Below are 57,071 nucleotides of genomic sequence, written 5' to 3'. Positions count from 1 at the left end.
ATCGACGGCGTCGACTTCTCGAACTGGGGCAACCCGTCCTCGATCGAATAATAATCGCCCTTGTCGCCGACGAAGATGTGGCACTCGCCCTGCAGGCTCGTCGGTTCGTCGAAAGACCCGGCCAGAACCGACACATATGCGTCGTCCCTCGGCTTCCAGAACAGCGCCGATCCACATGTCTTGCAAAAGCCGCGCCTGGCAAAGGTGGAGGCTTCGTACCAGGTGAGGTTTTCCGCGCCGGTGATCGCGATATTGGCATCTGGAACATTGGTCGCGGCGTAGAAATGCCCGCTCTGCTTGCGGCACTGCGTACAGTGACAATAGATCACCCCGCGCAATGGGCCCCTCGTCCTGAAGCGCACCGCCCCGCACAGGCATGATCCGCTGTGATTTTCGTCCATCCCGGCCTCCTACATCGTCCGCTGCAGGATAGAATTCCAGGTTTAAGGCCGCCGGTCGCAGGCAAATGCGACACCGAAGCGGCGCCTTTCGAAAGCTGCTCCTGCATGAAATTACACGTTGTGATAGCAAAGACATCGAGGAAATGCAGGCTGTTAAGGAAACTTTAGCGCAGCTGCATTTATGATTCCTGCAAGCGAAAGTCGTGTTGGGGACGCGCCATCGCATTTAAGGTTCCGAGTCAAATCCCCGCGAGCGACTCCCGGCGGAGGCAGGTCTGCGGTCGCACTGAAGGGGCAGTGAACACGATATGCAGCCGGCAGCCATTCCGACTGACAGGAACACCGACATCGCCAGCACCGTCGTGGGGACGATGCGTCAGCTCGGCGTGCTCGGACTGCCGCGCAACTACGAAATCTTCTACGAGGCACTCACCGGCAGCAATCACGAGCTCAGCCTTGCCGTTGTCTCGTTGAGCAATCGCCCGACCCAGGAGGACCTCGACGGCATCGGGCGCGCCTTCTTTCCCCAGCATCATGGTCCGGCCATCGTCGAGCATGCCCGCGAGATGGTCGCCAACGAGCTCGAGGACATCGCCGCGCTGTTGCGCAGCGAGCGTTCGCATATCGAAAAGTATGGCCGAATTCTCGATGAGACCTCGACCGGCCTCAGCAACCGCAGCCTGCTTTCGCAGGAAATCCTCCAGAAGATCGCCGGCGCGATGTCTGCCGCCACCAGCTCGACGATCGACCATGGCCGCCAGGTCGCCAGCACGCTCAGTGAAAAGACGGCCGAGCTTGAAAGCGTCAAGTCGAAGCTCGAGGAATACAAGCGGCTTGCCGATACCGACCCGCTCACGCAGCTGTGGAACCGCCGCGCCTTCGACAAGGAGATCACCCGGATCTACAACAGCGATCGCGGCATCCTGTTCAACGCCTTGATCCTAGCGGATATCGATCATTTCAAGGACATAAACGACCGCTACGGCCATCCGGTCGGCGACAGGTTCCTGCAGATCATCGCCGAGATCTTCCAATCCAGCGTCCGTTCCGACACGTTCGTCGCGCGCACCGGTGGCGAGGAGTTCGCGTTTATCGTCGAGGGCGCCAGCGAGGAAGCCACATGCGAGATCGCCGAGCGCATCCGCGCGCTGATCGAGCAGACCCCGTTCACCAGCAGCCAGACCGGCATGAACTACGGCACCGTTACCGTGTCGCTGGGCATCTGCATGGCCTCGGAGGCGGAAAACCCTGAAGATCTCTATGCCAAGGCGGACCGGGCGCTTTATCGCTCCAAGGTCGGCGGCCGCAACCGTGTGACAAAGCACTCGGCTACGGCCGGCCGGGCCGGCAAAGGCTGGCTGCTTTACAAGAAAGACTGACACTGCCCTTTCCAGAAGAATTTTTGTGGACTATATTTTCCACAGAAATGAAAGGGTGCACTCATGCAACGTCCAGTCGCGGCCGCGACGGCGGCCGAAAACGCCGTTATCACCAAGGCCACGCTGCGCGCGGCCGATCTGCTCGACATCACCGCCAGGACGCTCGCTTTGGTCATCGGTGTGTCGGAAGCAACGGTCTCGCGCATGCGCCGGCAGGAATTCCTGCTTGAACGGGGCACCAAGCCGTTCGAGCTGGCGGTGCTGTTCGTCCGCCTGTTCCGCTCGCTCGACGCCATCGTCGGCGGGGACGAGACCGTTGCCCGGGCCTGGCTGAAGAACCCCAACACCACGCTCGACGGCACGCCGCTCGAAAAAATCCTGACGATTGCCGGACTTGTCGATGTCATTGCCTACCTGGACTCCCGGCGCGCTCTCGTCTGAGGCCGTCAGGCTCGACGGCAAGTACTGGCGCATGGTCGAGGCGCAGCACCGCGTCTCGACCCTCAAGCTCGTTGATACGCTCGACGAGCAGTCGCTGCTGGAAGACCTCATCGAGGCCACCAAGCCGCATATCCCGCTGGAGTGCCGCCACCTCCATTACCTGTTGTCGACGCCTTTTCGCTATGGCTCCGTCTATCCATACGGCTCGCGTTTTCGCCGCGCCGGCAAGACCAAAGGCGTCTATTATGCCGCCGAGACAGTGCTGACGGCGGTGGCGGAAATGGCCTTCTACCGCTTGCTGTTCTTTGCGGAGTCGCCGGCGACGCCATGGCCGAACGACGCAGCGGAATACACTGCCTTCGCTGCCGCGATAAAATGCGACCGCGCGATCGACCTGACACGGCCGCCGCTCGACCGCGACGAGAAGGCCTGGACCCAGCCTACCGACTACACCGCCTGCCAGGCGATCGCCGATGTCGCGCGCGAAGCCGAGTTGCAGGCGATCCGCTATCGCTCGGTGCGCGATCCCAAGGGCGCCAACATCGCGCTGTTGACCTGCAAGGGCTTTGCCAAGGCCAGGCCGCTGGAGCCGCAGACCTGGCGCATCCGGATCGGCTCTTTCGGCCTGCAGGCGATCTGCGAATTCCCGGAGAAGAGGCTGGAATTCTCACGCGCTGCCTTTGCGGACCCAAGGCTTGCCGGAATGCGCTGGGAGCGCGGCTACTGAACTCCGAAGACTGTATCGAGATTCAGGGTCAGGACGAGCCGAGAATGGTGGCCTCCGAGAACCGGCCTACACCGGCCGTAGCCTTCATGGAGGGAGACACTTATGAGGGCTCCGGCCGGCGAAGGCCGGAGCGGAGCGTACTTCAAATACTTGAGCACCGGAAGCGCAGGAGGCCACCATTCGCAGGCCGACCTCACCTGAATATCGATACAGTTTTAGGCCAGGATGTTGACGGCCCGTGCCGCCACCAGCGCGATCGTCAGGAGCGAGATCATCGCTTCGGCCATCATCAGGAGCTTGGCGCGCTGCGTAAGCGGCAGAGTGTCGGTCGGCGAGAACGCCGTGGCGTTGGTGAAGGCCAGGAAGACATAGTCGACGAAGCCCGGCAGCCAGCCCTGTATCTCGCGATCGGGCAGCGTCATTTGCGGGAACAGGAAGTCGGCCTGCGCGCGCTTGACGAGGCCGCAGGTCGGCGGACCGCCGCGATCGGTGCTCCAGAACCACAGCGCAAAGACGATCACATTGGTGACCCAGATGTTGAGCGCATCGACGAGCAGCGTCGTGCCGGCGCCGGCATGCCCTTCCAGCAACGCCCGCACCAGGAAGACCAGCGATCCGCAATTCATGATGCTGATGACGCCGGTCATTACCAATGCCGTGCGGCGGATATAGAGGCGCAATCGGCCGATCGCGTACCAATGCTCATGGTCGACGGCCTTGCGGGTGGCCATCTGCGTCCATGCCGTCGCGATCGACAGGGGCGCCAGCAGCGCCGCCTCGACCGTCGGGGCCAGCCAGCGCGGGCCGAAGGACAGGTTGTTGATGACCAGAAGCTGCAGGCAGATGATGACGAGAACCGCCGCGCGCGCCGACCAGAAGTCGAGCCCACGGTGATGGATGACGGCGTGCTGGTGACGCATGGAGGCACCTGAATGGCTGGAGCATGATGCCGAAAGCGGAAAGCGGTTTTCGGACGGCACCATGCACTCTGGAACCGCGGCGCTCCGAACAGCGGGCCGGCTCAGGCAACCATCAGCCGGCGGGTCCTGCCCGAAGCGCCGGCGGTGGGTTCCATTGCAATCTTGGTTTTACAATGTTGCGGAAGAATACATTTTCGTAAGCTTTTGCTATCGGACTGTTCAGCAATCCACCGGTATGATTTTAGGCCCGCATGTCGAGAACCACGGAATCCGTTCATCTTTGGCCGCCGGCAATCGCCGCGGAAGGCAATCTGCCTTCGATCTGGAACGGCTTGGTCCGGCACCCATGGCGATTGCTGGCGCTTTTATGCCTGACGCAGATCGCTTGCTGGACCGTCATGCCGGCGATCGTCAATGTTGGGCCGCCTCGCGACGTCGTCGAGGGGTTCATGTGGGGCCGCGAATGGGTGCTGTTGACCTATAAGCACCCGCAGCTCCCGTGCTGGCTGCTCGAGATCAGCCATCTCCTGACCGGCTCGTTCCGCTGGCCGCAATACATGCTGTCGCAATTGATGGTCTCGACGACTTTCGTCCTGGTCTATCTGCTTGCGCGCGACATCATGGGCTCGACCCGCGCGCTCGCCGCCGTACTGTTGATGCCCTCGATCTACTTCTTCGGCTGGCCCACCCCGCAATTCAACCATGATTACGCGCAGATGCCTTTCTGGGCGGCAATCTCATGGCTGTTGTGGCGCTCGGCGCGCGACGGACGGCCGGCCTGGTGGCTCGCCCTCGGCCTCGTTTCCGGCCTGGGACTCTATGCCAAGCTCTCGACGGCTTTGCTGCTCGCCTTCGGCGGCATCTGGATCTTGTACGACACCCGTGCTCGAAGCCGGCTTGCCACCCCATGGCCGTGGCTCGGCCTCGCAGTTTTTCTTGGCGTCGCGGCGCCGCTGGCAATTGAGCTTGTTCGCCTCGATTTCCTGCCGTTGACCTATGCTGCGAATCGCAACGCCTGGGTGCTCGCCAACCGCGCCCGGCTTTACTATATCGGCGTTCAGCTTGCCGGGCTTGCCGCTCTTCCGGTCGTTCTTGCTCTTTCCGGCCTGCTGCGACGGCAGGCCGCCCCCGCACAAGACCCCTTACTGACCCACCCCGCCCCCGAGCGCCGCGCGGTCGTCTACCTGGCATGGATGGGCCTGGGGCCGGCGCTCCTGATCATGGTCGCCTCGCTGTTTACCGGCACCGGCGAGTCCTGGGGCGCGACGATGTACAATCTCGTCGGCGCCCTGGCGATCGCGCTTCTGGGCCAGCGACTGGGACCTGTGGAATTGCGCCGGCTGATGGTGCTGGCCTTGCTGTGCGTGGTCGGCGTATCGAGCGCCTATGCGGTGACCCGCTGGACGGGTTGCAACGTCCTCGGTCGCCTGCAGCCGATGTGCTGGCCGGCACGATCGATCTCGCAGACGGCCGAGGCGATCTGGCATGAGACGGTGCCAGGACCATTAGGCATCGTCGGCGGCGAGGACGGCGTGGCCCAGCTTGCCGGGCTGGAAGCTGCGGACCAGCCCTCTATCTTCACGACTCTCGACAGGCGCCTTGCCCCCTGGATCACGGACCAGCGGCTGCGGGATCAGGGCATGCTGCTGGTGTGGCCGACCCATTGGAGGCTCTCCCCGCAACAGCAGGCGTGGATTGCCGGCCTGCCGGTCAAGACAGTGCCGTTCGACTGGTCGCTCAAAGCACCGCCCTTGCAGATCAGCTTTGCCGTCATTCCGCCCGGCAGAGCCAATTTCCCGGGCGACCCGCCCGGACCGCCCGATCCAGATTGAAGTTTATCAGCCCGACGTCAAGAGGCGCTGGCGTTGCCGCCAGCGCCTCCAATGATGGGCGTCAAGTCTCTGTTCAGGCGTTGGCGGCTTGCTTGTGCTGCACCGGATGGCTCTTCTTGAGCAGGTCCGACACCAGGAAGGCGAGCTCGATCGCCTGGTCGGCGTTGAGGCGCGGATCGCAATGGGTATGGTAGCGGTCCTGCAGGTCCTCCGCCGTGATGGCGCGGGCGCCGCCCGTGCATTCCGTCACGTTCTTGCCGGTCATCTCCACATGGATTCCGCCCGGATGCGTGCCCTCGGCGCGGTGCACCTCGAAGAAGGTCTGCACTTCCTTGAGGATGCGGTCGAACGGCCGCGTCTTGTAGCCCGCTGCCTCGATCGTGTTGCCGTGCATCGGGTCGGACGACCACACGACGTTGCGGCCTTCCTTCTTCACAGCCCGCACCAGCTTCGGCAGGTGCTCGGCGACCTTGTCGGAGCCGAAGCGAGCGATCAGCGTCAGCCGGCCCGGCTCGTTCTCGGGATTGAGCAGATCGATGAGTTCGATCAGGCCATCCGGCGTCAGCGACGGACCGCATTTCAGACCGAGGGGATTCTTAATGCCGCGGCAATATTCGACATGCGCATGGTCCGGCTGGCGGGTGCGGTCGCCGATCCAGATCATATGGCCGGAGGTTGCGTACCAGTCGCCGGAGGTCGAATCGACGCGTGTCAGCGCTTCCTCATAGCCAAGCAGCAGCGCCTCATGGCTGGTGTAGAAATCGGTCTCGCGCAACGCGAAGTTGGTTTCGGACGTGATGCCCACCGCGCGCATGAAATCCATCGTCTCGGTGATGCGGTTGGCGAGCGATTCGTATTTTTCTCCCTGCGGGCTGTCGGCGACGAAGCCCAGCATCCAGCGATGCACGTTCTCAAGGCTGGCATAGCCGCCCTGCGCGAAAGCGCGCAGAAGGTTGAGTGTCGCGGCGGACTGGCGATACGCCATCTCTTGGCGCGCCGGATCCGGAATGCGCGAGGAGGCGTCGAATTCGATGCCGTTGATGATGTCGCCGCGGTAGCTCGGCAGCGTCACGCCGGCCTTGGTCTCGTTGTCTGACGAGCGCGGCTTGGCGAACTGGCCGGCGACGCGGCCGACCTTCACCACCGGCTGCGCGCCGGCGAAGGTGAGCACCACCGACATCTGCAGGAAGACGCGGAAGAAGTCGCGGATGTTGTCGGCGCCATGCTCGGCAAAGCTCTCGGCGCAGTCACCGCCCTGGAGCAGGAAGGCTTCGCCGGCGGCTACGGCCGCCAGTTGCTTCTTCAGCTTGCGCGCCTCGCCGGCAAAAACCAGGGGCGGATAGGTTGCAAGCCGCGCTTCCGTGGCTTGCAAAGCCCCAAGGTCCGGGTAGGCCGGGACCTGCTTGATCGGCTTTGCTCTCCACGAATTCGGCGACCATTTCGTCATCGCTGCACCCAACGCCCTTCCAGAGCAACTCCAGGAAAAATGTGAAAATTTCCGCCCGGAATTGCGTCAAACAAACCGGCGAGCGTGCTTGCCCACCATTCCAGCCTCGATACGAGGTCGCGGCTCCTTACACGAAGCCGATTACCTATTCTAGCCGGGTTTTTCAGTGGTGGCGAATGCGTTGAGCTGCTCGGCTTCCCAATGGGGACGTCGTCAGGCGGCTTTGTCGACCAATCTTGCCAACTGGGTCATGACAACAGCCGAGCCGGCGAGCCGCTTCTCCGCATTCGGCCAGTCGCGGATGAAGACGACGCTGTGATCGGCCCTGATCTTGGCCAGCGAGCCCTGTTCGCCGATGAACTTGACCAGCCCGACCGGATTGGGGAACTCGCGCTTGCGGAAGTGGACGACGACGCCCTTCGGGCCGGCATCGAGCTTCTCGACATTGGCCTTGCGGCAGAGCGCCTTGATGAAGACGATCTTCAACAGATGCGTCACCTCTTCCGGCAGCGGCCCGAAGCGGTCGATCAGCTCGGCGCCGAAACCGTCGATCTCCTCGGTGGTTTCGAGGTCACCCAGGCGGCGGTAGAGCGCCATCCTGAGCTGCAGGTCCGGCACGTAGCTTTCCGGGATCATCACGGCCGTGCCGACCGCGATCTGCGGCGACCAGCCGCCGTCCTGCGCTTCGCCCGTGTCCTTCACCTCGGCCACCGCCTCCTCCAGCATCTGCTGGTAAAGCTCGAAACCGACCTCCTTGATATGCCCCGACTGCTCTTCACCAAGCAGATTGCCCGCGCCGCGTATGTCGAGGTCGTGGCTGGCGAGCTGGAAGCCGGCGCCGAGGGTGTCGAGCGACTGCAGCACCTTCAGCCGGCGCTCGGCCGTGTCGGTCAGCTTGCGGTTCGCCGGCAGCGTGAACAGCGCATAGGCGCGCACCTTGGAGCGGCCGACGCGGCCGCGCAGCTGGTAGAGCTGCGCCAGGCCGAACATGTCGGCGCGATGTACAATCAGCGTGTTGGCGGTCGGGATGTCGAGGCCGGATTCGACGATGGTCGTCGACAGGAGCACGTCGTACTGGCCGTCGTAGAAGGCGTTCATGATATCGTCGAGCTCGCCGGCCGGCATCTGGCCATGCGCGACCGCCACTTTCAATTCCGGCACGGATTCCTTCAGGAAATCATGGATTTCGGCCAGATCGATGATACGCGGCACGACGTAGAAGGAATGGCCGCCGCGATAGCGCTCGCGCAGCAGCGTCTCGCGGATGACCAGCGGATCGAAGGGCGAGATGAAGGTGCGCACAGCCATGCGGTCGACCGGCGGCGTGGCGATCAGCGACAGCTCGCGCACCCCGGTCAGCGCCAGTTGCAGCGTGCGCGGGATCGGCGTCGCCGACAGCGTGAGCACATGCACGTCATTCTTGAGCTCCTTCAGCCGCTCCTTGTGCTTGACGCCGAAATGCTGCTCCTCGTCGATGATCAAAAGCCCCAGATTCTTGAACGAGATCGAGCTACCGAGCAGCGCGTGCGTACCGACGACGATGTCGACCGTACCCTCGGCAATGCCTTTCTTGGTTTCGGCCAGTTCCTTGGAGCCGACCAGGCGCGAGGCCTGCGCGATGCGGATCGGCAGGCCTGAGAAGCGCTGCGAGAAGGTCTTGAAATGCTGGCGCGACAGCAAGGTCGTCGGCACGACGACCGCCACCTGGAACCCTTCCATGGCCGCGATGAAGGCGGCGCGCAGCGCCACTTCCGTCTTGCCGAAGCCGACATCGCCGCAGACCAGCCGGTCCATCGGCTTGCCGGCGCCGAGATCGTCCATGACCGCGTCGATCGCCGTCTGCTGGTCGTCGGTCTCCTCATAGGGGAAGCGCGCAGCGAACTCGCCATAGAGTCCCTCGGCCGGGATCAGGGCCGGCGCCGCGCGCATCTGCCGCTCGGCGGCGATGCGGATCAGCTGCCCGGCCATGTCGAGCAGGCGCTTCTTCAGCCTTGCCTTGCGCGCCTGCCAGGCGCCGCCGCCCAGCTTGTCGAGCGTCGCCTCAGCCGAATCCGAGCCATAGCGCGAAAGCAGCTCAATGTTTTCCACCGGCAGGAAGAGCCGGTCGTCGCCCGCATAGTGGATCTCGAGACAGTCATGCGGCGCGCCCACCGCCTCGATGGTGCGCAGCCCGACGAAGCGGCCGATGCCATGGTCGGCATGGACGACGATGTCGCCTGCCGACAGCGACGATGCTTCGGCGATGAAATCGGAGGCCTTCTTCTTGCGCTTGGAACGCCGAATGAGCCTGTCGCCGAGGATGTCCTGCTCGGCGACGACGACCAGATCGTCGGTCTCGAAGCCGGATTCGAGCGGCAGCACGGCAAGGCCTGCCTGCCCCGGCTCCAGCTTTTCGACCTCGGCAAGCGTCGCGACAGGTTTCAGATTGCCGAGATGGTGCTCCGCGAGAATTTGCCCGAGCCGGTCGAGCGAGCCTTCAGTCCAGCCGGCGACGACGACGCGGCGATGCGCCGCGCGTTCGTCGGCAATGTGTTTTACGACGACGTCGAAGACATTGATGTTCGGGTCGGCGCGCTCCTCCGCGAAACTACGACCCTGCCGCGAGCCGCCATGGAACACCTTTTTGCCACCGACGTCCGGCGCGTCGAAAACGGTGAAATCGATGTCCTCGCGCGGACCGAGCGACGCCTTGAGGTTTTCGGGCGAGAGGTACAGCAGATCCGGCGCCACCGGTTTGTAAGGTATGGCATCCTTGAGCGCGCTGTCGGCCTGTTTCCGCCGCGCCTCGTAATGGTCGAGGATCAGCGTGTGCCGCTCGGCCAGCGCCTCATGCGCCAGATGGTCGAAGACCACAGGCGCATCCGGCAGATAGTCGAACACCGTTTCCAGCCGCTCGTAGAAGAAGGGCAGCCAGTGCTCCATACCGGCAAAACGGCGGCCTTCGCTGACCGCCGCATAGAGCGCGTCGTCGCGCGAGGGCGCGCCAAAGGCTTCGATGTAAGAGCGGCGGAAGCGGCTGATCGTCTCCGGCGTCAGCGCCACCTCACTCATCGCCTGCAGCGACATCGACTTGCGCTGCCCGGTGGTGCGCTGGGTCGCCACGTCGAAGACGCGGATCGATTCCAGCGTATCGCCGAAGAAGTCTAGCCTGAGCGCCTCGCTCCACCCGGGGGCGAAGAGGTCGAGGATGCCGCCGCGCACCGCGAATTCGCCGAGGCCACGCACGGTCGGCACGCGCTCGAAGCCGGAGATCTCGAGCCGCGCGATCAGCGCGTTCATATCGATCTGGTTGCCGGGTCGAGCATGAAACGTCTGCGCTTCGATCAATTCGGCCGGCGGAATGCGCTGCAGCAACGCATTGGCGGTGGTGAGGATGACGGCGCGATGTGGCTTCTTGGCCAGCGCGATCATGGCCGAAAGCGCATCGAGCCGCCGCGCGGCGGCATCGGCGCCGGGCGACACGCGATCGTAAGGCAGGCAGTCCCATGCCGGCAGTTCCAGCACCGGCAGGCCGGGCGCGGCAAAGGCGAGCGCCTCGATGATCGCCGGCAGCCGCTGGCCGTCGCGGGCGACGAACAGCACCGGCTTGTCGGGCGCGATCTCCTGCGCGGTCCGCACCAGGGCGAAGGCTTCGTAGCCGTCGGCGACGCCGTCGACGATGAACTGGCCGGCGCGGCCCTTGGGCAGGCCGATTGTAGGGATAAGGCTCATGGATAGGCGTTTTTCAAAATGTCATGGTTAGGCGCGACGCCAGGATCTTTTGCAGCACCGCACAATCGATATCGGGCGGAACCGGGCGCTCGCCGGTGACCATCGGGAAAAAATCGGTGTCGGGAATTTCGAGAAGTCTCTCATATTGGTCGATTTCATCGCCGGTCAAGACGCCGATCTCGGCATCGGCGAAGGAACCGAGGATCAGGTCCATCTCGCGCATGCCGCGGTGCCAGGAGCGGAACAGGAGCTTGCGGCGGCGAGCGTCCAGCCCCTCGCTTGATCGCTGTGTTCCGGTCATCTCGCCGCATCCCTGTCCAAAGCGGCGCATATAGCGTGGATAGAGAGCGGTGTCAGCCTTTGCGCTGCCCTCGTCGCGACATAAGCTGACACGATGCGTCCCACCATCCTCGATCCCCTGTTCGTCCCGATCACTTCGCTTGCCGGCGTCGGTCCGAAAGTCGGTTTGCTGATCGAGCGCGTGGTGCCGGCCGATCTCGGCGATCGCGCCGCGCGCGCGGCCGACCTTTTGTTCGTGCTGCCCAACAGCGTGATCGACCGCCGCAATCGGCCCGGCATCGCGCTGTCGGCCGAAGGCCAGATCGTCACGCTCGAAGTGCGGGTCGACCGCCATCAGCCGCCACCCCGCGGCAACAGGTCGGTTCCATACCGCGTCTACGCCCATGACGACACCGGCGAGGTCGCGCTGACCTTCTTCCATGCTCATGCCGCCTATCTGCAGAAAATGCTTCCCGAAGGCGAGCGTGTGGTGATCTCGGGTCGCATGGAGTGGTTCAACGGCCGCCCGACCATGGTCCATCCCGACCATATCGCGCCGATCGATGAGGCCGAGGGGCTGCCGCTGGTCGAGCCGGTCTATCCGCTGACTGCCGGCCTCTCGGCAAAGGTGCTGCGCCGCGCCATCGGCCAGGCGCTGGGGCGCCTGCCGGAACTGCCGGAGTGGCAGGACGACGCCTTTATGCGCCGCCACACCTTCCCGGCCTTCGGCGACGCGCTCGCCCGCATCCAATATCCGAAGGACCCGATCGACGTTGCCGTCGAAGGCTCGGCCTGGCGACGCCTTGCCTATGACGAATTGCTGGCCGGGCAGGTTTCGCTGGCGCTGGTGCGGGCGAGAATTCGCCGCCTCTCGGGCCGGCCGCTCACCGGCGATGGTCGCATCGTCGAGAAATTGCGCGCCGCCCTGCCCTACAAGCTCACCCCCAGCCAGGAATTCGCGCTTGGCGAGATCAACGCCGACCTCGCCGATCCCGAACGCATGCTGCGCCTGCTGCAAGGCGACGTCGGTTCCGGCAAGACCGTGGTGGCGCTGCTCGCCATGGCGCGCGCGGTCGAGGCCGGCGGCCAAGCCGCGCTGATGGCGCCGACCGAGATCCTGGCGCGCCAGCATCTGGCGACCATCGCGCCACTGGCGGAAAAGGCCGGCCTGCGCCTTGCCATCCTGACCGGGCGCGAGAAGGGCCGCGAACGCACGGAGACGCTTGCAGGTCTTGCCGGCGGCGCGATCGACATCGTCGTCGGCACGCATGCACTGTTCCAGGAAAGCGTGACGTTTCACGACCTGGTGTTGGCCGTCGTCGATGAGCAGCACCGCTTCGGCGTCCACCAGCGGCTGGCCATCACCGCCAAGGGCGACGCGCCGGACATGCTGGTGATGACGGCGACCCCGATCCCGCGCACGCTGGTGCTGACCGCCTTTGGTGACATGGACGTCTCGAAGCTCACCGAAAAGCCGGCCGGCCGGCAGCCGATCCGCACCGTCACCTTGCCGATGGAGCGGCTGGATGAGTTGGTCGGACGCATGCTCGATGCCGTCGCCGATGGCCAAAAGATCTACTGGATCTGCCCGCTGGTCGAGGAATCCGAAGAGATCAAGCTGATGTCGGCGGAGGACCGTTTTGCTTCGCTGAAACCGCTCTTCGGCGATCGGATCGGCCTCGTGCACGGCCGAATGAAGGGTGCGGAAAAGGACGAGGCGATGCGCGCCTTCAAACAGGGCGAAACCCGCATCCTCATCGCCACCACCGTCATTGAGGTCGGTGTCGACGTGCCCGACGCCACGATCATGGTCATCGAGCATGCCGAGCGCTTCGGCCTTGCCCAGTTGCACCAGTTGCGCGGCCGGGTCGGGCGCGGTGACAAGCCGTCATCCTGCGTCCTGCTCTACAAGGAGCCGCTCGGCGAGACGGCAAAGCGCCGGCTTTCGGTGATGCGCGAGACCGAGGATGGGTTTCGCATCGCCGAGGAGGACCTGAAACTGCGCGGCGAAGGCGAGCTGCTGGGCACCCGCCAGTCCGGCACGCCAGGCTTCCAGGTGGCGCGCCTCGAGTTTCATGCCGATCTGCTCGAAGCTGCGCGTGACGACGCACGGCTGATCCTGTCGCGCGACCCGGAACTGCAATCCGAGCGCGGCGAAGCGCTGCGGCTGCTGCTTTACCTATTCGGCCGCGACGAGGCAGTGCGGCTGCTGCGCGCCGGCTGAGCGGCGAGCGGCGGATTGGCGAGCGATCCTTCGACCGGTTCGCCATTCAGTGTCACCAGCTTGGCCTTGACTTCCGGCGCCACCATGCCGGCAGAAACGATCAGCTTGGCGCCGTCCTCGATCGACATGTCGAGCGGCACGATCTCGGATTTGTGCACATACATCAGGAAGCCGGTAGTCGGGTTGGGCGTGCAGGGCATGAAGACCGCGATCAGCGGATCGCCTTCCTGGTCGAGCTTCTGGTTGATCTCCGTTTCCTTGTCGTTGGCGACGAAAACCAGCGACCAGACGCCTTTGCGCGGATATTCCACCAGGCCGACCTGGCGGAACATGTCACCCTTGTTCGACAGCACCGTCTCGAAAATCTGCTTCAGCGATCCATAGATGCCGCGTACCAGCGGCATCCGGCCAAGCAGCCGCTCGCCGAAATTGACGATGGCGCGGCCGACGATGTTCGCCGTCAGGAAGCCGATCAGCGTGATCAGCACCAGCGCCACGATCAGCCCGAAGCCTGGAACCGGAAATGGCAGATAGCTGTCGGGATTGTACCGGGCCGGGATATAAGGCTTTACCCAGGAATCAACCCAGCCGATCAGCGACCAGGCGATATAGACCGTGATCGCCAGCGGCGCGCAGACGATGAAGCCGGTCAAGAAATAGTTCCTTAGCCGGGTCATGCCAGAGGTCTTCAGGGCGTCGGACATGAGTTCACCGCGGCGCAGGTTGCAACGCTGAGACTAGTGAACAGCGAGCCGGTTTGGAACTGCGAAGTTTTTAAAGTGCGGCCTCCTGCTGAGGCAGCATACCCAACCTACTCCACCGTCACCGACTTCGCCAGATTGCGCGGCTGGTCGACGTCGGTGCCCATGAAAACGGCGGTGAAATAGGCCAGCATCTGGATCGGCAGCGCATAGATGATCGGCGAGATGATCTCCGGCACCTCGGGCAGGATGATCGTCTCCATCGTCTTGATGCCGGCCTGCGCCGCGCCCTTTTTGTCGGTGATCAGGATGATCTTGCCGCCGCGCGCCGCCACTTCCTGCATGTTCGAGACGGTCTTTTCGAAGATGCGGTCATGCGGCGCAATCACGATCACCGGCATGTTCTCGTCGATCAGCGCGATCGGCCCGTGCTTGAGCTCGCCGCCGGCATAGCCTTCGGCGTGGATGTAGGAGATTTCCTTGAGCTTCAGCGCCCCTTCCATGGCCAGCGGGAAATTGGTGTCGCGGCCGAGATAGAGCACGTCCTTGTAGCGCGAGAGCTCGCGCGAGATGCGCTCGATCTGCTCGTCGAGCTTCAGCACCTGGGTGGCGTAGCGCGGCGCTTCGGAAAGCTCGCGCACCAGCTGCTTTTCCTGATCGGGCGAGATTGTGCCGCGCGCCACGCCGGCACGGACCGCGAGCGCAGCCAAGACGGACAGCTGGCAGGTGAAAGCCTTGGTCGAGGCAACGCCGATCTCCGGCCCGGCAAGCGTCGGCAGCACGACGTCGGATTCGCGCGCAATGGTCGATTCGCGCACATTGACGACAGCGCCGATCTTCATGCCGGCCTTGCGGCAATAGCGCAGCGAGGCCAGGGTATCCGCGGTCTCGCCCGACTGCGAGATGAAGAAGGCGGCATCATTGGCCGAAAGCGGCATCTCGCGGTAGCGGAACTCGGAGGCGACATCGATATCGACCGGCAATCGCGCATAGCGCTCGAACCAGTATTTCGAGATCAGCCCGGCGAGATAAGCGGTGCCGCAGGCCGAAAGCGCCAGCCGGCCGATCTTGGCGAAGTCGAAGGGCAGGTCGAGCGGCTTCGACTTGCCCGAAACGAAATCCACGTAATTGGCCAGCGTATGCGAGATCACCTCCGGCTGCTCGTGGATTTCCTTTTCCATGAAATGCCGGCGGTTGCCCTTGTCGACCATGAAGCTGGTCGACAGCGACTGCTGCCGCTTGCGGTCTACCTTGTTGCCGTCGATGTCATAGATGGTGACGCCGTTGCGGCGCACTTCCGCCCAGTCGCCGTCTTCCAGATAGGTGACCGCATTGGTGAAAGGCGCCAGCGCGATGGCGTCGGAGCCCAAAAACATCTCGCCCTCGCCATGGCCGACGGCCAGAGGCGGGCCGTTGCGGGCGCCGACGATCAGGTCCTCGTCGCCCTTGAACATGATCGCCAGCGCGAAGGCGCCCGAGAGGCGCCTCAGCGCCGCATGCGCGGCTTCCACCGGCCTCAGCCCCTTGGCGAGCTCGCGCGCCACAAGATGCGCGACGACCTCGGTGTCGGTTTGCGAGGAGAAGGAGTAGCCGTCGCGGGTGAGCTCGTCGCGCAATTCGGCGAAATTCTCGATAATGCCGTTGTGGACGATGGCGACGCCTTCGGAAAAATGCGGATGCGCGTTGGTCTCGTTGGGCACGCCATGCGTCGCCCAGCGCGTGTGGCCGATACCGATCGTGCCGTCGAGCGGCTCGTCCTTCAGCCGGCGCTCAAGATTGATCAACTTGCCTTCGGCGCGGCGGCGGCCGAGCTCGCCCCTCTCGATAGTGGCGACGCCGGCCGAGTCATAGCCGCGATATTCAAGCCGCTTCAGCGCATCGACGATGAGCGGCGCGACCTGCTCTCGGCCCACGATTCCAACGATACCGCACATGGCGCTGCCCCCGATTCCCAGCAAAAAACCCAGCGTTATCTATGGATTGCCGGGCCGTCGCGAAAGTCACTTTGCGTTTCGTTCCGTGTTAACCGGAACCCTGTTCGAAGACCACCATGGCAGAGGGCCATTGCGATCCAGTTACCGCAATTGCTCGGTTTTTCGGCCGCTCAGCGCCGGAGCGTGCACGCGCATTGCCGTTCGTCTCCGCTATAAGGTGCTGCTGCGCTGGCGAATATCATTCGCCGCGGCGGTGCGTCATCCTCCAAATGACGATCCACGCTGGCCCGCGCTGCCGCTGTTCTTCCTGATCCTCAGTCCCTGCCAGCCTATTCGGCAGCCTTCTTCCGCGCCGCGGCGGCCGAGGCCAAGCGTTCGCGCAATTCCTTGCCCTTGCCCGGAATCGTCTTCTGGCGCGCGCGGCCGAAGGCCAGCGCGTCGTCGGGCACGCTTTCGGTGATCACGCTGCCGGAAGCGATGTACCCGCCCTTGCCGATCGAGACCGGCGCCACCAGCGAGGAGTTCGAGCCGACAAAGGCGCCCTCGCCGATATCGGTGAAGAATTTCGAGTAGCCGTCATAATTGCAGGTGATGGTGCCGGCGCCGATATTGGCCGCGGCACCCACGCGTGCATCGCCGATATAGGTCAGGTGGTTGACCTTGGCGCCCTCTTCGATCGTCGCCTGCTTGACCTCGCAGAAATTGCCGACCTTTGCCTTGTTTCGAAGGTCCGCGCCCGGCCGCAGCCGGGCGAATGGCCCGACATCGCAATTTGAGGCGATCGTTGCGCCCTCGATATGGCTGAAAGCATGGATCTTGGCGCCCGATGCGATCTTAACGCCCGGCCCGAACCAGACATTCGGCTCGACGAGCGTATCGGCGCCGATCTCGGTGTCGTGCGAGAAATAGACGGTTTCGGGCGCGATCAGCGTAACTCCGGACAGCATCGCCTCGCGCCGGCGGCGCGCCTGCCAGATCGCTTCCGCCTCGGCGAGCTCGGCCCGGTTATTGATGCCGAGCGCGCTTTCAAAACTCGCCTCGGTGGCGACCACGTTGAGCCCTTCCGCGCCGGCGATCTCGACGATGTCGGTGAGGTAGAATTCGCCCTTGGCGTTCTTGTTGCCGACCTGGTCGAGCAGCCGCAGCGCATGCTTGCCCGCCACCGCCATCATGCCGGCATTGCAGAAGCCGATTTTCTTCTCGTCATCGGAACAATCTTTCTCCTCGCGGATGGCGATGAGATGACCGCCCTTTTCAATCAATCGGCCGTAGCCGGCCGGGCTTGGCGGACGGAAGCCGATGACCGCGACGGCGGCACCCTCCGCCAGCTTCTGCCGCGCTGCGGCCAGCGCCTGCGCATCGATCAGCGGCGTGTCGCCGAACATCACGAGAATATCGTCATAACCATTTGACACCGCTTCACGCGCGGCAAGGACCGCATGCGCAGTGCCGAGCCGCTTCTCCTGCACGAAAGTCTCCGCCTTCGGCGCGAATTTCTGCACCGCCTTGCGCATCTCGTCTGCGCCGTGGCCGATCACCAGCGCCACGCCGGTCGCGCCGGCAGCCTCAGCGGCTTTCACGACGTGAGCCACCATCGGCAGGCCGGCAATGGCATGCAGCACCTTGGGCATCGCGCTTTTCATGCGCGTGCCTTCGCCGGCGGCGAGGATGACGGACAGGCAGGATCTTTGGCTCATAAGGGCAACCGTACGAAAAGCGTTTGAATCAATGCATGCTAGCAGTGCCGCTCATGCTGCACCAATGCGGTTAAATTCCGGTGAGACGGCAAAGCCAAGTCTCCGAGCGCGAACGTCGGGTGTGATGCCGATACAAAAGCACCGCCACGGTGGCGTCAGCCGGTTACACAGGTCAGGAAATATCCCCGGCCTGCTGGGGGTGCTGCGTCGCAAGCGGGATAGCGAAATCTCGTGAAGGCAAGGCCGAGCTGCGTTTTCCGTTCCATATCGGCGAGGGGCGGAGACTGGGAGAGATGGATACCATGCGCGTGGCGCGTCTGGAAGTTGGCGGGACATGGACGCGGAGCGGCACGCGTGCAGGCGCTTGGCCGAGCGGTGCGATGACCGCGCGGCGCCACCTCGCTGCGATCCTGGCTTGCGACGTGGTCGGTTATTCGCGCCTGATGGAGCGCGACGAGCGCTGCACGCTCGAGCGGCTGAAGATCTACCGCAAGGACCTCCTCGAACCGCTGGTCTCCGAGCATCAGGGTCGGATCGTCAAGCTCACCGGCGACGGCATGCTGTGCGAATTCTCGAGCGTCGTCAACGCGGTGACCTCGGCGATGGCGATCCAGCGGACCCTGGCAGAACGCGAGGCGGAGACCCCCGAGGAAGAGAGGATTCGCTTCCGCATCGGCGTCAATCTCGGCGACGTGGTTTGCGAGGAGGACGGCGACCTCTACGGCGACGGGGTCAACATCGCCGCCCGCCTCGAAAGCGTCGCCGATCCCGGCACCGTTGTCGTCTCGGGCACCGCCTACGACCACCTTCAGGGCAAGCTCGACTGCGGCTTCACGCCGCTCGGCGAGCTGCGCCTCAAGAACATCGAGCGGCCCGTGCGCGCCTACCGCGTCGAGTCCGACGCCAGCGCTGCCCCGCCTCCCCTGCCCGAGAAACCCTCGATCGCGGTTCTGCCTTTCACCAACATGAGCGGCGACCCCGATCAGGAATACTTCGCCGACGGGCTGGTGGAGGACATCATCACGGGATTGAGCCGAGTGAACTCCTTCTTCGTGATCGCCCGCAACTCGTCCTTCACCTACAAGGGCCGGGCGGTGGACCTGCGCCAGGTCGGGCGCGAGCTGGGCGTCCGCTACGTGCTCGAAGGCAGCATCCGCAGGGCAGGATCGCGGGTGCGTATCAGTGGGCAGTTGGTGGACGTGATCAGCGGACACCATGTCTGGGCCGACCGCTTCGAGGGCGATGTGTGCGACATCTTCGACCTGCAGGACAAGGTGACCGAGAGCGTCGTCGGCGCTGTCGAGCCGAGCATCCGGCTGGAGGAAATCAAGCAGGCGCGCATGAAGCCGACCGACTACATGAGCGCCTACGACCTCTACCTTCGCGCGCTGCCGCGCTTCTACAGCATGACGCGCGAAGGCTTCGCCGACGTGCGTCGGCTCACCAACGAGGCGCTCAGCATCGACCCCGGCTTCAACTTGGCGAAGGCACTCGGCGCCTATATCCGCAGCATATCCGTGAGCCAGTGCTGGCACGAGCCCGAGGATACCCGGGTCGCCACGCGCATGGCGCGCGAGGTACTGGCGGAAGCGCGCGACGACCCCACGAGCCTGCGCTTCGCCGCGCAGGTGATCGCCTACAGCGCGAAGGACTACGAGATGGCGCTGGCCACGATCGAACGATCCCTGCTGCTCAATCCCAATTCGGCGCAGGGCCATACGAGCTGCGGTTGGGTCAACGCACATTCCGGCCGCCCGCTCGTCGCGATCGAGCACTTTCATAGGGCGATGCGGCTGAGCCCGGTCGACCCCGAGAAGGGCATCGCGCTCTCGGGCATCGGGATGAGCTACCTGATGCTCGAGCGCTACGAGGAAGCGCTGGCATGGGGAGAACGCGCGCTGCAGGAGATGCCGAACTACGGCTCCTCGCACCGGGTGGTGATTATGGCGCTGGTCAAACTCAACCGGCTGGAGGAGGCGCGGGCGGCGGCGCGGCGGCTGATGGAGGCGTTCCCGACCTACACGCTCACCCTGCAGAGACAGATCAACCCATGGCAGGACAAGGTGTTCGGCGAGCGTTACGTCGAGGCGCTGGGCATCTCCGGCGTGCCGGAGTGATCGTCGCGGCGGAAATTCCGGTGAGACGGCGGAGCAGGTGACTCGATGGTTGTCTGAACATAGTGGTCGCCCCAGGTCTCCAGCACGACCATCTGGATAGATTTGATTTTTCGGAAAGCAACCCGCTAGCCAGAGTAAAATCATGGCGTTTGAGTCAACCCAGCAAGACCGGCGACCAAAAAAGAGGCGAGCAGGTAACCGACAAGAGCATGTACAGCAAAATAGCCGATCTGCCAGCCGCGGAGACGTTCACGACCAGGATCATCAAAAAACTCGGCAAATTCTTTGTTTAACTCCACAATCGGCAACAGATGATCGATACTCACCCCTGTGCACCACATTATCCCTTTGCGGCGTCCGCTCTTCGAGGCGAACAATACTACCGCGCCCAATGCAGCAAACAGAACTACCCAATACAAGACGCGGAAAAGCCCCGATCCGACCCCATAGGCGATCGCGTACTTAAGCACGCCGAGACCAATTGCCTCGACATACGCTCCATCCCTTACATCTGTAGTTAATTCTCGATCTCTGGCTGCAACTAGTATCGCGTCCGCGCTTTCGGCTTCTCCCGATGCGCGAAGCACAGCTGCCAATTGACGATAAGGTTGAGGAGAGAACGGCTCGGCCCGACCAAGGAGATGAACATACCAGCACGGGTTCCTGCCCAACATCGAAGCTCGATCATCAGATCCAAGTTGGTCATAGGAAAAGCCACGAAGGTCAAGCTGATCCGGCCACTCCGAGCCTACTTCACACGCAGGACGAGAAGCGTCTTGAACGGAGCTACCAACGACCCTCGCGTGTGTTCTTGTTAGCTTCAAAATTGCGCCACTTTTCCATTTTGGGGGGCTGATTCCCGCCGCCAATACGCAATTCGTTTCCGACTGTCGACGACGACAGGTCTAAGCCGGGCAGAATAGTACCTTCGCTAATGTCGATCGTGCCTGCGACGTTGGCATTTGTCATGCTTGGGACCACTTAAATGTTGATCCGCGGAGCAGAAAGGAGCCGTTTACCTGGCTGCTGACAGAGATATGGCATTTGGCCGGAGTCTGGTCGGCCAATTCTTGCATACCGCTGAGAACCATCTGTCGCTGACAACGATGACGCGATCACGTCTGCAGGCAAGATTGGTGACGGTGTCTAGACCGCTCCATGGGCGCCGGTCGCAATTAGCATGTGACCAGTTAGCCAGAAGAACGGGGGCACAGCAGCGGAATAAGATGCTATTTCTATAGCAAATTTTATAGCAAATTATGGAACACGAGATAGAGGGCACAGGACCCTTCGATGCTGATCTCTACAACGGGTTCACAGCTCGACTCTCTGCCAGCAACTAAACTACCCCAGCCGCCCCAGCGCCGGGAAATTCTCCAAGAGCCAATACGACGCGCTTTGCACACCTCCGGTGAGGAAAAACACGCCGGCGATGACCAGCAGCGCGCCGATCGCCTTCTCGACGCGGCCGAGATGGACGCGGAATTTGCCGAGGAAGCGCATGAAGGCGCCGGAAAACAGCGCCGCGATCAGGAAGGGAATGCCGAGGCCGAGCGAGTAGGCGGCGAGCAGAAGCGCGCCTTCACCCACCGTCTCGCGCCCGCCGGCCAACGTGAGGATCGGGCCGAGCACCGGTCCGATGCAAGGCGTCCAGCCGAAGGCGAACGCCAGCCCCATGACATAGGCGGCGATCATGCTGGCGGGCTTGCCCTGCGATTGGAAGCGCGCCTCGCGCGACAAGAGCGGAATGCGCAATATGCCGAGGAAATTCAGACCCATGACGATGATCAGCGCGCCAGCCACCATCGCCAGCGGCTCCTGCCAGACGCGCAGCAGCCGCCCGATGGTCGAGGCGCCGGCGCCGAGCGCCACGAACACGGTGGAAAAGCCGAGCACGAAGGCCAAAGAGGCATAAAGCAGCGCTCCGCGCGCGCCCTCCTTCGCCGTGACGCTCTGATTGCCGCGGAAATCGTCGACGGAAACACCGGCCATGTAGCAGAGATAGGGCGGCACCAGCGGCAGCACGCAAGGCGACAGGAACGAGATCGCCCCTGCCCCGACCGCGCTGACATAGCCGATGTCCAATGCCATCCAATGAGTCCCGATTATGCTGGCGTCGATATAGCGATGCGGGCACGCCCCTGCCAATCACCATTGTGTGGCACGTCGCCGCTTGACGCAGGAAGAAACAGGCATCCCAACGCGTTGACCGAACAAGCGCGCGACTGCCGCGCGCTTGTTTCAGGGAGACTATCGTGAAAGCAATCGCAGTCGGGTTTGCCACCCTACTGCTGGGCACCGCCGTATCCCAGGCCGCCGAAGCCTGGAAGGAAGCCGCAGCGGGCGGCACCAAGATCTATACCGACGCCAAGGGCATGACGCTCTATACTTTCGACAAGGACGAGAAGGGCAAGTCCAATTGCTATGACAAATGCGCCGCCAACTGGCCGCCGCTGAAGGCCGAGGCCGGCGCCAAGGCGGACGACGAATGGACGGTCGTCAAGCGCAAAGACGGCACCAAGATGTGGGCCCATGACGGCAAGCCGGCTATACCTTCGTCAAGGACAAGAAGGCCGGCGACATGACCGGCGAAGGCGTCGCCGGCGCCTGGCACGTGGTCAAGGCCGACTGAGGCAACGCTGTTGAATGCTCCGGCGCCGGCTCCCTCGACCGGCAGCCGGTTGTCTTTTACGGTCGTCCGCCCGGTTCGAGGCGTGCATACATCCATCCCCAAAAAATGTGATCTTTGCCATACACTCAAAGAGTGTATCGTCCGCGGCCGCTTCCCAAATTGGCCGCTTCCCCTTGACCGATTGCAAAAGCACGGCCATGTGAGCGACGAAAAAGAGTGGGATTTCGTCGTGCGTCGCGGAGTTCTTCCGCCACCTCACAGCTGATTAAGAGACCTCATGGACGTCGTCGTCGTCGAATCGCCGGCCAAGGCGAAGACAATCAACAAATATCTGGGCAAGAACTATAAGGTCCTGGCCTCGTTCGGCCATGTCCGCGATCTGCCGGCCAAGGACGGCTCGGTGCGGCCCGACGAGGACTTCGCCATGTCCTGGTCGGTCGACACCGCGTCCGGCAAGCGCCTCGCCGACATCGCCAAGGCGGTCAAGGATGCCGATGGGCTGATCCTCGCCACCGACCCGGATCGCGAGGGCGAAGCGATTTCCTGGCATGTGCTGGAAGTCCTGAAGCAGAAGCGCGCGCTGAAGGACAAGCCGGTCAGCCGGGTCGTCTTCAACGCCATCACCAAGGCCTCGGTGCTCGATGCCATGGCCCATCCGCGCCAGATCGACGCGCCGCTAGTCGACGCCTATCTCGCCCGCCGCGCGCTCGATTATCTCGTCGGCTTCACGTTGTCGCCGGTGCTGTGGCGCAAGCTGCCGGGCGCCCGCTCTGCCGGCCGCGTCCAGTCGGTGGCGTTGCGCCTGGTCTGCGACCGCGAATCCGAGATCGAGCGCTTCATCCGCGAGGAATACTGGCAGATCGCCGCCATCCTCGGCACCCCGCGCAACGACAGTTTCGAGGCGCGGCTGACCGCCTTTGCCGGCAAGAAGCTGCAGAAGCTCGACATCGCCAACAAGGCGCAAGCCGACGACATCAAGGCGATGCTCGAAGGCGCGACCTTCAAGGCATTGTCGGTCGAGGCCAAGCCGACAAAACGCAATCCCGGCCCGCCCTTCACCACCTCGACGCTGCAGCAGGCCGCCTCGTCAGGCCTGGGTTTCTCGGCCAACCGCACCATGCAGGTGGCGCAAAGACTCTATGAAGGCATGGATGTCGGCGGCGAGACCGCCGGCCTCATCACCTATATGCGGACCGACGGCGTGCAAATGGCGCCGGAGGCGATCGAGGCTGCCCGCAGCGCCATCGTCAGTGAGTTCGGCGCCAAATACCTGCCCGAAAAGCCGCGTTTCTACACCACCAAGGCAAAGAACGCCCAGGAAGCGCATGAGGCGATCCGCCCGACCGATTTCAAGCGCACGCCGGCTTCCGTTCGGCAGTATCTCGATGCCGACCAGGCCCGGCTCTACGAGCTGATCTGGAAGCGCGCCATTGCCAGCCAGATGCAGCCGGCCGAGATCGAACGCACCACAGTCGAGATCGAGGCCGTCAACGGCGCCCGCACTGCGGAGCTGCGCGCGATCGGCTCGGTCGTCCGCTTCGACGGCTTCATTGCCGCCTATACCGATCAGAAGGACGAGGACGCCGAGGACGAGGAGAGCCGCCGCCTGCCCGAGATCCGCTCCGGCGAGCAGCTTGCCCGTCAGGCGATCAACGCGACCCAGCACACCACCGAGCCGCCGCCGCGCTACTCCGAGGCGTCGCTGATCAAGAAGCTGGAAGAGCTGGGCATCGGCCGGCCATCAACCTACACCGCGATCCTGAAGACGCTCGAGGACCGAGACTACGTCACCATCGATCGCCGCAAGCTGGTGCCGCAGGCCAAGGGCCGGCTGCTCTCGGCCTTTCTCGAAAGCTTCTTCGAGCGCTATGTCGAGTACGACTTCACGGCCTCGCTTGAGGAGAAGCTTGACGAGATTTCCGACGGCAAGCTCGCCTGGAAGGACGTCCTGCGCGACTTCTGGAAGGATTTCTCCGGCGCCGTCGACGACATCAAGGAACTGCGCGTCGCCGACGTGCTCGATGCGCTCAACGAAGAGCTCGCGCCCTTGGTCTTCCCGGAGCGCGAGGACGGTTCCAACCCGCGCATCTGCCCGAAATGCGGCACCGGCAATCTCTCGCTGAAGCTCGGCAAGTTCGGCGCATTTGTCGGCTGCTCCAACTATCCCGAATGCTCCTACACCCGCCAGCTTGGCGACGCCGCCAATCCCAATGGCGAGAACGGCAATGGCGAGGACGGCGTCAAGCTGCTCGGCAAGGATCCTTACACGGCCGAGGAAATCACGCTGAGGAGCGGCCGTTTCGGCCCCTATATTCAGCGCGGCGAAGGCAAGGAGGCCAAGCGGTCGAGCCTACCCAAGGGCTGGACGCCCGAGTCGATCGACCACGAGAAGGCGCTGGCGCTGCTGGCCCTGCCGCGCGATGTGGGAAAACATCCCGAAACCGGCAAGATGATCTCGGCCGGCCTCGGGCGCTATGGCCCGTTCGTGCTGCATGACGGCACCTACGCCAATCTGGAGAGCATCGAGGACGTGTTCTCGATCGGCCTGAACCGCGCCGTCTCGGTGATCGCCGAGAAGCAGCAGAAGGGCAAGGGCGGCCGCAATGGCGCCACGCCGGCGGCCCTGAAAGAGCTTGGCGACCACCCCGATGGCGGCGGCAAGATCGTCGTGCGCGACGGCAAATATGGTCCCTACGTCAATTACGGCAAGGTCAATGCGACGCTGCCCAAGGGCAAGGACCCGCAATCGGTGACGGTGGAAGAGGCGCTCGCCCTTATCGCTGAAAAGGAAGCCAAGGGCGGAGGCGGCAAAAAGCCCTTCCGCAGGGCGGCGAAGAAGGGGTAGCAGGACGTGGCGCGCAGGATCTCCGCAAGAAGCCACGGCGATCCGCGCCACGCCGACACGAGGGCCAAGGTGGTCAAGGACGATTACCGGCCCTCGCGCGACGAGATCCTGCGCTACATCGCCGAAAATCCGGACCGCTCCGGCAAGCGCGAGATCGCCAAGGCCTTCGCCCTGCGCGGCGGGGATCGTGTCTGGCTGAAAGAGATGTTGCGCGATCTGCAGGATGAGGGTCTGCTGACCAAGGAGCGCAAGCGCCTCAGCCGCGCAGGCGCCGTGCCACACGTTGCCGTGCTCGATATTTTCGGCCGCGACGACGACGGCGTGCTCTTGGCCAATCCTAGCGAATATACCGGCGCCGGTTCTCCGCCCGTCATTGCCATCCGCATTTCGCGCGGAGCCAGCGGCCCCGTGCCGGGCATCGGCGACCGTGTGCTCGCAAAAACCTTCCCGACCGACGATCCGTCAGGCCCTGCCTATACCGGGCGGGTGATGAAGATCTTCGAGAAGCGCAGCGACGCGGTGCTCGGCGTCTTCCGCGTGCTGAAGGACGGAACTTTCCGCATCGAGCCGGTCGAACGGCGCCAGCCGGAGCTGATCGTCGACAAGGAATTCCAGAACGGCGCCAGGAACGGCGACCTCGTCGAGGTCGAGCCGGCGCGGGCATCCCGTTACGGACTGCCCCGGGCAAAGGTGCTGGCGGTGCTAGGATCGTTGAGCAGCGAAAAGGCGGTCTCGATGATCGCCATCCATGCCCACGACATTCCCCATATCTTTCCGGTGGACGTGATTGCCGAGGCCGAAGCGGTGAAACCGGCGACGCTCGATCACCGAGAGGATTGGCGCGACCTGCCGCTGGTGACCATCGATCCGGCCGACGCCAAGGATCATGACGACGCGGTCTTCGCCACGCCCGACACGGACGAGAAGAATCCCGGCGGCGTTGTGATCACCGTGGCGATCGCCGATGTCGCGGCCTATGTGAGCTATGGAACAGCGCTCGACCGCGAAGCTTTGAAGCGCGGCAATTCGGTCTATTTTCCGGACCGCGTCGTGCCGATGCTTCCTGAACGCATCTCCAACGATCTCTGCTCGCTGCGCGAGGGCGAAGACAGGCCGGCAATCGCCGTGCGCATGACCTTCTCCTCGGAAGGCCGCAAACTCAGGCATTCCTTCCACCGCGTCATGATGAAGTCGGCCGCCAAGCTCGCCTACCCGCAGGCGCAGGCCGCGATCGACGGCGCGCCCGACGACAAGACACGGCCGATCCTCGACAGCGCTTTGAAGCCGTTATGGGACGCCTACGCCGTGCTCAGGCGCGGCCGCCAGTCCCGCCAGCCGCTTGAGCTCGACCTGCCCGAGCCCAAGATCCTGCTGAAGCCTGACGGGACGGTCGACCGCGTCGTCGTGCCGGAGCGCCTCGACGCGCATAAGCTCATCGAGGAATTCATGATCCAGGCTAATGTCGCGGCCGCCGAGACATTGGAGGGCAAGAAAGAGCCGCTCGTCTACCGCATCCATGACGCGCCGTCGCTCGCCAAGCAGGAATCGCTGCGCGAGTTCCTGGCAACGCTCAGCCTGTCCTTGGCGCGCGGCGCGCAGATGCGGCCGAGCCAGTTCAACGGCATTCTGGAGCGGGTGCGCGGCGCCGACAACGAGGCGCTGGTCAACGAAGTGGTTCTGCGCTCGCAGAGCCAGGCGGAGTACTCGCCGAAGAACATCGGCCATTTCGGCCTCAACCTCAGGCGCTACGCGCATTTCACCTCGCCGATCCGCCGCTACGCCGATCTGATCGTGCACCGCGGGCTGATCGCGGCGCTTGGCCTCGGGCCCGGCGGCCTGGCGCAGCAGGAGGCGGACCGGCTGGAAGAGGTCGCCGCGCTGATCTCGGCGACCGAGCGTCGAGCCATGGCGGCCGAGCGCGATACGGTCGACCGGCTGATTGCCGCCTATCTCGCCGAGCGCGTCAACGACACGTTCGACGCGCGCATCTCCGGCGTCACCAAGGCGGGACTCTTTGTCCAATTGCCGCAGTATGGCGCCGACGGCTTTATTCCGGTGTCAACTCTGGGCGGCGACTACTATATCTACGACGAAACCGCCCGATCGCTGTTCGGGGAACGCACCGGCAAGGGCTATCAGCTTGCCGATCGTGTCGAAGTTCGGCTGGTCGAGGTCGCGCCAATGGCCGGTGCGATGCGTTTCGAGATGCTGACCGACCCGAAGCCCCTGCCCGGCTCGAGGCGGTCGTTCCACAAGGCCAAGGGCCGCGCCCGCGCGTCGCAATCGCGTTCGGGACCGCGCGGCAGGAGACGATAATGCCAGGTAACTTCCAAGTGCAAGAACAGGTCTTCGGCGTCGAGCATCATTCGGGCCGCGTCGCGCGTCCCCTGTGGATGGCGATCAAGCGCGGGATACTCGGCCGCTGCCCGCATTGCGGCAAGGGAAAGCTGTTCCGCGCTTTCGTGAAGCCCGTGGACAAGTGCGAGGTCTGCGGCGAGGAGCTGCACCACCATCGCGCGGACGACCTGCCTGCCTATCTGGTCATCGTCATCGTCGGTCACATCGTCGTTGGCGGCTTCATGGCCGTCGAGGCCGCGTCGACGCTGTCGACTTGGCAGCACGCGCTGATCTGGGTTCCGCTGACCATTATTCTGGCCGTTGCACTGCTGCAGCCGGTCAAGGGAGCTGTCATCGGCCTGCAATGGGCGCTTTATATGCACGGCTTCGGCGACGAGAAGGACGAATTCGAGAGCCATTAATTAAGCCAGGCCGCACCGCGGTCGGCCCTGGTGCAAAGGCCGCGACGCGCAAGCCACTTTCGCATCAAGGAAGTTTCCGCTAGGTCGAGCGCATGGAAGGAATGACCAAGGCGGATGTCGACAAGCTCGATAAGGGCCTGGCCGTACGCAGCGGCCGAGCGTTGCGTCCGCGTGATGCGGCGACCCTCATTCTGCTCGATCGCCGCGGCAAGGACGTTCTGGTGCTGATGGGCCGGCGCCATGCCGGGCACGCCTTCATGCCCGGAAAATTCGTCTTCCCCGGCGGCCGCACCGATCCCGCCGACAGCCGCGTTCCCGTCGCTGCCCCTCTGGGTGGTGAGGAAGAAGGCAAGCTGGCCGCAGGCCCCGGCCGTGCCAGCGCGGCGCGGGCCCGCGCAATCGCCCTGTCGGCGATTCGCGAGACCTATGAGGAAGCCGGCCTGCTGATCGGCCGCAAGGGCACCTTCTCGACCGCAAAGCGCGACTGGCAGGGTTTCGCCGAACACGGCGTGATCCCCTCGCTGGACGCGCTCCGCTTCGTCGCCCGCGCCATCACTCCGCCCAATCGCGTACGCCGTTTCGATACGCGTTTTTTCAGCGCCTGGCGCCACGACGTTGCCGTGGAACTGCCCGGCGGTGGTCGGACCAACGAGCTGGAGGAACTCGTCTGGCTGCCGCTTGCCGATGCCCGCAAGGCCGACATCCCCGACATCACCGGCATGGTCCTGGAAGAACTGGAAAGTCGGCTTGCCGAAGATCCACTGCTGCGGCCGGGGGGCGCCGTGCCGTTCTTCCGGCTCGTCCGCAACCGCTTCGTCCGCGAAGTCCTTTAGAAGCAGAGCATTTTGATCTCATGACGGTCGATACCCAACAACAGGGCGACGAACGCGTACACTGGCTGCCGATGGTCGCGGCGATCTCTTCGATCAGCGTCGTCGGCATCGCCATCGGCTTGGGCATGCCGCTGCTCAGCGTCATTTTGGAAAGCCGCGGCCATTCCGCTTCGATGATCGGTCTCAACACCGCCGTCGCCGGTCTCGCCTCGATTGCCGGCGCGCCGCTCGCTACGCCGCTTGCCATGCGGCTCGGCGTCGCCTGGACGATGCTTTTGATGATCGCCATCGGCGCGCTCGCCTTCGTCGGTTTCCATTTCGCGCCGGATTTCTGGATGTGGTTTCCGCTCCGCGTCGCCCTGCACATCTCCCTGACGGTGCTGTTCATCCTTTCGGAATTCTGGATCAGCACCTCGGCCCCGCCGAACCGGCGCGGCCTTGTGCTTGGCATCTACGCCACCGTTTTGTCACTCGGCTTTGCCGCCGGACCCTGGCTGTTCGCCCATCTCGGCAGTTCGGGCTTCCTGCCATTCGGCGTCACCATAGCGCTGGTGACGCTTGCCGCCATTCCGGTGCTTGCGGCCCGCAACGAGAGCCCGAGCATCGTCGCCGACAGCGAAACCAGCCACTTCCTGCGCTACATCTGGCTGGTGCCGACCGCGACCTTCGCCGTGCTTGTTTTCGGCGCCGTCGAGACCGGCGGTTTCTCGCTCTTCCCCGTCTATGGCAGCCGTATCGGTTATTCGGAAGCCGACGCCGCGCTGCTTCTGACAATGATCGGGCTCGGCAATGTGCTTCTGCAGATCCCGATCGGCATGATCAGCGACCGCGTTTCCGACCGCCGCTACCTGCTGCTGGCCTGCGCCACGGTCGGGCTCATCGGCACGGTCTTCATGCCGTTCTTTGCACAGAACTGGCATCTGATGGCGGCCCTCCTGTTCGTCTGGGGCGGCGTCGTCGCCGCCATGTACACGATCGGCCTTGCCCATCTCGGCTCGCAGCTGTCCGGCCATGAACTGGCATCCGCCAATGCTGCCTTCGTGCTTTGTTATGGCGTCGGCATGGTGCTGGGTCCGCAGGCGATCGGCATCGGCATGGACGCCTTCGGCCCATCCGGCTTCGGCTGGTCGCTGGCCTTCTTCTTCGCCGCCTACATGGCTTTGATCTTGGTCAGGCTGGTGCGCAAGATTCTCTAGGCAATGCCGCTGAAGCGTCGGGCATCCTGACATCACCGTGTCAGCAGCACCCCTGCTATACCTGTCTCCAGCGCGAGGTAGGAGAATTGCGATGGTCGACAGCGGCTTTGAAACCAGATCCCTCAGGATGGAACTGCTTCTGCTCGTCACATTCCAGGCGCCGGTCGCCGATGTCGAGCGCATCATGGAGGCCGTGGTGGCGATCACGCCGCTGCGCATGGGCAAGTATGACGCCAACGCCTATCAGTCGGCGCAAGGCATCGAGCGCTACCGGCCGCTCGAAGGCGCCGCGGCCGGCGCTGAGACCGAACTGCGCCGGCGACCCGGCACCGTCGAAGTGTCGTTCGAGATCGTCGACGACCAGGCGCTCGCCGCTCGTGTCGTCGAGGCGATATTCCAAGCCCATTCCTATCAGGAGCCCGTCATCCGCATCCAGCCGCTGCTCGCCAGCCGTTCCAAGGGTCTTGACGATCGTGCCAATCCCAACCGCTGGTGGAACACCACGGGCGACTGGAAAAAGGCGGGGCAATTGGTCGAGCATAACGCTTGAGACGTGGACACGGACCATGCCGAAATGAGGCGAAGAAGGCGCTCGGGCTTGACTTTCCAGGCGCGTTCTTTATGTGTCGCGCCAAGTTTCCCGCGTCCGGGTGTTTTCCCCGTGCTTCAGCGGCCAAAACTCCACGAACATTAACGGACGAAAATCATGGCCAAAGCCGCAAACATCAAGATCAAGCTTCTGTCGACCGCCGACACCGGGTTCTTCTACGTCACCAGCAAGAACAGCCGTACCAAGACGGACAAGCTCTCGTTCCGCAAGTACGATCCGGTCGCCAAGAAGCACGTCGAGTTCAAGGAAACCAAGATCAAGTAATCTGGTTATCCGGAGAAATCGAAACGCCGCCCTCTGGGCGGCGTTTTTGTTTTAGGAACGACCGGACGACAAAGGAGCCGTGCCACGATCAAGCACGGGGGTTCCGATGTCGGTTTTGAGAAAAGGGGGCCGGTCGGCGGTTGGCAGCGGTACGAGGAGGCCACTATGTGCCAGCGCCGGCCGGCCGACCCCACGGACCCAGGAGATGCGGCGGACCTGAGCATCATGGGGTATTTTGGATCGAGCCGGCTACTCTACCCTCGCGCCGGCCTCGTCTTCTGTCTATTCGTCGCAGATTTGCGCAAGACCTCATAAAAATCAACCATTTCTTAACCACCGCTCACGAATCGCTTGGGTTAAGGTAAATTCGTAACCCTGTTGCAGCGCTGGAGAATCGTCGCCTTTATGCCGAGCATGTCTCCCGAAAGTGGAAACCGGTTTCAGGATAAAGACAGGCGCGTGCGGGGTCTGAAAGATCGCGACGCGTTTTAGGCAGCCTTGGCGACCACCCTGTTGCGGCCGCCGCTTTTGGCCTCATAGAGCGCCAGGTCGGCGCGCTTCATCAGCGCGGCGACGCTGTCGGTCCCTTTCAGGAGCGACGACACGCCGACACTGACCGTGACCTCGATCGCCTTGCCGTCGGCACCGATGGCAAAAGCTGCCTGTGCGATCTCGGCGCGAATGCGTTCGGCCACCTTCTCGGCGACCGCGCCGTCAGTGTCCGGCATAACCACGACGAACTCCTCGCCGCCGAAGCGGCAGGCGAGATCGATGCCGCGCACATTCTTGCGCAGCCGCCGGGCGAACTCGCGCAGAACGTCGTCACCGCCGTCATGGCCATGGGTATCGTTGATCGACTTGAAGCGATCGAGATCGGTGATCATCACCGACAAGGGCCGCCGCCGCGCCACGGCGCGATCGAATAGTGTCTGCAGATGGCTGTCGAGGTAGCGGCGGTTGTGCAGCCCGGTGAGCCCGTCGATGACCGCCATCTCGATCGTCTGGGCGACGCTGGCGCGCAACTGATCGTTGTAGCGCTTGCGCCGCACCTGTGTGCGCAGGCGCGCCGTCAGCTCATGCTGGTCGATCGGCCGGATCAGATAGTCATTGATGCCAAGTTCCAGACCACGCAGGATGCGGCCCTCCTCGCCCTCGTCTGCGAGCAGCATGATCGGCAGGAAGCGGGTGCGGTCGAGCGAACGCAGCTGCGAGCAGAGTCTCAGCGCATCGAAGTCGGAGAAGGCAGTCGAGATCAGCACGCATTCATACGCCGTCTCGGCCGCCTGGAAGAACCCCGCATTCGGGTCGGTCGCGACATCGAGCTCGGCGGTGTTGCGCAGCATCTTCTGGATGCGTTCGACGGAAGTTTTGCGCTCGTCGATGAGCAGCACCCGCGGCTTTGCGTCTTCAGTCGCGAAATCGCGGCTCAGAAGTTCCTCGATGCCGATATTGCGCGTGGTCGAGGCGCGCAGCCTGAGCTCGTCGGTCAGCGACTTCAGCCTGACCAGGCTCTTGACGCGTGTCATCAACTGCAGGTCGTTGACGGGCTTGGTCAGGAAATCGTCAGCACCCGCCTCGAGGCCGCGTACCCGGTCCGACACATGGTCGAGCGCGGTGATCATCACGACAGGGATATGCGAGGTCGCCGGATCGCTCTTCAGACGCTTGCAGACCTCGAACCCGTCCATGTCCGGCATCATCACGTCGAGCAGCACGACGTCGACCTTGCCGTTCTCGCAGGTCTCGATCGCATCCGGGCCGTTATTGGCCGTCAGCACCTCGAAATACTCGGCAAGCAGCCGAACCTCCAGCAGCCGCACATTGGCGGGGATATCGTCGACGACGAGGATCCGCGCGGTCATCTCAAAACTCCGGTTCTGCTGGTCTCGGGCATCAGGCGTCGCCCAGATAGGATTTGATCGTCTCGATGAAGCGCGGCACCGAGATCGGCTTGGAAATATAGGCCTCGCAGCCGCCCTGGCGGATGCGCTCCTCATCGCCCTTCATGGCGAAGGCGGTGACGGCGATAACGGGGATCGAATGCAATTCGTCGTCTTCCTTCAGCCATTTGGTCACTTCCAGGCCGGACACTTCCGGCAGCTGGATGTCCATCAGGATGAGGTCCGGCCGGTGCTGGCGCGCGAGATCGAGCGCCTCCAGGCCATTGCGCGTGCGAACCGTGTCGTAACCGCTGGCTTCGATGAGGTCCCGAAAGAGCTTCATGTTGAGCTCATTGTCCTCGACGATCATCACCTTCTTAGCCATCAGTTTCCCGTCCCGACCGCCCTCGAAGCCGAAGGCCGTCGCAATGCGTCCCCTTCGGACCGCACCCAACCCATTTCCACTCTAGCCCAATATGATTGACGAAACGGAAACCGGAGGTTGGAAAGCTGCACCAATTCCACCTTCGGACGTTGCATGGGAAAGAGCAGAGGCTTGCCGCAAGCGACGCTTGCCGTTACTGCGGAAGGAGACTCGAAAAAATCCACCATTGCAAAGGTAACGATGGCGAACGCAGCGTCAATGCGCGAGGAAGCGGAAACCATTGCCGTCAAGGCCCTGGCCTTCGTCGCCGCCGACCCGGAGCTTCTGCCCCGCTTTCTGGCGATCACGGGCATCGAGGCGAACTCGATCCGCAGGGCCGCCGCTGAGCCGGGCTTCCTTGCCGGCGTCCTGCAATTCATCTTGGCCCATGAGCCGACGCTTCTGCGCTTCGCCGAGGAGACCGGTACGCCGCCGGCCGCCGTCGGCAAGGCATTGCGCGCCCTTCCGCTCGGCAACGACGATCACGAGCGTTCGACATGAGCGACGATCCTGAGACGGCGCGGCAGATCGAAGAGCTCGCCGCCGACGATCGGCCGCTGCTGGTGCTCGACGTCGATGACGTCGTGCTCGAATTCGTCCGGCCCTTCCCGCATTTCCTGAAAACGCGCGGCTTCGGGCTGACGCTGGCATCCTTCCGCCTCACCGGCAACATCGCCGAAACGGCAACCGGGCGTCTGATCGAACAGCCGGAAGTGACGGCGCTTTTGGGCGAATTCTTCGACGCCCAGGCGGATTGGCAAAGCATCACCGACGGCGCTGCGGATGCGCTGGCAATGCTTGGACAAGGCGCCGAGATCGTCATGCTGACCGCCATGCCGCACAAGCATCGCGCCGTGCGCCGCGCGCATCTCGATGCACTGGGGCTCGACTATCCGCTGCTGACGACTGAGATGGCCAAGGGTCCGGCAATCGCGAAGCTGCGCGGCGTCGAGGACCGGCCCGTAGCCTTCGTCGACGACCAGCCCTCCAACCTGATCTCGGCGCGCAATTCCGTCGCGGATGCCCACCTCTTCCATTTGATGGCGGACAATTCACTGCGCGCCTTCCTGCCGCCGACGCCGGAAGACATTATCTCGGTCGACGACTGGCGCGATGCGACGCCAAAGATCGCGGCCGCGCTCGGGCTTTAACCCAAGCGCTCAGGGCTTCAGCTTCGCTCCGGCCCCACCATTGTCGCCGCCGTCCGAATCGTCTCCGCCGGTGGAATCATCCGTTCCGTCCACGCCATCATCGCCTGAGTTGTCATCCTGACCGGCGCTGTCGTCCTGGGCGGCGTCCGGTCCCTTCAGCATCGCGCCATTGACTGTGACGGATCCATCGGCCTTGGTGTTGATCGTCCACTCCAGCCGGCCGTCCGGCAGCGTCTTGCCAAACCCTTTGACGGCTAGGGCAAAGGGGAACGCCTGCGCCATCTGCTCATCGCTTTTGGCGGCTTCCTTCAAGGCATCGACGATCTTGTCATAGCCGGCGACATCGACGGTCACGCTCGCATCGGGTTTCTCGCCGGGAAAGGTCATCTCGCCTTCCAGCGCAACTTCGATGTCGCCGTTCTTCACCGTGCTGTGCCCGATCACGACCTTCGGATTCTTGGCCTTGAAATCGGCGACCAAAGCTTTGCCGAATTCGTCCGACAGCGGCGGATTCTTATTGAGATCAAAGCCTTCGATCGCCTTTTTCGCCATCGTATCGAGATCGATATTGGCGCCGCCGAAATGCAGGTCGATGTCGGTGGGCAGCAATGGGGCGGTCCATTCCGGCAGGGTCTGATGCGGGATCGTCAGACCGGCAGCCTTGATCGCGTAATCGACCTTGCCGTTCTGGGAGATGCCGTCCATGCCGAATGCGGTGCTGAATTGCGTGGCGCCGAACTTGCCGACAGGGCTGTCGACCTCGAAATTCTTGAAGCCGTAATTGCCATCGACCCTTTCCCAAATGGGCAGCGCGGCCAGCATGAGCGATTTGAGCTCGGCCTGGTTGGCCTTGAGCTTGGCTTCGTCCTCATTGGCCACGGCAAAGGCAAGCAGGTCGAGCAGCGGCTTCGTCCGCACGCCCTTGCCGTTTGCGTCCACCGAAAGTTCCGGCGTTTTCAAGGTGAGCGGAAAATTCATCCCGCTGTCGGGATCGTTCACCTTGATCATCTCGACGAAGTCCGAGACTTTCTGCGTGGCCGTGAAGTCGACGCCGCCATTGGCGGATTTGGTCGCGGTAACGGTGGCGGTGCCGGTCCCAATCGAGACATCTGCCTGCTGCTTGGCTTGCCGCGACGTCATGGTCATTCCGGCCAATGAGCTGGTCGCGCTGGTGAAGGCGGCGAGGGCCGGATCGTAGATGCTGGTCAGCTTGCCGTCCTTGATCGTGAACTCCATGCTCTGACGGCCTTCCGGTCCTTCGAACTCGAAGGATGCGCCTTGCGAGAAATTCGACGAGACGTCCCAGGATCCGTCGCTGCGCGGCTTCACCATCAGCGCGTATGGCGCCATGTCGAATTTCAGGAGCTTCTGTTCCGGCAACGCATTGACGAGCGCCTTGACGTCAAGCGCAATCTTATAGGCGTCGCCCTCGACCGAAACCTTGAGCACGCCCTTGTCGAACGCCTGCTTGCCGAAATAGCGCGCCAGATTGTCGGAAAGATCTTTGGCGCCTTGATTGTCGACGGTCTGGGCAAAAGCCGGCGCGCTGAGCGCGAGGGCAAAGGCAAATGGCAAAATACGCTTCACGTCAGTTCTCCGTGATTTCGGAAGACGAAATATTCATGCTTCTGGTAGGCAAGAAGCGTAACAGCCGCAAGACGCCGACTGTAGGTCAAAAGCTCATTCGGCTAAAGCGCCAGGCGCATCAGCGCCCAAAGCACAAGGCGCATCAGTACCTAAAGCACAAGGCGCATCAGCGGCCGGCCGGGCTTGCGCTCCACCAGCCTCTCGAAGCCGGCCTTCTCGAACACCCGCGACGAGCCTACGAAAAGCCCGATCGAGCGCGAATCGCGCGACAGGTCGATCGGGCAGGCTTCCAGCAGCCTGGCTTTATTCTCGCGGGCGAAAGCGATGCCGCCCTCGACAAGGCGATGCGTGATGCCCCGCCCCCTCGCCCTGGCGCGGATGAAGAAGCAGGAGATCGCCCAGACGGCCGGGTCGCCGGCATCGGCGGGATCGACCGGCGCCGAGCCCCTGCCCTGATTGTTCCACTCGGGGATGTCGGCGCGCGGGCCGACCTGCATCCAGCCGACGGCCTTGCCGTCCTCGAGCGCCAAGAGTCCCGGCGGCGGGCCCGTTTCGATTCGCGCCTTGATGAGATCCTTGTTGCGCTCCTTGTCGCTGGCGCGGCGCTCCGCCGGCGACAACCGGAAATGCGTGCACCAGCAGCCGTAGCAGGCGCCCTGCTTGCCGAACAGGTCCTCGAAATCGGGCCAGCGCTCAGGAGTCAGCGGTGCGATGGTCGTGCTCATGCGTTCTCCCCAGGCCCAGCTTGTTGCCAGCCTTGCGCTGTCGTACCATTGCATTTGTTCTCTTTATGTTCGCAGCGATGGCGGCTCCTGTCAACAATCCCGAACACGGTTTTTGCCGTGACTGCCTGGCGCTCCAGCGCGGCGAGACGCGTCGCTGCGATCGCTGCGGCAGCCCGCGCCTTGTCCGTCACGCCGAGCTCTACCGGCTGCGGATCGCCCATATCGATTGCGACGCCTTCTACGCGGCGGTCGAGAAGCGTGACAATCCCGCGCTGAAGGAGAGGCCTGTCATCATCGGCGGCGGCCGGCGCGGCGTCGTTTCCACCGCCTGCTATATCGCCCGCATCCAAGGCGTCCGCTCGGCCATGCCGATGTTCAAGGCGCTCGAACTGTGCCCCGAAGCGGTGGTGATCCCGCCCGACATGGAAAAATATGTCGGTGTCGGCCGCCAGGTGCGCGCGTTGATGCTGGCGCTGACGCCGCAGGTCGAGCCGCTGTCGATCGACGAGGCCTTTCTCGACCTCGCCGGCACCGAGCGGCTGCACGGCATGCCGCCGGCGCTGGTGCTGGGCCGCTTCGCGCAGACGGTGGAAAAGGAGCTCGGCATCACCGTTTCGGCCGGCCTCTCCTACTGCAAGTTCCTGGCGAAAATTGCCTCGGACTTCCGCAAGCCGCGCGGCTTTTCCGTGATCGGCGAAGCCGAGGCGCCAAGCTTCCTCGCCGCGCAGCCGGTGACGATGATCTGGGGCGTCGGCAAGGCGCTGGCCGCGACGCTAGAGCGCGACGGCATCCGCATGATCGCGCAATTGCAGCGCATGGAGCGCGGCGACCTGATGCGCCGCTATGGCGTGATGGGCGACCGGCTCTATCGGCTGTCGCGCGGCGAGGACGACCGCGCGGTCAATCCCGACGGTGATGCCAAGAGCGTGTCGGCCGAGACCACCTTCGACACCGACATCGCCGCTCTGGCGGAGCTGGTGCCGGTGCTGCGCGGCCTGTCGGAAAAAGTCTCGGCGCGGCTGAAGAAATCAGGCATCGCCGGGCGCACCGTGGTGCTGAAGCTGAAGACGCAGGATTTCAAGACCAGGACCCGCAACCGCCAGCTTGGTGATCCGACACGCCTGGCCGACCGCATCTTCCAGACTGGGCTAGACCTTTTGCGCCGCGAGGCCGACGGCACCAAATTCCGCCTGCTCGGCATCGGCGTCAGCGACCTCTCCGACGACGACAAGGCCGATCCGCCCGATCTGGTCGACCTGCAGTCGCGCAAGCGCGCGCTTGCCGAAGGCGCGATGGACACGTTGCGCGACAAGTTCGGCAGGAAAGCCGTCGAGACCGGCTATACATTCGGCAAGGGCCGCGCCGCCAATCCGCCCGAGCCGCTGGAAGAGTGACGTTGAGAGCAATTCCAGGAAAAGTGTGGGCGGTTTTCCGTCCGGAATTGCGTCAAAGCAAAGGTCAGCTGCGCTTGAGATCGATCCGGCTCGTCACCACCATCTTGCCTGTCGCCGGATCCATGTCGGTCACCGTCATGCGCATATTGTCCGGCCCGACCTTCTCGACCGTCAGTTCCGCGTCGCGGTCCCCATTGACGATTTTCGCCCAGTGGATGTCGAGATTGATCGCGTCGCCCTTGCGGCTTCCGCTCAGCCCCGCGGGCCCGCTGCGCGAGCCGATATAGGTGCCGGTGTAGCTCGCCCCGCTGACCTTCAGGTCGGCGCGTATTTCTCGCGACATGATCAGCAGTGCGCGGCAGGTGCCGTCAAGCGACAGCGAGCTCGCCGTCGCGTCCGAGGTGAAGGTGCAGTTGATGTTCATCACCGGGGTGTTGGTTCTGATCCTGACGGTGCCCTTGCCGGAAAACTTTCCCTGCAGCGAGCGCAGAAATGCCGCCTCGTCGGCATGCGCGCCCGTCGAACAGAAAAGGCAAGCGGCGGCCAGCAAGGCGGCAGTCGATTTCATTAAGGCGTTCCCCTCTCGCGATCACTAGAACAATTACAGGAAAAGTATGACACCGTTTCGGCCGGCATCTTCCGAAGGACGACGGAAGAGTGGACTTAACGGACGCTGCGACGGCAAAATTACCGTCGCTATGACGGTTTTTTGACATCCCGATTGGCTGGCCCAGTGGAATGACACCACTAACGGTTGCGGCCCAAGTCCAGGCTTGCGACATAGGCGCCCAAATGGCGCCCGCTCCCTCGATCCCAAAAGCCGCATTCTGGATGGCTCTGTCAATCGCCTCGATGCTGGCGATGTCGGTTGCCGGCCGCGAGACGACGGTTGAACTCAACGTCTTCCAGGTGCTGGAACTGCGCTCGGTGATCGGTTTCTTCATCCTTTTGCCGCTGGTGGTGATGAACGGCGGTTTCGCCGCAATGCGCACCAGGCGCCCTTTCGCGCACATTGCCCGCAATGTCATCCACTACACCGGCCAGGCCGCCTGGCTCTACGCGCTGACGCTCATTCCGCTCGCCGTGCTGATCTCGATCGAGTTCACCACGCCGATCTGGACGGCGATCCTGGCGGTCAGCTTTCTTGGGGAAAGACTGTCCCGGTCGAAGCTCACGGCGATCGTGCTTGGCCTGATCGGCGTGGTCGTCATCGTGCGCCCCAGCGCCGTCTCGATGGATCCGGGCCACCTCGTCGTCCTGGGCGCCGCGGTCTGCTTCGGCATCTCGATGGTGCTGGTCAAGTCGATGACCAAAACCGAAAGCGTGGTGCGCATCATCTTCTGGATGCTGATCGTCCAGTCGGCGGTTGGCTTGATCCCGGCTCTCTATAGCTGGCACAACCCTTCGCCAGGGCTCTGGCCGTGGATCTTCGTAATCGCCTTCACCGGCATGTCGTCGCATTTCTGCCTGGCCCGCGCGCTGGTCCATGCCGATGCCACCATCATCTCGCCGATGGATTTCCTGCGCGTGCCATTGACGGCGCTGGTCGGCTGGCTGCTCTATCATGAGCAGATCGACGTCTTCACCGCTGGCGGCGCGGCTCTGATCCTCGCCGGCAATTTGCTCAACCTGCAGAAGAAGACGCCGCGGGTGGCCGAAGCGGAAGCGGCAACGCCCTGAGCTAGACCAACTCCACGTCCACCACGCCCTGCACCGCGCGCATGGCGGAGGCGATTTGCGGCGAGACGCGATAATTACCCAGGCCGATCTCAATCTCGCCCTGCGCCTCTCCCTTGAGAACGATGATGCTGACTTGACTGTCGCCACGCTGTTTGAGCTGCGATTGAATAATCGATGATGGTCCATCGTCCCTGACAAAGATGCGTAGCGCCTTCTGGATACGGCTGGCTTCATCGTCCAGTGATTGCACCGAGTTAATGCGCAGGTTTACGCCCTCAGGCCTGTCTTCGGCTGCAACCATAATCACCACCGAACTGCCGGGCTCCAGCATGTCGCGATACTGCGCCAGGCCTTCGGAAAACAGCACAGCTTCATACTGTCCCGTCGTGTCGGAAAACTGCACGACGCCCATCTTGTTGCCGGTACGGGTCTTGCGCTCCTGCTTGGAGGTGACCGTGCCGGCGAGGCGCCCGGCCGTGGCGCCGCGTTTGACCGCAGCCGAGAATTCCGCCCAGTTCTGCACCCGCATCTTTTGCAGCGCGGACCTGTACTCGTCGAGCGGATGCGCCGACAGATAGAAGCCGACGATCTGGAATTCACGGTGCAGCTTGTCGGCGGCCAGCCACGGATCGGTCGCCGGCAGGTTGAGCGCCTGCGATTGGCTCCCAAGCGAAGCGCCGAAAATGTCGGCCTGGCCGGAGATGGCGTTCTGCTGCGCCAGCGAGGCAAGGCCCATCATCCGCTCGACGCCGGCCATCATCTGGGCGCGGTCGTGGCCGAAGCAGTCGAGCGCGCCTGCCATGATCAGGCTTTCGAAGACGCGCTTGCCAACGATCTTCGGATCGACGCGCTCGCAGAAATCGGCAAGGTTCTTGAACGGCTTCTCGCCGCGCTTCTCGACGATGTGCTCGACCGCCGCGTCGCCGACGCCCTTCAGCGCCGCCAGCGAATAGAAGATCTTGTTCTCGCCGACTTCGAAGGGACGGAAGCTGGTCATCACCGACGGCGCCACCACCTCAATGCCGAGCCGCATGGCATCCTGGCGGAAATCGGCCAGCTTGTCGGTATTGCTCATGTCGAGCGTCATCGATGCCGCCAGGAATTCGACCGGGTAATGCGCCTTGAGATACGCGGTCTGGTAGGAAACGACCGCGTAAGCCGCCGCATGCGATTTGTTGAAGCCATAGTCGGCGAACTTGGCCAGGAGGTCGAAGATGAAGTCGGCCTGTGGCTTTGAGACGCCGCGCTCGACCGCGCCGGAGACGAAGCGCTCGCGCTGCTTGTCCATCTCGGCGCGGATCTTTTTGCCCATGGCGCGGCGCAGAAGGTCGGCTTCGCCGAGCGAATAGCCGGACAGCTCCTGCGCGATCTGCATCACCTGTTCCTGGTAGACGATGACGCCTTGCGTCTCCTTCACCAGATGGTCGATCTTGGGATGGATCGAGGCCATCTCCTCCTCGCCATGCTTTCTGGCGTTGTAGGTGGGGATGTTCTCCATCGGACCGGGACGGTAGAGCGCCACCAGCGCGATGATGTCCTCGATGCAGTCCGGCCGCATGCCGATCAGCGCCTTGCGCATGCCCGCACTTTCAACCTGGAACACGCCGACCACCTCGCCGCGCGACAGCATGGCGTAGGTGTCCTTGTCGTCGAGCGGTATCGTCGCGAGATCGATGTCGACGCCGCGCCGGCGGATCAGCTTCACCGCCGTTTCCAGCACGGTCAGCGTCTTCAGGCCGAGGAAGTCGAATTTCACCAGCCCCGCCTGCTCGACATATTTCATGTTGAACTGGGTGACCGGCATGTCCGAGCGCGGATCGCGATACATCGGCACCAGTTCGGACAGGGGCCGGTCGCCGATGACGATACCGGCGGCGTGCGTCGAGGCATGGCGGTAGAGACCTTCGAGCTTCTGCGCCGTGTCGAGCAGCGTCTGCACGATCGGCTCCTTCTCCGCCTCCTCGGCGAAACGTGGCTCGTTGGCGATGGCGTCCGCGAGCTTGACCGGGTTGGCCGGGTTCTGCGGCACCATCTTGGAGAGCTTGTCGACCTGGCCGTAAGGCATCTGCAGCACGCGGCCGACATCGCGCAGCACCGCGCGTGCCTGCAGCGTACCGAAGGTGATGATCTGGCCGACCTGGTCGCGCCCGTATTTCTGCTGGACGTAGCGGATGACCTCCTCGCGCCGGTCCTGGCAGAAGTCGATGTCGAAGTCCGGCATCGAGACGCGGTCCGGGTTGAGGAAGCGCTCGAACAGCAGCGAGAAGCGCAGCGGATCGATGTCGGTGATGGTGGTCGAATAGGCGACCAGCGAGCCGGCGCCCGAACCGCGCCCCGGCCCGACCGGAATGCCTTGCGACTTGGCCCATTTGATGAAGTCGGCGACGATTAGGAAGTATCCCGGAAACTTCATCTTCTCGATGATGCCGAGCTCGAATTCGAGCCGTTCGCGATACTGCTCGACCGTATAGCCGGGCGTAGGCCCGTGTTTGGCGAGTCGCGCCTCCAGCCCTTCGCGCGCCTGTCTGGCAAGCTCTGCCGCCTCGGCCTTCTCCGCCGCATCCTTGTCGGCGGCGTCGGCGCCGGTGAAACGGGGCAGGATCGGGCTGCGGTTCTTCGGGTAATAGGAGCAGCGCATGGCGATCTCGACCGTGTTGTCGATCGCTTCCGGCAAGTCGGAGAAGAGCCGCGCCATTTCGGCCTGGCCGCGCAGGAAATTGTCCGGTGAAAGCCGCCGGCGATTGTCCGCGGCGACCACCGAGCCTTCGGCAATCGCAATCAGCGCGTCATGCGCCTCGTAGTCATCGCGCTTGGAGAAGAACGCCTCGTTGGTGGCGACCAGCGGCAGGTCGTGCGTGTAGGCCAGGTCGACCGTCGATTTTTCGACCATGCGGTCGTAGCCGGCGACCCGCTCCAGCTCGACATAAAGCCTGTCGCCGAACAGGCCCTTGAGGAACAGCAGCCGCTGTTCGGCAAGGTCGCGCCGGTCCGCTTTGAGCGCGCTGCCGATCGGACCGCGCGGCCCGCCGGTCAGACAGATCAGCCCGTCGCACCAACCTTCCAGCGTGGCGCTGGTCAGGTGCACCGGCTCGCCGGGCGACGTTTCCAGATAGACCTTGCTGATCAGCCGCACGAGATTGGCATAGCCAGCCTCGCTGGCGGCAATCAGCACGACCGGCGACATCTCCGGCCCATGCCGGCGACGGTCGCGCTGGCCGTCGCTCGCCTCGCCGGAAAAGGCGAGATCGATCTGGCAGCCGATGATCGGCTGGATGCCGTCCTTGACCGCCTTCTGGGCGAATTCGAGCGCGCCGAACAGGTTGTTGGTGTCGGTGACCGCGATCGCCGGCGCCTCGTCCTTGACCGCATGGCCGACGATCGCGCCAAGCTGCAGCGCGCCTTCGAGCAGCGAATAGGCCGAATGCACGCGCAGATGGATAAAGGTGCGCGCCGGCGCTTCCGGCCGCGCGGCCTTCACGGCTGCTTCGCGCTGCAACGGGTCGCGTGGAAGTCGTTCATCCGCCATGTTTTTTCGCGCTGTCCCAAAGACTCAAATCTATGCAGATGTATTGTCCCGGACGGGGCCATGCCAGTCCAGCACAAATGACCGGCAAGGCACAGGCTTGCGACCGGTACCGCCTCTTCTCAGGCGAACTCCATGATCACGGCATCGACCGCGAGGCTGTCCCCCGGTTTGGCGTTGAGCTTTGCCACGGTGAGATCGCGTTCGGCGCGCAGCACGTTTTCCATCTTCATCGCCTCGACCACGGCCAGCGTCTCGCCGGCTTTGACCTCTTGGCCTTCGGCGACCGCGATCGAGACGACGAGACCTGGCATCGGGCAGAGCAGCATCTTCGAGGTGTCCGGCGGCAGCTTCTCCGGCATCAGCCTTTCAAGCTCGGCGGTGCGCGGCAGCATGGCTCGGGCCGTCACCGACATGCCTTTCCAGGCAATCCGCAGCCCGTTCAGCGCGGGGCGGATCTGGGCTGCGATGCCGTTGCCGCCGACCGTGCCCTGCCAGATCGCGTCGCCCGGCCGCCAGTCGGAGGCGACCGTCAACAGCTTGCCGCCGTCGATCGACAGATCGACCTCCATCGGGATGGACACCATGCCGTCGACGATCTCGACCGGCAGATAGTCAGCGCCGATCTTTACCACCCAGTCGCGCTTGAGATGGCCGGAATGCGGCGCCAGCCGGCCGCTGAGGCGGTCAAGCCGGTCGCGGCGCAGCAATTCGATCGCCGTTGCGACCGCGGCGAATACCGCCCTCTCCTCGCCATCCGGCGCGACCGGCGAAAAACCGTCCGGATATTCCTCGGCGATGAAGCCTGTCGACAGCCGCCCCTCGCGCCAGCGCGGATGCTGCATCAGCGCCGAAAGGAACGGGATGTTGTGCTCGATGCCGTCGACGACGAATCTGTCGAGCGCCTCCGACATGGCGTCGATGGCTTCCAGCCTTGTCGGCGCCCAGGTGCAGAGCTTGGCCACCATCGGGTCATAGAACATCGAGATCTCGGACCCTTCAGTGACGCCGGTGTCGTTGCGGATGATGGTGCCGCCGAACGTACCCTCCTCGGGCGGCCGATAGCGCGTCAGCCGACCGATCGACGGCAGGAAATTGCGGAAGGGATCCTCGGCGTAAAGGCGGCTTTCCACCGCCCAGCCGTTCAGCTTCACATCGCTCTGCTTGATGCCGAGCTTTTCGCCGGCGGCGACGCGGATCATCTGCTCGACCAGGTCGATGCCGGTGACCAGTTCGGTCACCGGGTGCTCGACCTGCAATCGCGTATTCATTTCAAGGAAATAGAAGTTCTTGTCCTTGTCGACGATGAACTCGACAGTGCCGGCGCTCTGGTAATCGACGGCCTTCGCCAGCGCCACCGCCTGCTCGCCCATTGCCTTTCTGGTCTTGGCGTCGAGGAACGGCGACGGCGCCTCCTCGACCACCTTCTGGTTGCGGCGCTGGATCGAGCATTCGCGCTCGCCAAGGTAAAGGGCGGTGCCATGCGCGTCGGCCAGCACCTGGATCTCGATGTGGCGCGGATCCACGACGAACTTCTCGATGAAGACGCGGTCGTCGCCGAAGGAGCTTTTCGCTTCCGAACGCGCTCGCTCGAAACCGTCGCGCACCTCCGCCTTGCTCCAGGCGATGCGCATGCCCTTGCCGCCGCCGCCGGCGGAGGCCTTGATCATGACCGGATAGCCGATCTCGCCGGCGATCCTTTCGGCATGGTCGGCGTCTTCGATGACGCCCAGCCACCCGGGCACGGTCGAGACCTTGGCCTGGCTGGCAAACTTCTTCGATTCGATCTTGTCGCCCATCGCCTTGATGGCCTTGGGCTTCGGCCCGATGAAGACGATGCCTTCCTTCTCCAGCGCCTCGCAGAAAGAGGCGCGTTCCGAGAGGAAGCCATAGCCCGGATGCACGGCTTCGGCGCCGGTTTCCTTGCAGGCGGCGATGATCTTCTCAGGGACCAGATAGCTCTGTGCCGCCGGCGAAGGCCCGATATGCACCGCTTCGTCGGCCATTTCGACATGCATGGCATCGCGATCGGCATCCGAATAGACCGCAACGGTGGCAATGCCCATATTGCGCGCCGTCTTGATCACGCGGCAGGCGATCTCGCCGCGATTGGCGATCAGGATCTTCTTGAACATTTGGATGTCGTTCCTCCGGCGAAGCGGTCCAGTTCTATGGACAATTCCGGTGCGCCTCAAGAGCCCACGGCCGGCTCCCACGGCTGGCACCGATTGCAGGAACCTCGCCGAAAAACGTCGCAAGAGACGTTGGCCGCCAGCGCGGAACTCGCTAATGTTATCCCAACACCAAAGGGGCGGCAGGCTGGCATTCGCTACCGACAGCTTGCCGTTAGCTGAAACTTACAGATCGCTTGGGAGGAGTGCCTCATGAAAACGCGTGCCGCCGTAGCCGTTGCCGCCGGAAAGCCGCTGGAGATCATGGAGGTGGACCTCGAGGGCCCGCGCGAAGGCGAGGTGCTGGTCGAGGTCAAGGCGACCGGCATCTGCCACACCGACGAGTTCACGCTGTCGGGCGCCGATCCGGAAGGGCTGTTCCCGGCGATCCTCGGCCATGAGGGCGCGGGCATCGTGGTGGATGTCGGCAAGGGCGTGACCTCGGTCAGGAAGGGCGACCATGTCATCCCGCTCTATACGCCCGAATGCCGGCAGTGCCCGTCTTGTCTGTCGCGCAAGACCAACCTGTGCACCGCCATCCGCGCCACGCAGGGACAGGGCTTGATGCCGGACGGCACCTCGCGCTTCTCGATGGGCAAGGACAAGCTCTTTCATTACATGGGCTGCTCGACCTTCTCCAACTTCACCGTGCTGCCGGAGATCGCGGTGGCCAAGGTCAATCCCGACGCTCCCTTCGACAAGATCTGCTACATCGGCTGCGGCGTGACGACCGGCATCGGCGCCGTCATCAACACCGCCAAGGTCGAGCAGGGCGCCACCGCAGTGGTCTTCGGCCTAGGCGGCATCGGCTTGAACGTCATCCAGGGTCTTCGCCTGGCCGGCGCCGACATGATCATCGGCGTCGATGTCAACAACGACAAGAAGGCCTGGGGCGAGAAATTCGGCATGACCCATTTCGTCAATCCGAAGGAGATCGACGGCGACATCGTGCCTTATCTCGTCAACATGACCAAGCGGGGCGCCGACCAGATCGGCGGCGCCGACTACACCTTCGACTGCACCGGCAACACCAAGGTGATGCGCCAGGCACTCGAAGCCTCGCATCGCGGCTGGGGCAAGTCGGTCATCATCGGCGTTGCCGGCGCCGGCCAGGAGATTTCGACGCGTCCCTTCCAGCTGGTCACCGGCCGCACCTGGATGGGCACCGCTTTTGGCGGAGCGCGCGGCCGCACCGATGTGCCGAGGATCGTCGACTGGTACATGGAGAAAAAGATCCAGATCGATCCGATGATCACCCACACGCTGAAGCTCGACGACATCAACAAGGGCTTCGACCTCATGCATGAGGGCAAGTCGATCCGCAGCGTCGTGGTTTACTAGTGAAAGAAGTTCGAATTCGCTTCGTCGACCACGAGAAGTCGACGATCGATCGGATACGGAACTTCGGCGAGGATTTGTAGCGCAGTTTTCGGAAGAACAAGCACATCGAAATCGACCTGGAGGAGATCGATCGCGCGAAAGACGAAATCGCCTATCTCGTGCATAGCAGGTTCTTGAGGAGGAGCTTGAGCGAGGTGCACCGACTGCTGAAGGTGCATTTCATGGAAAGTGAGGTGGTCATCGACACAGGGTCGGCATGACCAAAAAACATTGGGAGGAAACAGGAATGGCCGAAAAACTGCATCATTCGATCGACAACGGCTTGCCGAGGGAGAGCGCATCCTTCTCCGGCGGCACGCTGGTCTGCCTGTGCACCAGCAATCCGGTGAAGGTGAAGGTCAAGGGCCAGATCGCCCACAATCATGCCTGCGGCTGTACCAAGTGCTGGAAGCCGGAAGGCGCCATCTTCTCGGTCGTGGCCGTTGCCGGCACCGGCGATGTCACCGTCACCGAGAACGGCGACAAGCTCAAGGTGGTCGATCCCTCGGCGCTGATCCAGCGCCATGCCTGCACAAGCTGCGGCGTCCACATGTACGGCCCGGTCGAGCGCGACCATCCCTTCAAGGGCCTGTCCTTCATCCATCCCGAGCGCTTCGAGGAGGATGGCTGGTCGCCGCCGGGCTTCGCCGCTTTCGTATCGTCGATTATCGAATCCGGCGTCGATCCGAGCCGCATGGATGGCATCCGCGGCCAGCTGAGGTCGATCGGGCTGGAGCCCTATGACTGCCTCAGCCCAGGCCTGATGGACTATATCGCCACCTGGACGGCGAAGAAGTCGGGCGCCTTGGCCGCCTGACAAATCTCGCGATTTCTGCCATGGGGCTGGCTGACACGCCGGCCCCATATTTGTTTGGAAGTGACGATGCCCGAGCCCATCATCTATGTCGACGCCGATGCCTGCCCGGTGAAAGCCGAGGTCGAGAAGGTGGCGGAGCGCCATGGCGTCATCGTGACCTATGTCTCCAATGGCGGGCTGCGCCCGTCGCGCGACCCGATGGTTCGCAACGTCGTCGTCTCGAAAGGCGCGGACGCCGCGGACGACTGGATCGTCGAGAACGCAAGACACAACGATATTGTAGTGACCGCCGACATCCCCCTTGCCGCGCGCACGGTAGCGCTCGGCGCGCATGTGCTGGGACCCACCGGCCGCCCCTTCACGCCGGAGACCATCGGCATGGCGGTGGCCATGCGCGACCTCAAGCAGCATCTGCGCGAGACCGGCGAGAGCCGCGGCTTCAACGCCTCCTTCACGCAGAAGGACAGGTCGCAGTTCCTCGGCGAGCTCGACCGCATCTTGCGGCGCGCGCTTAAATCCGTCACACCGGACTGATCCAAAATCTTCAAGGGCCTCGGGCCATGGGTGACGATCTCAAGACGCCGATGCATCGGCACATGCAGTTCGCCCTCGCCGCGGCCATCGGCATCGTCGCGCTGCTGCTTGCCTTGTTGCTGCGCTGGCCTCTGCCCTACTCCATCGGCGCCAACGTGTTCTTTGTGAGCTATATCGCCCTGGTGCTGGCCCTGATGCCGAGCCTTACCGGACGCTATCTCAGCAAGAACGCACGCTCGACCGATCTGCCCGTGTTGCTGATCTTCGCCGTCACGCTCTTTGTCGTTGCCGCGGCCATCATCTCGCTCTTCCTGCTCATCAACCGGAAGGATGCCGCGCATCCGCTGCAGCTTACCTTCGCGATGCTCTCGATCCCGCTCGGCTGGTTCACCATCCACTCGATGGCGTCGCTCCACTATGCGCATGTCTATTGGAAGGATGGCGACGAGATCGATGCGAATACCCAGAAGAAAATGCCGATTGGCGGCCTCGATTTTCCGGGCGGCAAAAGGCCGGATGGCTGGGACTTTCTCTATTTCGCAACGGTGGTCGGCATGACGGCGCAGACGGCGGACACGGCCATCACCACCTCGCAAATGCGCCTGGTCGTCCTTGTCCATTCGATCCTGACCTTTTTCTTCAACACGGTGATCGTCGCGGCGGCAGTCAATCTCGCGGTCAGCCTGGGCTCTCCGTAATAAATCCGTGATCGCATGAAACATTGCCTTGTGCGGCGACGTATTGAGGGGGAGACAATGACCTGAGAAGCCGCCTCCCGATGGCGGCCGGAGGCAAGATGGACACTGTTGCCAACAACCATTCCGCCGCCGAGGCCGACGGCAAGGACACGACCCTCATCTATCGGCAATCGCGCTGGACGCGGTTGACCCATTGGGTCTGGGCTTTCTCGCTGTTCTTCATGCTGCTTTCCGGCCTGCAGATTTTCAACGCGCGGCCGCAGCTCTATATCGGCAAGCAATCCGGCTTCGAGTTCAACAACACCATCCTCCAGATCGGCGCCGAAAATACCGCCAACGGCCCGCGCGGCTTCACCGAAATCTTCGGCCATCGCTTCGACACCACCGGCGTGCTCGGCTGGTCGGGTTCGCCGGGACAAGAGACGCCCCGCGCCTTCCCGTCCTGGGCGACGATCCCGTCCTATTACGATCTCGGCACGGCCCGCGTCGTGCACTTCTTCTTCGCCTGGATCCTGACCACGACGCTGCTCGTCTGGCTGATCGCCAGCCTGATCAACGGTCATATCCGCCGCGATCTCGCCCCTCGCGTGTCAGACCTGCGCAAGCTGCCGCGCGACATCGTCGATCACGCGAAGCTGAAGTTCCATCACACGAGGGAATACAACACGCTGCAGAAAATGGCCTATGGCGGCGTACTCTTCGTGCTTTTGCCGCTGATGATCATCACCGGCCTCGCAATGTCGCCGAGCATGAATTCGGTATTGCCCTGGCTCAACGAAATCCTCGGCGGCCGGCAGACGGCGCGCACCATCCACTTCACCGTCATGCTGCTGCTCGTCCTTTTCTTCATCGTACACATCCTGATGATCCTCGCCGCCGGCCCGATCAACGAGCTGCGCTCGATCATCACCGGCTGGTACCGCACCGACCCGCCTGCGAAGCACGCTGAGCCGACCGAGAGGAGCGTCTGACATGGCGAAATTTGAGATCAGCCGCCGCAAATTCCTGACCGCCAGCAGCCTCGGCCTGTCCGGCATCGCGCTGTCCGGTTGCGACGTATTCGACAGCGGCCTCGGCATCGGTGGCGGCCTGCGCAGCTTCCTCGAAAATGCCAACGGCCTGACCTGGCGCGCCCAGCGCCTGCTCGCCGGCCGGGACGCGCTGGCGCCGGAATTCACCGAAGCCGACATCCGCCAGCCGCAGCGGCCGAACGGCGTCACGGCGCCCGATGACGACACCTACAAAGGTCTGCTCGCCAACAATTTCGCCGACTGGCGGCTGGAGGTTACCGGCCTTGTCGAGAAACCGCTGTCGCTGACCCGCGAGCAGCTCCAGAACATGCCGAGCCGCACGCAGATCACCCGCCACGACTGCGTCGAAGGCTGGAGCTGCATCGCCAAATGGACCGGCACGCCGCTGTCTTTGGTGCTCGACCAGGCGGAGGTCAAGCCGCAGGCGCGCTACGTCATGTTCCACTGCCTCGACACGATAGAGCAAAGCCTGTCCGGCGACATTAAATATTACGGCACCATTGACCTGATCGACGCCCGCCATCCGCAGACGATTCTGGCCTATGGCCTCAACGGCAAGCCGTTGCCGGTCGAGAATGGCGCGCCGCTGCGTGTGCGGGTCGAGCGCCAGCTCGGCTACAAGATGCCGAAATACCTTTCCAAGATCGAGCTGGTCGACAGTTTCGCCAATGTCGGCGGCGGCCGCGGCGGCTACTGGGAGGACAATGGCTACGACTGGTATGGCGGGATTTGATGGGTCCTCGCCTGCAGGCCGAGCATGATCTTGCGCCGGCCGAGCTTAGTGCCATCGAGGAACGTCTCAACGACGACAACCGGCGTGTCACAGGGCGCAATGACGACCGCGCGCTCGTCTTTGCCCTGCGGGACGAAAAAGGCCGCGCCGTCGGGGCCGCCGCCGGTTATTCCTGGGCCGGCATTGCCGAGCTCACGCTGATGTGGGTCGACGAGGCCTATCGCGGCCTTGGCCACGGCAGGAAGCTGCTCGATGCCTTCGTCGCCGAGGCTGCCACGCGCGGCTCGCTGCGGATATGGGTTTCGACCCATGACTTCCAGGCCCCGGGTCTGTACGAAAAGGCCGGCTTCGAGCGCATGGCCGAACTGACCGGCTGGCCCGAAGGCCATTCCAACGTCATCCTTTGCAAGACATTTGCAGGAAACGCCAGGCCACTTTCTCAAGCAACGGTTTCAGCGCCGGATGGCTTTCCGGCGAAGCGTGCTTGATCAGCGTCAGCAGCACGCGCCCGCTGTCGCGCAGCTGCTGGCCGCCGCCAACACGCCCGGCCAGCCATTCGGCATCGCCGGCATCGATCGTCTCGGCGCGCTTTGAATGTCGCATGGAGGTGACAAGGTGTCGCCGACGGGCTATGGATGGCGCGTCGAGGGCTCAGGCGACTGAGTCCTTCCTGTTTGCGGGAGAGAGCAGCGCACGCTGTCGCCGAAGGGGAAATCGCCCGAAATCTCTCAGGCAAAAGAACCGTGCACGGGAAAGACAACTCTGGAAAGTCGGGAATCTTCCCGCGCCGAAGGTGTAAGCGCTGCCGACAGAGTTACGGGGCGCGAGTCTCTCAGGCTTCAGACAGAGGGGCACGGCTAGGCCGCCAATGGCGGTCGATTGGCGTGCGACTCTGGAGAAGACATGACAGGCGAAGACACCAGACACCTACCCCTCGAGGATTTGCATCAGGCCACGGGCGCGCGTTTCGGCGCCTTCGCCGGCTGGTCGATGCCGCTCACCTACCCACCCGGCGTGATGAAGGAGCACCTGCACACGCGCGAGCATGCCGGCCTGTTCGACATCTCGCATATGAAGCTGTTCGAGGTCTCCGGTCCGGGGGCCACCGCATTGTTGAACCGCGCCTGCCCGCTCGATGCCGGCGCGCTGGAAATTTCCCAATCCAAATACACTTTCTTCCTCAACGAGGCTGCCGGCATCATCGACGACCTGATCGTCACCCGCCTGGGCGATGACCGTTTTATGGTGGTGGCCAATGCCGGCAACGCGGTGGAGGACGAGAAGCATCTGCGCGCCCTGGCCGCCGATTTCGATGCCAAAGTCGAACCGCTCGACCGCGTCTTCCTGGCTATCCAGGGTCCGGAAGCGTGGGCCGCCCTGTCCCGAGCCGGCATCGAAACCGGCTCGCTGCTCTTCATGCACGGCATCGAGCCGCGTCAAAACTGGTTCATGAGCCGCTCCGGCTACACCGGCGAGGACGGTTTCGAGATCGGCCTGCCGGAGAAGGACGCGCGGGATCTGGTCGCGACACTGTTGGAAGACGAGCGAGTGCAGTGGATCGGCCTTGCCGCGCGCGACAGCCTGCGGCTCGAAGCCGGTCTTTGCCTGCATGGCCAGGACCTGACGCCGGAAATCGACCCGGCGAGCGCCGGATTGATGTGGGCGATTCCCAAGGAAGTTCGCGCTTCCGGCCATTTCATCGGCGCCGACGCGCTGCGCTCGATCATCGAGCGCGGGCCGTCGCAGAAGCGCGTCGGCCTGAAGCCCGACGGTCGCCAGCCGGTTCGCGCCGGCGCGGCGCTCGTCGATGCCAGCGGCAATCCGGCCGGCCACGTCACGTCAGGCGGCTTCGGTCCTTCGACGGGACACCCGGTCGCCATGGGCTACGTCAACACCGCTCTGGCCAAAGCCGGTACGAAACTTTTCGCCGATGTCCGCGGCGCGAAAATCCCGGTCGACGTCGCGTCCCTGCCCTTCACCCCACACCGCTACCGCAAAGGATGATTTCCAGATGGCAAAGACCTATTTCACTGAAGACCATGAATGGCTCCGCGTCGAAGGCGGCGTCGCCACTGTCGGCATCACCGACTACGCGCAGGAACAGCTTGGCGACCTGGTTTTCGTCGAGTTGCCGGAGATCGGCCGCAAGCTCGCCAAGGGCGATACGGCCGTGATCGTCGAATCGGTCAAGGCGGCATCGGACGTCTACGCGCCGGTCGACGGCGAGATCACCGAGGCCAACGCTTCGCTGTCGGCCGACCCCTCGCTGGTCAATTCGGCCGCGACCGGCAACGGCTGGCTCTGGAAGATGAAGCTGGCCGACGAAAGCCAGCTCGACAGCCTCATGGATGAGGCCGCCTACAAAGCCCATATCGGCTGATACCAGGACATAAAGACATGACCGCAGCGCTTACTCCCTTCTCGGCCCGCCATATCGGCCCGGGCGTCAACGATGTCAGAGCCATGCTTGCCGTGCTCGGCGTTCCGTCCGTCGAAACGCTGATCAGCCAGGCCGTGCCGAGATCGATCCGCCTCGACCAACCGCTCGACCTGCCCGCTCCGGCGAGCGAAGCGGAAGCGCTGGCCGAACTGTCTGCGATCATGGCGAAGAACACGGTGCTGAAGAGCTTCATCGGCGCCGGCTATCATGGCGTCTTCGTGCCGCCGGTCATCCAGCGCAATCTGTTCGAGAACCCGGCCTGGTACACGGCCTACACCCCCTACCAGGCCGAGATCAGCCAGGGCCGGCTGGAAATGCTGTTCAACTTCCAGACCCTGGTTACCGAGCTCACCGGCCTGCCGGTGGCGTCCGCCTCGCTGCTCGATGAGGCGACCGCCGTCGCCGAAGCCGTCGGCATTGCGCTGCGCCACCACCGCGACAAGCGCACCAAGGTAGCGCTTGCCGGCACGCCGCATCCGCAGACGCTGGACGTCGTGCGCACCCGCGCCGAGCCGCTCGGCATCGAGGTCGATGGCGAGACGATCGACGACAACACCGCCGCCCTGCTCGTCTCCTGGCCGGACACGTTCGGCGTCTATGGCGACCACAAGGCGGCGATCGAGAGGGCCCGCGCCGCCGGCGCGCTGGTCGTCTTCATTGCCGATCCGCTGGCGCTGACGCTGACGGATGCGCCGGCGAAGCTCGGCGCCGACATCGCCGTCGGTCCGATGCAGCGCTTCGGCGTGCCGATGGGCTTCGGTGGTCCGCACGCCGCCTATTGCGCCGTCTCCGACAGGCTGACCCGCCTGATGCCCGGCCGTCTCGTCGGCCAGTCGACCGACACCAAGGGCCGCCCCGGCTACCGGCTAGCGCTGCAGACGCGCGAGCAGCACATCCGCCGCGACAAGGCCACCTCCAACATCTGCACCGCGCAGGCGCTGCTGGCCAACATGGCGACGGCCTATGCGATCTGGCACGGCCCTGCCGGCCTGCAGGCGATTGCCGGGCAGGTCCATAGCCTTGCCGACCGTCTTGCCGCAGGTCTCAGGGCAGCAGGCGTTTCCGTGCTCGGCTCGAGCCGTTTCGACACGGTGACGGCCGAGGTGAAGGGCAAAGCCGCTTTGATCGCGCAAGCCGCCGAGAAGACCGGTAGGCTGCTGCGCGTCATCGATGCCGACCATATCAGCATCGCCTTCGACGAGACCTCGACGGAAGCCGATCTCGAGGCGATCGCCGCCCTGTTCGGGGCCAAGCCCGGCGCGACGCAAGGAAACTCCATGCCCGGCAAGCCGCGCGGCAAGGGATTCCTGACCCAGCCGGTCTTCCACGACAACCATTCCGAAACCGAGATGATGCGTTTCCTGCGCCGGCTGGCCGACAAGGACCTGGCGCTCGACCGCGCCATGATCCCGCTCGGCTCCTGCACCATGAAGCTCAACGCCGCCGCCGAGATGATGCCGGTGAGCTGGCCGAGCGTCGCCAACCTGCATCCCTTCGCGCCGGCCCGCCATTCGGCGGGCTATCGCAAGATGGCCGGCGATCTGGAGGCTTGGCTGTCGGAGATCACGGGGTTCGACGCCGTCAGCCTGCAGCCCAATGCTGGCAGCCAGGGCGAATATGCCGGCCTGCTCGCCATCCGCGCCTACCATCGCGCGCGCGGCGAGGGCCACCGCACCGTTTGCCTGATCCCCTCTTCCGCGCACGGCACCAATCCCGCAAGCGCAGCGATGGTCGGGATGAATGTCGTCGTCGTGCGTTGCCTCGATGACGGCAATATCGACATGGACGATCTGCGCGCCAAGGCCAACGAGCATTCCAAGAACCTCGCGGCGCTGATGTTCACCTATCCTTCGACGCATGGCGTCTACGAGGAAGGCGCGCGCCATCTGTGTGCGCTGATCCACGAGCATGGCGGCCAGGTCTACTTCGACGGCGCCAACCTCAACGCTCTGGTCGGCCTCGCCCGCCCCGGCGACATCGGCGCCGACGTCTGCCACATGAACCTGCACAAGACCTTCTGCATCCCGCATGGCGGCGGCGGCCCGGGCGTCGGCCCGATCGGCGTCAGGGCGCATCTGAAACCCTATCTGCCGGGCCATGTCACCGAGGGCTCGGCGCATGCCGTGGCGGCGGCTCCTTTCGGCAGCGCGTCGATCCTGCCGATCACCTGGATGTATATCCGCATGATGGGCGGCTCAGGCCTGAAGCAGGCGACGGAAACGGCGATTGTTTCGGCCAACTATGTGGCGACGCGCCTCGCGCCGTACTACCCGCTGCTCTACAAGGGTCGGAGCGATCGCATCGCGCATGAGTGCATCCTCGACACCCGCGTGCTCAAGGAGAGCGCCGGCATCAGCGTCGACGATATCGCCAAGCGCCTGATCGACTACGGCTTCCATGCGCCGACCATGTCGTTTCCGGTTGCCGGCACGCTGATGGTCGAGCCGACCGAGTCCGAGCCCAAGCGTGAGCTCGACCGTTTTTGCGAGGCGATGATCGCCATAGCCGGCGAGGCGGCGAAAGTGGCGAAGGGCGAGTGGCCGTCCACCGACAACCCGCTGGTCAACGCTCCGCACACCGCGGCGGAAGCGCTGGCCGGTGAATGGAAGCATCCTTATTCACGGCTGGAGGCGGTCTATCCGACGGGCGATGCCGATCTGGCGGCGAAATACTGGCCGCCGGTCTCGCGCATCGACAACGTCGCCGGCGACCGCAACCTGGTCTGCTCCTGCCCGCCGCTGTCGGAGTATCTCGGCGCCGCGGAGTAGCGTTTGCTCAGGCAGTCTTCAGGGCCGGCCCGGCATCGGGCCGGTCCGCTGGGAGCTGAGCAATGACGCGGTTGCGCCCGGCACGCTTGGCCGCATAAAGCGCGGCGTCGGCTTGCGCCAGCACCTCGTTCAAAGGACGACCCGCGATCGAGCCGAATCCCATGCCGCCGCTGACGCTGCTGCGCAGCGGACCGCGATGGGTTGGAACGACCTCTGTGCCGAATGCGACGCCGATCCGGCTTGCCATGTCATGCGCCTTTTCCGGCGTCACGCGCGACATGACGAGCGCGAATTCCTCGCCGCCCAAGCGGAAGGCGTCGACCCCGGACCTGCCGTATTTCCTGATCACCGCCGCGAAGCGGCAAAGCACCTGGTCGCCGACGGGGTGGCCGAAGACGTCGTTGGTCATCTTGAAATGGTCGAGATCGAACATGGCGATCGCCATGAACGGACCGAAGCTGCGGTCGCCGTAGAGCTCGTTGAGCGCTCGGCGGTTCATCAGGCCGGTCAGCGGATCGGTCATCGTCTCCGCCTTGAGCTCGATCTGCGCCTGCAGATGGTGCAGCGAAAGCGTCAGCGCGCCGAGGCCTGTCATGCAGGCGACCGCGACGACGGAGTTCAACCGCTCCGCCCAATTGTCGGGCGCCGCACCCAGCACCCATTGCCCTTGCATCAGCAGCGCCAGGCCGCACAGGGCGAAGGACAAGCCGCAGGCGCCGCTGAGAAACGAAACGACAAGCAGGATCCGGCGGTCGTGATCCCCCTTCATCCAGAACATCGTCCCGATCGCCGCGAGCAGCGCCGTCACGGCCGCATAGGTGATCTGGAAGCCGATGCCGTCGAAACCGACAAAAGTGACGATCGCGCAGACAGCCATCGCGGCCAGCGTCGGCACGACGACGCGGCGGTAGTCGCGAAAGCCGAGATACTGCATGGCCGACAGGCAGAGGGCCAGGAAACCCAGGTCAGCAGCGCGAGCACGACCTGGCACAGCCAGGGATCGGCATCCTTGCTGTAGCGCCAGAAACCGACGACATGGGCGACGAGCACCAAGATGCCGCAGGCGACCGTAAGGACGAAGCGCGCCCTCGGCGCGGTGAGCCAGATCGCGAACATGGTGATGCTGAGGCATATGCCCGACAGCGCCGCCGCAAGCAGAAGCGAACTGAAATCCAACATCCGTGAA

General features: G+C 63.7%; 46 protein-coding genes, 1 pseudogene and 1 riboswitch (2 of these 48 only partly in view). Of the genes and pseudogenes, 29 read left to right on the top strand and 18 right to left on the bottom strand.

Translation table 11 applies throughout. From position 1 onward, the window contains the following. On the bottom strand, positions 1-401 hold the 5' portion of the coding sequence (locus O7A05_RS15980) for a GFA family protein (RefSeq protein WP_337094022.1). Its footprint begins 19 nt before the window's first position; only the first 401 of its 420 coding nucleotides appear in the window; it begins with the start codon at positions 399-401; its stop codon lies beyond the left edge, outside the window. A gap of 308 nt (positions 402-709) precedes the next feature. Between O7A05_RS15980 and O7A05_RS15975 the strand changes: the two genes are divergently transcribed. From O7A05_RS15975 to O7A05_RS15965, 3 genes are all read left to right on the top strand, one after another. Beyond that, positions 710-1,780: a diguanylate cyclase domain-containing protein gene (locus O7A05_RS15975; RefSeq protein WP_337094021.1), complete on the top strand. Its 1,071-nt coding sequence runs from the start codon at positions 710-712 to the stop codon at positions 1,778-1,780. 63 nt (positions 1,781-1,843) lie between these two features. Next, positions 1,844-2,221, top strand: a complete 378-nt coding sequence (locus O7A05_RS15970; RefSeq protein ID WP_027166494.1) for an antitoxin Xre/MbcA/ParS toxin-binding domain-containing protein — start codon at positions 1,844-1,846, stop codon at positions 2,219-2,221. Then, complete coding sequence (locus O7A05_RS15965) at positions 2,181-2,948, top strand: RES family NAD+ phosphorylase (RefSeq protein ID WP_337094020.1); 768 nt, start codon at positions 2,181-2,183, stop codon at positions 2,946-2,948. Before O7A05_RS15970 ends, O7A05_RS15965 begins: the two co-directional genes overlap by 41 nt. Before the next feature lie 215 nt (positions 2,949-3,163). On the opposite strand, the gene O7A05_RS15960 is transcribed toward O7A05_RS15965, so the two are convergent. Then, positions 3,164-3,868, bottom strand: a complete 705-nt coding sequence (locus O7A05_RS15960) for a hypothetical protein (RefSeq protein ID WP_337094019.1) — start codon at positions 3,866-3,868, stop codon at positions 3,164-3,166. Positions 3,869-4,119: 251 nt separating this feature from the next. On the opposite strand from O7A05_RS15960, the gene O7A05_RS15955 reads away from it, so the two are divergent. Further along, positions 4,120-5,700, top strand: a complete 1,581-nt coding sequence (locus O7A05_RS15955; RefSeq protein WP_337094018.1) for a glycosyltransferase family 39 protein — start codon at positions 4,120-4,122, stop codon at positions 5,698-5,700. Between the two features lie 73 nt (positions 5,701-5,773). On the opposite strand, the gene O7A05_RS15950 is transcribed toward O7A05_RS15955, so the two are convergent. The 3 genes from O7A05_RS15950 to O7A05_RS15940 form a co-directional block, all read right to left on the bottom strand. Further along, positions 5,774-7,147 carry a class II 3-deoxy-7-phosphoheptulonate synthase gene (locus O7A05_RS15950; RefSeq protein WP_337094017.1) on the bottom strand — a complete coding sequence of 458 codons (1,374 nt, stop codon included), beginning with the start codon at positions 7,145-7,147 and terminating at the stop codon, positions 5,774-5,776. A 213-nt stretch (positions 7,148-7,360) separates the two neighbouring features. Continuing rightward, positions 7,361-10,858, bottom strand: coding sequence for a transcription-repair coupling factor (gene mfd, locus O7A05_RS15945; RefSeq protein WP_337094016.1), 3,498 nt, complete (start codon positions 10,856-10,858; stop codon positions 7,361-7,363). A gap of 13 nt (positions 10,859-10,871) precedes the next feature. Further along, entirely contained in the window at positions 10,872-11,159 is a 288-nt protein-coding gene (locus O7A05_RS15940) for a succinate dehydrogenase assembly factor 2 (RefSeq protein WP_337094015.1), read from the bottom strand. 93 nt (positions 11,160-11,252) lie between these two features. Between O7A05_RS15940 and recG the strand changes: the two genes are divergently transcribed. Then, entirely contained in the window at positions 11,253-13,361 is a 2,109-nt protein-coding gene (recG, locus tag O7A05_RS15935; RefSeq protein ID WP_337094014.1) for an ATP-dependent DNA helicase RecG, read from the top strand. On the opposite strand, the gene O7A05_RS15930 is transcribed toward recG, so the two are convergent. From O7A05_RS15930 to glmU, 3 genes are all read right to left on the bottom strand, one after another. After that, a complete protein-coding gene (locus O7A05_RS15930) occupies positions 13,313-14,065 on the bottom strand; it encodes a DUF502 domain-containing protein (protein WP_337094013.1) in 753 nt (250 codons plus the stop codon). The genes recG and O7A05_RS15930 overlap by 49 nt on opposite strands. 107 nt (positions 14,066-14,172) lie before the next feature. Then, a complete protein-coding gene (gene glmS / locus O7A05_RS15925) occupies positions 14,173-15,996 on the bottom strand; it encodes a glutamine--fructose-6-phosphate transaminase (isomerizing) (RefSeq protein ID WP_337094012.1) in 1,824 nt (607 codons plus the stop codon). 329 nt (positions 15,997-16,325) lie between these two features. Then, on the bottom strand, positions 16,326-17,693 hold the full coding sequence (glmU, locus tag O7A05_RS15920; RefSeq protein WP_337094011.1) for a bifunctional UDP-N-acetylglucosamine diphosphorylase/glucosamine-1-phosphate N-acetyltransferase GlmU: 1,368 nt from the start codon (positions 17,691-17,693) through the stop codon (positions 16,326-16,328). A gap of 293 nt (positions 17,694-17,986) precedes the next feature. On the opposite strand from glmU, the gene O7A05_RS15915 reads away from it, so the two are divergent. Then, on the top strand, positions 17,987-19,810 hold the full coding sequence (locus O7A05_RS15915) for an adenylate/guanylate cyclase domain-containing protein (protein WP_337094010.1): 1,824 nt from the start codon (positions 17,987-17,989) through the stop codon (positions 19,808-19,810). 140 nt (positions 19,811-19,950) lie between these two features. Here O7A05_RS15915 and O7A05_RS15910 read toward each other — a convergent pair whose 3' ends face one another. Beyond that, complete coding sequence (locus O7A05_RS15910) at positions 19,951-20,484, bottom strand: hypothetical protein (protein WP_337094009.1); 534 nt, start codon at positions 20,482-20,484, stop codon at positions 19,951-19,953. A gap of 670 nt (positions 20,485-21,154) precedes the next feature. Beyond that, positions 21,155-21,901 carry a cytochrome c biogenesis CcdA family protein gene (locus tag O7A05_RS15905; protein ID WP_337094008.1) on the bottom strand — a complete coding sequence of 249 codons (747 nt, stop codon included), beginning with the start codon at positions 21,899-21,901 and terminating at the stop codon, positions 21,155-21,157. 164 nt (positions 21,902-22,065) lie between these two features. Here O7A05_RS15905 and O7A05_RS15900 point away from each other — a divergent pair. The 8 genes and pseudogenes from O7A05_RS15900 to rpmG all read left to right on the top strand — a co-directional run bounded on the left by O7A05_RS15900 (position 22,066) and on the right by rpmG (position 30,949). Continuing rightward, positions 22,066-22,442 (top strand): annotated as a pseudogene (locus O7A05_RS15900) (COG4315 family predicted lipoprotein). Between the two features lie 277 nt (positions 22,443-22,719). Further along, positions 22,720-25,287, top strand: a complete 2,568-nt coding sequence (gene topA, locus O7A05_RS15895) for a type I DNA topoisomerase (protein WP_337094007.1) — start codon at positions 22,720-22,722, stop codon at positions 25,285-25,287. A 6-nt stretch (positions 25,288-25,293) separates the two neighbouring features. Continuing rightward, positions 25,294-27,603, top strand: a complete 2,310-nt coding sequence (rnr, locus tag O7A05_RS15890) for a ribonuclease R (RefSeq protein ID WP_337094006.1) — start codon at positions 25,294-25,296, stop codon at positions 27,601-27,603. Continuing rightward, positions 27,603-28,046: a DUF983 domain-containing protein gene (locus O7A05_RS15885; protein ID WP_337094005.1), complete on the top strand. Its 444-nt coding sequence runs from the start codon at positions 27,603-27,605 to the stop codon at positions 28,044-28,046. The genes rnr and O7A05_RS15885 overlap by 1 nt, the downstream gene beginning before the upstream one ends. 92 nt (positions 28,047-28,138) lie before the next feature. Next, positions 28,139-28,879 (top strand): NUDIX hydrolase, encoded by a 741-nt coding sequence (locus O7A05_RS15880; RefSeq protein ID WP_337094004.1) that lies wholly within the window; start codon positions 28,139-28,141, stop codon positions 28,877-28,879. Between the two features lie 20 nt (positions 28,880-28,899). Next, positions 28,900-30,075, top strand: a complete 1,176-nt coding sequence (locus O7A05_RS15875) for an MFS transporter (RefSeq protein WP_095765107.1) — start codon at positions 28,900-28,902, stop codon at positions 30,073-30,075. Between the two features lie 91 nt (positions 30,076-30,166). Further along, on the top strand, positions 30,167-30,625 hold the full coding sequence (locus O7A05_RS15870; RefSeq protein ID WP_337094003.1) for a YqfO family protein: 459 nt from the start codon (positions 30,167-30,169) through the stop codon (positions 30,623-30,625). 156 nt (positions 30,626-30,781) lie between these two features. Beyond that, positions 30,782-30,949, top strand: a complete 168-nt coding sequence (gene rpmG, locus O7A05_RS15865; RefSeq protein WP_006201775.1) for a 50S ribosomal protein L33 — start codon at positions 30,782-30,784, stop codon at positions 30,947-30,949. A 488-nt stretch (positions 30,950-31,437) separates the two neighbouring features. Here the strand turns inward: rpmG and O7A05_RS15860 are convergent, their stop codons facing one another. Both O7A05_RS15860 and O7A05_RS15855 read right to left on the bottom strand, forming a co-directional pair. Continuing rightward, positions 31,438-32,811 (bottom strand): PleD family two-component system response regulator, encoded by a 1,374-nt coding sequence (locus O7A05_RS15860; protein ID WP_337094002.1) that lies wholly within the window; start codon positions 32,809-32,811, stop codon positions 31,438-31,440. A gap of 31 nt (positions 32,812-32,842) precedes the next feature. Next, on the bottom strand, positions 32,843-33,214 hold the full coding sequence (locus O7A05_RS15855) for a response regulator (RefSeq protein WP_040995610.1): 372 nt from the start codon (positions 33,212-33,214) through the stop codon (positions 32,843-32,845). Between the two features lie 240 nt (positions 33,215-33,454). Between O7A05_RS15855 and O7A05_RS15850 the strand changes: the two genes are divergently transcribed. Next, the gene (locus tag O7A05_RS15850; protein ID WP_140542212.1) at positions 33,455-33,754 is read left to right on the top strand and encodes a DUF3572 domain-containing protein; all 300 of its coding nucleotides are present in this window, start codon (positions 33,455-33,457) and stop codon (positions 33,752-33,754) included. Then, positions 33,751-34,404: a hypothetical protein gene (locus O7A05_RS15845; protein ID WP_337094001.1), complete on the top strand. Its 654-nt coding sequence runs from the start codon at positions 33,751-33,753 to the stop codon at positions 34,402-34,404. The genes O7A05_RS15850 and O7A05_RS15845 overlap by 4 nt, the downstream gene beginning before the upstream one ends. A gap of 9 nt (positions 34,405-34,413) precedes the next feature. Here the strand turns inward: O7A05_RS15845 and O7A05_RS15840 are convergent, their stop codons facing one another. Both O7A05_RS15840 and O7A05_RS15835 read right to left on the bottom strand, forming a co-directional pair. Continuing rightward, complete coding sequence (locus O7A05_RS15840) at positions 34,414-35,991, bottom strand: hypothetical protein (RefSeq protein ID WP_337094000.1); 1,578 nt, start codon at positions 35,989-35,991, stop codon at positions 34,414-34,416. 149 nt (positions 35,992-36,140) lie between these two features. Next, a complete protein-coding gene (locus tag O7A05_RS15835) occupies positions 36,141-36,716 on the bottom strand; it encodes a GNAT family N-acetyltransferase (RefSeq protein ID WP_224706698.1) in 576 nt (191 codons plus the stop codon). A 65-nt stretch (positions 36,717-36,781) separates the two neighbouring features. Between O7A05_RS15835 and O7A05_RS15830 the strand changes: the two genes are divergently transcribed. Continuing rightward, positions 36,782-38,110: a DNA polymerase IV gene (locus O7A05_RS15830; RefSeq protein WP_337093999.1), complete on the top strand. Its 1,329-nt coding sequence runs from the start codon at positions 36,782-36,784 to the stop codon at positions 38,108-38,110. A 64-nt stretch (positions 38,111-38,174) separates the two neighbouring features. Here the strand turns inward: O7A05_RS15830 and O7A05_RS15825 are convergent, their stop codons facing one another. Further along, the gene (locus O7A05_RS15825) at positions 38,175-38,678 is read right to left on the bottom strand and encodes a hypothetical protein (protein WP_337093998.1); all 504 of its coding nucleotides are present in this window, start codon (positions 38,676-38,678) and stop codon (positions 38,175-38,177) included. Between the two features lie 224 nt (positions 38,679-38,902). On the opposite strand from O7A05_RS15825, the gene O7A05_RS15820 reads away from it, so the two are divergent. Continuing rightward, positions 38,903-39,790 (top strand): DMT family transporter, encoded by an 888-nt coding sequence (locus O7A05_RS15820; protein WP_337093997.1) that lies wholly within the window; start codon positions 38,903-38,905, stop codon positions 39,788-39,790. 1 nt (position 39,791) lies between these two features. Here the strand turns inward: O7A05_RS15820 and dnaE are convergent, their stop codons facing one another. Together dnaE and O7A05_RS15810 are read right to left on the bottom strand one after the other, a co-directional pair. After that, positions 39,792-43,316 carry a DNA polymerase III subunit alpha gene (gene dnaE, locus O7A05_RS15815; RefSeq protein WP_337093996.1) on the bottom strand — a complete coding sequence of 1,175 codons (3,525 nt, stop codon included), beginning with the start codon at positions 43,314-43,316 and terminating at the stop codon, positions 39,792-39,794. Between the two features lie 119 nt (positions 43,317-43,435). Next, on the bottom strand, positions 43,436-45,448 hold the full coding sequence (locus O7A05_RS15810) for an acetyl/propionyl/methylcrotonyl-CoA carboxylase subunit alpha (protein WP_337093995.1): 2,013 nt from the start codon (positions 45,446-45,448) through the stop codon (positions 43,436-43,438). 249 nt (positions 45,449-45,697) lie between these two features. Here O7A05_RS15810 and O7A05_RS15805 point away from each other — a divergent pair, with 249 nt between their 5' ends. The 10 genes from O7A05_RS15805 (at position 45,698) to gcvP (ending at position 55,885) form a co-directional block, all read left to right on the top strand. Continuing rightward, the gene (locus tag O7A05_RS15805; protein ID WP_337093994.1) at positions 45,698-46,825 is read left to right on the top strand and encodes an S-(hydroxymethyl)glutathione dehydrogenase/class III alcohol dehydrogenase; all 1,128 of its coding nucleotides are present in this window, start codon (positions 45,698-45,700) and stop codon (positions 46,823-46,825) included. A 286-nt stretch (positions 46,826-47,111) separates the two neighbouring features. Continuing rightward, on the top strand, positions 47,112-47,681 hold the full coding sequence (gfa, locus tag O7A05_RS15800) for an S-(hydroxymethyl)glutathione synthase (RefSeq protein ID WP_337093993.1): 570 nt from the start codon (positions 47,112-47,114) through the stop codon (positions 47,679-47,681). Positions 47,682-47,747: 66 nt separating this feature from the next. Continuing rightward, positions 47,748-48,215 carry a YaiI/YqxD family protein gene (locus tag O7A05_RS15795; RefSeq protein ID WP_337093992.1) on the top strand — a complete coding sequence of 156 codons (468 nt, stop codon included), beginning with the start codon at positions 47,748-47,750 and terminating at the stop codon, positions 48,213-48,215. 26 nt (positions 48,216-48,241) lie between these two features. Further along, the gene (locus tag O7A05_RS15790; protein WP_337093991.1) at positions 48,242-48,913 is read left to right on the top strand and encodes a DUF1345 domain-containing protein; all 672 of its coding nucleotides are present in this window, start codon (positions 48,242-48,244) and stop codon (positions 48,911-48,913) included. Between the two features lie 98 nt (positions 48,914-49,011). Further along, positions 49,012-49,884, top strand: coding sequence for a cytochrome b/b6 domain-containing protein (locus O7A05_RS15785; RefSeq protein ID WP_337093990.1), 873 nt, complete (start codon positions 49,012-49,014; stop codon positions 49,882-49,884). A 1-nt stretch (position 49,885) separates the two neighbouring features. Then, on the top strand, positions 49,886-50,677 hold the full coding sequence (locus O7A05_RS15780) for a molybdopterin-binding protein (RefSeq protein WP_337093989.1): 792 nt from the start codon (positions 49,886-49,888) through the stop codon (positions 50,675-50,677). Continuing rightward, a complete protein-coding gene (locus O7A05_RS15775) occupies positions 50,677-51,165 on the top strand; it encodes a GNAT family N-acetyltransferase (protein WP_337093988.1) in 489 nt (162 codons plus the stop codon). The genes O7A05_RS15780 and O7A05_RS15775 overlap by 1 nt, the downstream gene beginning before the upstream one ends. A 179-nt stretch (positions 51,166-51,344) precedes the next feature. Then, a riboswitch (glycine riboswitch) is annotated at positions 51,345-51,431 on the top strand. Between the two features lie 149 nt (positions 51,432-51,580). After that, complete coding sequence (gene gcvT, locus O7A05_RS15770; RefSeq protein WP_337093987.1) at positions 51,581-52,681, top strand: glycine cleavage system aminomethyltransferase GcvT; 1,101 nt, start codon at positions 51,581-51,583, stop codon at positions 52,679-52,681. Positions 52,682-52,688: 7 nt separating this feature from the next. Beyond that, positions 52,689-53,057: a glycine cleavage system protein GcvH gene (gene gcvH / locus O7A05_RS15765; RefSeq protein ID WP_337093986.1), complete on the top strand. Its 369-nt coding sequence runs from the start codon at positions 52,689-52,691 to the stop codon at positions 53,055-53,057. A gap of 17 nt (positions 53,058-53,074) precedes the next feature. Further along, positions 53,075-55,885 (top strand): aminomethyl-transferring glycine dehydrogenase, encoded by a 2,811-nt coding sequence (gene gcvP / locus O7A05_RS15760; RefSeq protein ID WP_337093985.1) that lies wholly within the window; start codon positions 53,075-53,077, stop codon positions 55,883-55,885. A gap of 7 nt (positions 55,886-55,892) precedes the next feature. Here the strand turns inward: gcvP and O7A05_RS15755 are convergent, their stop codons facing one another. Continuing rightward, positions 55,893-56,876 carry a GGDEF domain-containing protein gene (locus O7A05_RS15755; RefSeq protein WP_337093984.1) on the bottom strand — a complete coding sequence of 328 codons (984 nt, stop codon included), beginning with the start codon at positions 56,874-56,876 and terminating at the stop codon, positions 55,893-55,895. Between the two features lie 63 nt (positions 56,877-56,939). On the opposite strand from O7A05_RS15755, the gene O7A05_RS15750 reads away from it, so the two are divergent. Beyond that, positions 56,940-57,071: the 5' portion of a hypothetical protein gene (locus tag O7A05_RS15750; RefSeq protein WP_337093983.1), read on the top strand. It continues 18 nt past the right edge of the window; the window shows 132 of its 150 coding nt (coding positions 1-132); its start codon is at positions 56,940-56,942; its stop codon lies beyond the right edge, outside the window.

Source organism: Mesorhizobium argentiipisi (SeqCode), assembly GCF_037179585.1.
In the GTDB taxonomy this organism is placed as follows: domain Bacteria; phylum Pseudomonadota; class Alphaproteobacteria; order Rhizobiales; family Rhizobiaceae; genus Mesorhizobium; species Mesorhizobium argentiipisi.
Note: the sequence above shows the minus strand (reverse complement) of the source record. Positions and strands in the feature narration are given on the sequence as shown.

Excerpts from the sequence above, each read along its gene's own strand:
- O7A05_RS15975 (WP_337094021.1), top strand. The coding sequence starts at position 710 with ATGCAGCCGGCAGCCATTCCGACTGACAGGAACACCGACATCGCCAGC.
- O7A05_RS15970 (WP_027166494.1), top strand. The coding sequence starts at position 1,844 with ATGCAACGTCCAGTCGCGGCCGCGACGGCGGCCGAAAACGCCGTTATC.
- O7A05_RS15965 (WP_337094020.1), top strand. The coding sequence starts at position 2,181 with ATGTCATTGCCTACCTGGACTCCCGGCGCGCTCTCGTCTGAGGCCGTC.
- O7A05_RS15960 (WP_337094019.1), bottom strand. The coding sequence starts at position 3,868 with ATGCGTCACCAGCACGCCGTCATCCATCACCGTGGGCTCGACTTCTGG.
- O7A05_RS15955 (WP_337094018.1), top strand. The coding sequence starts at position 4,120 with ATGTCGAGAACCACGGAATCCGTTCATCTTTGGCCGCCGGCAATCGCC.
- O7A05_RS15950 (WP_337094017.1), bottom strand. The coding sequence starts at position 7,147 with ATGACGAAATGGTCGCCGAATTCGTGGAGAGCAAAGCCGATCAAGCAG.
- mfd (WP_337094016.1), bottom strand. The coding sequence starts at position 10,858 with ATGAGCCTTATCCCTACAATCGGCCTGCCCAAGGGCCGCGCCGGCCAG.
- O7A05_RS15940 (WP_337094015.1), bottom strand. The coding sequence starts at position 11,159 with ATGACCGGAACACAGCGATCAAGCGAGGGGCTGGACGCTCGCCGCCGC.
- recG (WP_337094014.1), top strand. The coding sequence starts at position 11,253 with ATGCGTCCCACCATCCTCGATCCCCTGTTCGTCCCGATCACTTCGCTT.
- O7A05_RS15930 (WP_337094013.1), bottom strand. The coding sequence starts at position 14,065 with ATGTCCGACGCCCTGAAGACCTCTGGCATGACCCGGCTAAGGAACTAT.
- glmS (WP_337094012.1), bottom strand. The coding sequence starts at position 15,996 with ATGTGCGGTATCGTTGGAATCGTGGGCCGAGAGCAGGTCGCGCCGCTC.
- glmU (WP_337094011.1), bottom strand. The coding sequence starts at position 17,693 with ATGAGCCAAAGATCCTGCCTGTCCGTCATCCTCGCCGCCGGCGAAGGC.
- O7A05_RS15915 (WP_337094010.1), top strand. The coding sequence starts at position 17,987 with ATGGATACCATGCGCGTGGCGCGTCTGGAAGTTGGCGGGACATGGACG.
- O7A05_RS15910 (WP_337094009.1), bottom strand. The coding sequence starts at position 20,484 with ATGTTGGGCAGGAACCCGTGCTGGTATGTTCATCTCCTTGGTCGGGCC.
- O7A05_RS15905 (WP_337094008.1), bottom strand. The coding sequence starts at position 21,901 with ATGGCATTGGACATCGGCTATGTCAGCGCGGTCGGGGCAGGGGCGATC.
- topA (WP_337094007.1), top strand. The coding sequence starts at position 22,720 with ATGGACGTCGTCGTCGTCGAATCGCCGGCCAAGGCGAAGACAATCAAC.
- O7A05_RS15885 (WP_337094005.1), top strand. The coding sequence starts at position 27,603 with ATGCCAGGTAACTTCCAAGTGCAAGAACAGGTCTTCGGCGTCGAGCAT.
- O7A05_RS15880 (WP_337094004.1), top strand. The coding sequence starts at position 28,139 with ATGGAAGGAATGACCAAGGCGGATGTCGACAAGCTCGATAAGGGCCTG.
- O7A05_RS15875 (WP_095765107.1), top strand. The coding sequence starts at position 28,900 with ATGACGGTCGATACCCAACAACAGGGCGACGAACGCGTACACTGGCTG.
- O7A05_RS15870 (WP_337094003.1), top strand. The coding sequence starts at position 30,167 with ATGGTCGACAGCGGCTTTGAAACCAGATCCCTCAGGATGGAACTGCTT.
- rpmG (WP_006201775.1), top strand. The coding sequence starts at position 30,782 with ATGGCCAAAGCCGCAAACATCAAGATCAAGCTTCTGTCGACCGCCGAC.
- O7A05_RS15860 (WP_337094002.1), bottom strand. The coding sequence starts at position 32,811 with ATGACCGCGCGGATCCTCGTCGTCGACGATATCCCCGCCAATGTGCGG.
- O7A05_RS15855 (WP_040995610.1), bottom strand. The coding sequence starts at position 33,214 with ATGGCTAAGAAGGTGATGATCGTCGAGGACAATGAGCTCAACATGAAG.
- O7A05_RS15850 (WP_140542212.1), top strand. The coding sequence starts at position 33,455 with ATGGCGAACGCAGCGTCAATGCGCGAGGAAGCGGAAACCATTGCCGTC.
- O7A05_RS15845 (WP_337094001.1), top strand. The coding sequence starts at position 33,751 with ATGAGCGACGATCCTGAGACGGCGCGGCAGATCGAAGAGCTCGCCGCC.
- O7A05_RS15835 (WP_224706698.1), bottom strand. The coding sequence starts at position 36,716 with ATGAGCACGACCATCGCACCGCTGACTCCTGAGCGCTGGCCCGATTTC.
- O7A05_RS15830 (WP_337093999.1), top strand. The coding sequence starts at position 36,782 with ATGTTCGCAGCGATGGCGGCTCCTGTCAACAATCCCGAACACGGTTTT.
- O7A05_RS15825 (WP_337093998.1), bottom strand. The coding sequence starts at position 38,678 with ATGAAATCGACTGCCGCCTTGCTGGCCGCCGCTTGCCTTTTCTGTTCG.
- O7A05_RS15820 (WP_337093997.1), top strand. The coding sequence starts at position 38,903 with ATGGCGCCCGCTCCCTCGATCCCAAAAGCCGCATTCTGGATGGCTCTG.
- dnaE (WP_337093996.1), bottom strand. The coding sequence starts at position 43,316 with ATGGCGGATGAACGACTTCCACGCGACCCGTTGCAGCGCGAAGCAGCC.
- O7A05_RS15810 (WP_337093995.1), bottom strand. The coding sequence starts at position 45,448 with ATGTTCAAGAAGATCCTGATCGCCAATCGCGGCGAGATCGCCTGCCGC.
- O7A05_RS15805 (WP_337093994.1), top strand. The coding sequence starts at position 45,698 with ATGAAAACGCGTGCCGCCGTAGCCGTTGCCGCCGGAAAGCCGCTGGAG.
- gfa (WP_337093993.1), top strand. The coding sequence starts at position 47,112 with ATGGCCGAAAAACTGCATCATTCGATCGACAACGGCTTGCCGAGGGAG.
- O7A05_RS15795 (WP_337093992.1), top strand. The coding sequence starts at position 47,748 with ATGCCCGAGCCCATCATCTATGTCGACGCCGATGCCTGCCCGGTGAAA.
- O7A05_RS15790 (WP_337093991.1), top strand. The coding sequence starts at position 48,242 with ATGGGTGACGATCTCAAGACGCCGATGCATCGGCACATGCAGTTCGCC.
- O7A05_RS15785 (WP_337093990.1), top strand. The coding sequence starts at position 49,012 with ATGGACACTGTTGCCAACAACCATTCCGCCGCCGAGGCCGACGGCAAG.
- O7A05_RS15780 (WP_337093989.1), top strand. The coding sequence starts at position 49,886 with ATGGCGAAATTTGAGATCAGCCGCCGCAAATTCCTGACCGCCAGCAGC.
- O7A05_RS15775 (WP_337093988.1), top strand. The coding sequence starts at position 50,677 with ATGGGTCCTCGCCTGCAGGCCGAGCATGATCTTGCGCCGGCCGAGCTT.
- gcvT (WP_337093987.1), top strand. The coding sequence starts at position 51,581 with ATGACAGGCGAAGACACCAGACACCTACCCCTCGAGGATTTGCATCAG.
- gcvH (WP_337093986.1), top strand. The coding sequence starts at position 52,689 with ATGGCAAAGACCTATTTCACTGAAGACCATGAATGGCTCCGCGTCGAA.
- gcvP (WP_337093985.1), top strand. The coding sequence starts at position 53,075 with ATGACCGCAGCGCTTACTCCCTTCTCGGCCCGCCATATCGGCCCGGGC.